The sequence below is a fragment of the Arthrobacter alpinus genome, assembly GCF_900105965.1.
GTDB lineage: Bacteria > Actinomycetota > Actinomycetes > Actinomycetales > Micrococcaceae > Specibacter > Specibacter alpinus.
In genome coordinates this window covers 283,650-341,320 of sequence record NZ_FNTV01000002.1, presented here as the reverse complement: position 1 = coordinate 341,320, position 57,671 = coordinate 283,650, and the positions used below count along the sequence as shown (strand labels likewise).

General features: G+C 58.4%; 42 protein-coding genes and 5 pseudogenes (1 of these 47 only partly in view). 34 read left to right on the top strand and 13 right to left on the bottom strand.

Translation table 11 applies throughout. The annotated features are described in order from the left end of the window. From BLV41_RS21135 to BLV41_RS21100, 6 genes are all read left to right on the top strand, one after another. On the top strand, positions 1 to 1,848 hold the 3' portion of the coding sequence (locus tag BLV41_RS21135; RefSeq protein ID WP_170835555.1) for a DUF7927 domain-containing protein. 822 nt of this gene lie to the left of the window's left edge; only the last 1,848 of its 2,670 coding nucleotides appear in the window; its start codon lies off the left edge, out of view; it ends in the stop codon at positions 1,846 to 1,848. Between the two features lie 111 nt (positions 1,849 to 1,959). Beyond that, positions 1,960 to 3,444, top strand: a complete 1,485-nt coding sequence (locus BLV41_RS21130) for a SpaH/EbpB family LPXTG-anchored major pilin (RefSeq protein WP_074713810.1) — start codon at positions 1,960 to 1,962, stop codon at positions 3,442 to 3,444. 195 nt (positions 3,445 to 3,639) lie between these two features. Continuing rightward, positions 3,640 to 4,497, top strand: a complete 858-nt coding sequence (locus BLV41_RS21125) for a class C sortase (RefSeq protein WP_244517071.1) — start codon at positions 3,640 to 3,642, stop codon at positions 4,495 to 4,497. Then, positions 4,490 to 5,047, top strand: coding sequence for a hypothetical protein (locus BLV41_RS21120; RefSeq protein WP_139244550.1), 558 nt, complete (start codon positions 4,490 to 4,492; stop codon positions 5,045 to 5,047). Before BLV41_RS21125 ends, BLV41_RS21120 begins: the two co-directional genes overlap by 8 nt. Before the next feature lie 1,416 nt (positions 5,048 to 6,463). Further along, positions 6,464 to 8,083 (top strand): Ig-like domain-containing protein, encoded by a 1,620-nt coding sequence (locus tag BLV41_RS21105; RefSeq protein WP_074713805.1) that lies wholly within the window; start codon positions 6,464 to 6,466, stop codon positions 8,081 to 8,083. Positions 8,084 to 8,441: 358 nt separating this feature from the next. Continuing rightward, positions 8,442 to 9,074, top strand: a complete 633-nt coding sequence (locus BLV41_RS21100; protein ID WP_074713804.1) for a hypothetical protein — start codon at positions 8,442 to 8,444, stop codon at positions 9,072 to 9,074. Positions 9,075 to 9,929: 855 nt separating this feature from the next. Here the strand turns inward: BLV41_RS21100 and BLV41_RS21095 are convergent. From BLV41_RS21095 to BLV41_RS22250, 6 genes are all read right to left on the bottom strand, one after another. Then, entirely contained in the window at positions 9,930 to 10,202 is a 273-nt protein-coding gene (locus tag BLV41_RS21095) for a hypothetical protein (RefSeq protein ID WP_074713803.1), read from the bottom strand. 448 nt (positions 10,203 to 10,650) lie between these two features. Beyond that, the gene (locus tag BLV41_RS21090; protein ID WP_074713802.1) at positions 10,651 to 10,980 is read right to left on the bottom strand and encodes a hypothetical protein; all 330 of its coding nucleotides are present in this window, start codon (positions 10,978 to 10,980) and stop codon (positions 10,651 to 10,653) included. A gap of 245 nt (positions 10,981 to 11,225) precedes the next feature. Continuing rightward, positions 11,226 to 11,573, bottom strand: a complete 348-nt coding sequence (locus BLV41_RS21085; RefSeq protein WP_074713801.1) for a hypothetical protein — start codon at positions 11,571 to 11,573, stop codon at positions 11,226 to 11,228. A 369-nt stretch (positions 11,574 to 11,942) separates the two neighbouring features. After that, complete coding sequence (locus BLV41_RS22720) at positions 11,943 to 12,104, bottom strand: ParB family protein (protein WP_280138655.1); 162 nt, start codon at positions 12,102 to 12,104, stop codon at positions 11,943 to 11,945. Between the two features lie 128 nt (positions 12,105 to 12,232). Beyond that, the gene (locus BLV41_RS21075) at positions 12,233 to 12,733 is read right to left on the bottom strand and encodes a hypothetical protein (protein WP_139244548.1); all 501 of its coding nucleotides are present in this window, start codon (positions 12,731 to 12,733) and stop codon (positions 12,233 to 12,235) included. A 66-nt stretch (positions 12,734 to 12,799) separates the two neighbouring features. Next, entirely contained in the window at positions 12,800 to 12,952 is a 153-nt protein-coding gene (locus tag BLV41_RS22250; protein WP_170835554.1) for a hypothetical protein, read from the bottom strand. A gap of 1,156 nt (positions 12,953 to 14,108) precedes the next feature. Here BLV41_RS22250 and BLV41_RS21065 point away from each other — a divergent pair. Both BLV41_RS21065 and BLV41_RS21060 read left to right on the top strand, forming a co-directional pair. After that, a complete protein-coding gene (locus tag BLV41_RS21065; protein WP_139244547.1) occupies positions 14,109 to 14,591 on the top strand; it encodes a hypothetical protein in 483 nt (160 codons plus the stop codon). A gap of 821 nt (positions 14,592 to 15,412) precedes the next feature. Continuing rightward, positions 15,413 to 15,790, top strand: coding sequence for a PLDc N-terminal domain-containing protein (locus BLV41_RS21060; protein WP_074713796.1), 378 nt, complete (start codon positions 15,413 to 15,415; stop codon positions 15,788 to 15,790). Positions 15,791 to 16,020: 230 nt separating this feature from the next. Here the strand turns inward: BLV41_RS21060 and BLV41_RS22715 are convergent. Beyond that, positions 16,021 to 16,241 (bottom strand): annotated as a pseudogene (locus BLV41_RS22715) (IS3 family transposase); the annotation flags it as partial. Between the two features lie 1,132 nt (positions 16,242 to 17,373). Here BLV41_RS22715 and BLV41_RS21055 point away from each other — a divergent pair. From BLV41_RS21055 to BLV41_RS21035, 5 genes are all read left to right on the top strand, one after another. Then, positions 17,374 to 19,068, top strand: a complete 1,695-nt coding sequence (locus BLV41_RS21055) for an AbgT family transporter (RefSeq protein WP_425284300.1) — start codon at positions 17,374 to 17,376, stop codon at positions 19,066 to 19,068. Between the two features lie 37 nt (positions 19,069 to 19,105). Continuing rightward, entirely contained in the window at positions 19,106 to 20,599 is a 1,494-nt protein-coding gene (locus tag BLV41_RS21050) for a leucyl aminopeptidase (RefSeq protein ID WP_074713871.1), read from the top strand. Positions 20,600 to 20,721: 122 nt separating this feature from the next. Next, positions 20,722 to 22,545 (top strand): SLC13 family permease, encoded by a 1,824-nt coding sequence (locus BLV41_RS21045; RefSeq protein WP_074713795.1) that lies wholly within the window; start codon positions 20,722 to 20,724, stop codon positions 22,543 to 22,545. Positions 22,546 to 22,938: 393 nt separating this feature from the next. After that, positions 22,939 to 23,745, top strand: a complete 807-nt coding sequence (locus BLV41_RS21040; protein ID WP_074713794.1) for a LysR family transcriptional regulator — start codon at positions 22,939 to 22,941, stop codon at positions 23,743 to 23,745. Positions 23,746 to 23,831: 86 nt separating this feature from the next. Next, positions 23,832 to 24,368 (top strand): class IV adenylate cyclase, encoded by a 537-nt coding sequence (locus tag BLV41_RS21035; protein WP_074713793.1) that lies wholly within the window; start codon positions 23,832 to 23,834, stop codon positions 24,366 to 24,368. On the opposite strand, the gene BLV41_RS21030 is transcribed toward BLV41_RS21035, so the two are convergent. Further along, complete coding sequence (locus BLV41_RS21030) at positions 24,300 to 25,583, bottom strand: IS110 family RNA-guided transposase (RefSeq protein WP_244517059.1); 1,284 nt, start codon at positions 25,581 to 25,583, stop codon at positions 24,300 to 24,302. The two genes, BLV41_RS21035 and BLV41_RS21030, sit on opposite strands and share 69 nt — an antisense overlap. Before the next feature lie 698 nt (positions 25,584 to 26,281). Here BLV41_RS21030 and BLV41_RS21025 point away from each other — a divergent pair. Next, positions 26,282 to 27,477, top strand: a pseudogene (locus tag BLV41_RS21025) (IS110 family RNA-guided transposase). Here BLV41_RS21025 and BLV41_RS22245 read toward each other — a convergent pair. Beyond that, the gene (locus BLV41_RS22245) at positions 27,413 to 27,823 is read right to left on the bottom strand and encodes a hypothetical protein (protein ID WP_170835534.1); all 411 of its coding nucleotides are present in this window, start codon (positions 27,821 to 27,823) and stop codon (positions 27,413 to 27,415) included. The pseudogene BLV41_RS21025 and the gene BLV41_RS22245 sit on opposite strands and share 65 nt — an antisense overlap. 234 nt (positions 27,824 to 28,057) lie before the next feature. On the opposite strand from BLV41_RS22245, the gene BLV41_RS21905 reads away from it, so the two are divergent. The 5 genes from BLV41_RS21905 to BLV41_RS21000 all read left to right on the top strand — a co-directional run bounded on the left by BLV41_RS21905 (position 28,058) and on the right by BLV41_RS21000 (position 31,221). Beyond that, complete coding sequence (locus tag BLV41_RS21905) at positions 28,058 to 28,315, top strand: P-loop NTPase family protein (RefSeq protein WP_074713792.1); 258 nt, start codon at positions 28,058 to 28,060, stop codon at positions 28,313 to 28,315. Next, positions 28,284 to 28,565, top strand: a complete 282-nt coding sequence (locus tag BLV41_RS21015; RefSeq protein WP_083361040.1) for a response regulator — start codon at positions 28,284 to 28,286, stop codon at positions 28,563 to 28,565. The genes BLV41_RS21905 and BLV41_RS21015 overlap by 32 nt, the downstream gene beginning before the upstream one ends. Positions 28,566 to 29,171: 606 nt before the next feature. Next, positions 29,172 to 29,771 carry a 6-phospho-3-hexuloisomerase gene (gene hxlB / locus BLV41_RS21010; protein ID WP_074713790.1) on the top strand — a complete coding sequence of 200 codons (600 nt, stop codon included), beginning with the start codon at positions 29,172 to 29,174 and terminating at the stop codon, positions 29,769 to 29,771. A 55-nt stretch (positions 29,772 to 29,826) separates the two neighbouring features. Then, the gene (hxlA, locus tag BLV41_RS21005; RefSeq protein WP_074713789.1) at positions 29,827 to 30,450 is read left to right on the top strand and encodes a 3-hexulose-6-phosphate synthase; all 624 of its coding nucleotides are present in this window, start codon (positions 29,827 to 29,829) and stop codon (positions 30,448 to 30,450) included. 123 nt (positions 30,451 to 30,573) lie between these two features. Continuing rightward, on the top strand, positions 30,574 to 31,221 hold the full coding sequence (locus BLV41_RS21000) for a GPR1/FUN34/YaaH family transporter (protein WP_074713788.1): 648 nt from the start codon (positions 30,574 to 30,576) through the stop codon (positions 31,219 to 31,221). Positions 31,222 to 31,760: 539 nt separating this feature from the next. Here BLV41_RS21000 and BLV41_RS20995 read toward each other — a convergent pair. Further along, positions 31,761 to 32,621, bottom strand: coding sequence for an SAVED domain-containing protein (locus tag BLV41_RS20995; protein ID WP_074713787.1), 861 nt, complete (start codon positions 32,619 to 32,621; stop codon positions 31,761 to 31,763). A gap of 35 nt (positions 32,622 to 32,656) precedes the next feature. Between BLV41_RS20995 and BLV41_RS20990 the strand changes: the two genes are divergently transcribed. From BLV41_RS20990 to BLV41_RS20930, 11 genes are all read left to right on the top strand, one after another. Beyond that, positions 32,657 to 33,229 (top strand): SpaH/EbpB family LPXTG-anchored major pilin, encoded by a 573-nt coding sequence (locus BLV41_RS20990; RefSeq protein ID WP_244517058.1) that lies wholly within the window; start codon positions 32,657 to 32,659, stop codon positions 33,227 to 33,229. A gap of 123 nt (positions 33,230 to 33,352) precedes the next feature. After that, entirely contained in the window at positions 33,353 to 34,276 is a 924-nt protein-coding gene (locus tag BLV41_RS20985; RefSeq protein ID WP_074713786.1) for a class C sortase, read from the top strand. A 2,945-nt stretch (positions 34,277 to 37,221) separates the two neighbouring features. Continuing rightward, complete coding sequence (locus BLV41_RS22895; protein ID WP_280138654.1) at positions 37,222 to 37,344, top strand: hypothetical protein; 123 nt, start codon at positions 37,222 to 37,224, stop codon at positions 37,342 to 37,344. A gap of 637 nt (positions 37,345 to 37,981) precedes the next feature. Continuing rightward, on the top strand, positions 37,982 to 41,773 hold the full coding sequence (locus tag BLV41_RS20970) for a hypothetical protein (protein ID WP_139244546.1): 3,792 nt from the start codon (positions 37,982 to 37,984) through the stop codon (positions 41,771 to 41,773). Positions 41,774 to 42,044: 271 nt separating this feature from the next. Beyond that, complete coding sequence (locus tag BLV41_RS20965) at positions 42,045 to 42,341, top strand: hypothetical protein (RefSeq protein ID WP_074713782.1); 297 nt, start codon at positions 42,045 to 42,047, stop codon at positions 42,339 to 42,341. 330 nt (positions 42,342 to 42,671) lie between these two features. Then, complete coding sequence (locus tag BLV41_RS20960; protein WP_074713781.1) at positions 42,672 to 42,905, top strand: hypothetical protein; 234 nt, start codon at positions 42,672 to 42,674, stop codon at positions 42,903 to 42,905. A gap of 743 nt (positions 42,906 to 43,648) precedes the next feature. Then, on the top strand, positions 43,649 to 44,944 hold the full coding sequence (locus tag BLV41_RS20950) for an ABC transporter substrate-binding protein (protein ID WP_074713779.1): 1,296 nt from the start codon (positions 43,649 to 43,651) through the stop codon (positions 44,942 to 44,944). Between the two features lie 111 nt (positions 44,945 to 45,055). After that, positions 45,056 to 45,997 carry a carbohydrate ABC transporter permease gene (locus BLV41_RS20945; protein WP_139244545.1) on the top strand — a complete coding sequence of 314 codons (942 nt, stop codon included), beginning with the start codon at positions 45,056 to 45,058 and terminating at the stop codon, positions 45,995 to 45,997. Then, positions 45,994 to 46,914, top strand: a complete 921-nt coding sequence (locus BLV41_RS20940; protein ID WP_074713778.1) for a carbohydrate ABC transporter permease — start codon at positions 45,994 to 45,996, stop codon at positions 46,912 to 46,914. The genes BLV41_RS20945 and BLV41_RS20940 overlap by 4 nt, the downstream gene beginning before the upstream one ends. Next, the gene (locus tag BLV41_RS20935) at positions 46,915 to 47,919 is read left to right on the top strand and encodes a hydroxyacid dehydrogenase (RefSeq protein WP_244517057.1); all 1,005 of its coding nucleotides are present in this window, start codon (positions 46,915 to 46,917) and stop codon (positions 47,917 to 47,919) included. 42 nt (positions 47,920 to 47,961) lie between these two features. Then, positions 47,962 to 50,406: a polysaccharide lyase 8 family protein gene (locus tag BLV41_RS20930; RefSeq protein WP_074713777.1), complete on the top strand. Its 2,445-nt coding sequence runs from the start codon at positions 47,962 to 47,964 to the stop codon at positions 50,404 to 50,406. 114 nt (positions 50,407 to 50,520) lie between these two features. Here the strand turns inward: BLV41_RS20930 and BLV41_RS20925 are convergent, their stop codons facing one another. After that, positions 50,521 to 50,928 (bottom strand): VOC family protein, encoded by a 408-nt coding sequence (locus BLV41_RS20925; RefSeq protein ID WP_074713776.1) that lies wholly within the window; start codon positions 50,926 to 50,928, stop codon positions 50,521 to 50,523. 90 nt (positions 50,929 to 51,018) lie between these two features. Beyond that, complete coding sequence (locus BLV41_RS20920) at positions 51,019 to 52,176, bottom strand: substrate-binding domain-containing protein (RefSeq protein WP_074713775.1); 1,158 nt, start codon at positions 52,174 to 52,176, stop codon at positions 51,019 to 51,021. 330 nt (positions 52,177 to 52,506) lie between these two features. Between BLV41_RS20920 and BLV41_RS20915 the strand changes: the two genes are divergently transcribed. After that, entirely contained in the window at positions 52,507 to 53,304 is a 798-nt protein-coding gene (locus tag BLV41_RS20915; RefSeq protein ID WP_074713774.1) for a DUF4158 domain-containing protein, read from the top strand. 41 nt (positions 53,305 to 53,345) lie between these two features. On the opposite strand, the pseudogene BLV41_RS20910 reads toward BLV41_RS20915, so the two are convergent. Next, positions 53,346 to 54,573: pseudogene (locus BLV41_RS20910) on the bottom strand (IS110 family RNA-guided transposase). A gap of 372 nt (positions 54,574 to 54,945) precedes the next feature. Here BLV41_RS20910 and BLV41_RS20905 point away from each other — a divergent pair. The 3 genes and pseudogenes from BLV41_RS20905 to BLV41_RS20890 all read left to right on the top strand — a co-directional run bounded on the left by BLV41_RS20905 (position 54,946) and on the right by BLV41_RS20890 (position 57,463). Next, a complete protein-coding gene (locus BLV41_RS20905) occupies positions 54,946 to 55,704 on the top strand; it encodes a hypothetical protein (RefSeq protein WP_139244544.1) in 759 nt (252 codons plus the stop codon). 150 nt (positions 55,705 to 55,854) lie between these two features. Further along, positions 55,855 to 56,405 (top strand): annotated as a pseudogene (locus BLV41_RS20900) (Tn3 family transposase). Positions 56,406 to 56,408: 3 nt separating this feature from the next. Then, a pseudogene (locus BLV41_RS20890) lies at positions 56,409 to 57,463 on the top strand (IS30 family transposase). Positions 57,464 to 57,671: the final 208 nt, after the last annotated feature.

The window sequence follows — 57,671 nt, the reverse complement described above, 5'->3', positions numbered from 1 at the left end:
CCGCAGTTGGACAAGTCCTTCAGCCCCACCACGATGACTCAAGGTGCGAGCACGACTCTGACATACACGGTGACGAACACGAGCGACCTAGCGGCCAAGAATGGGTGGCATTTTGTTGACAACCTGCCCGCCGGGCTCACCGCGAGCGGCACCTTGGGCGGTACGTGTGTCCGGACGGCGTCCAGCGTCGCCGCGGGCACTGTTGATGTCACTGGGAACTTGGCTGCCGGTAGTGCCTCGTGCACCATCACCGTGACGGTCACCAGTAATACTCCGGGCAACTACAACAACTCCGGTTGCGTTGCGAACAACGGCACGACGATTCCGAGCTGTACCAATAATTTCCCGACTATCTCGGGCATCAACCCTCCGGGCACGGCACCTTTGACGGTGCTGCCCGTCGTCGACCTTTCCATCACCAAGAGCGCCAACCTGGCCCAGTACACCCCGGGAGGCACGATCACCTACACGGTGACCGCCCACAACAACGGACCCAGTGACGCCATTAACGCCGTACTGACTGATCCGTTGCCGGCCTCCATCACCGGTGCGACTTGGACGTGCACGGTCACGGCGCTGGGGACGGCGAATCTGCCTCCCATATCGGGACCGACCAAGTGTGGTGCCGCCAGCGGAACGGGGAGCATTACTGACACTGTGCGGATCAACACTGGCGGAACCATCCGATACACCATCACGGGCACGGTTGGAATCGGGACGACGGGAAACGTGGTCAACAAGGCCACGATCATCCCGGCGGCCACGACCCCGATTCCCAATATGCCCGGCGGCGGTACCAACCCGGTGCCCGGGTCAACCACAACGGTGACTACCGTGGATACGAATTGTCCGCCGTCTCCCGGGAGTGGTTGTTCGGCCACGGTGACGACACCGCCGCTGCCGGGTGTGTGGACTGTTGCGAAAACTGCCATGGTCAACGGGACTGCTCCGGCTACCAATGTGGTTCAGGGTGGCGACGTTATCACCTACACAGTCAAGGCCACGGGTGTCAGCGGACTGAGCAGCAACGCCCTGCTGACAGATAACTTGGCCAACGTTCTGGACGACGCCACGTTTGTGGCGGGTTCGGCCACCCTCACGGTCGGTGGTGGGGCGCCCGTTGCGGTGCCCAACCCAGTGGCCCCGGGCTACATACTCACGACCGGAAAATTCAACCTTGCCCCCGGAGTGGTTGCAACATTGCGCTACCAGGTCACGGTCAAGGCCAATGTTTGGAACAAGCAACTCATCAATGTGGTCACCGGATCCGGCGACACCTCACCAACTACCTGTGCGGTGGGGGTCACCCCGGTGGCGCCCGTTTGCACCACCACACATCTGACTCCGGCCAAAGTGTTGATCCAAAAGATCGGCGAATCCGGCAGTGCTACCTGGGTCCCCATGGATGGCTCCTCTTGGGCTGTCTTCAATGACAACGCCGGCCAGCCGGGCACCCCCTACACAGGCACTGCTGTGGGTGCTGTGGTTCCTGCGTCTACGGGTCAGTTCCAGCTGAGCAATATTCCGGTTGGTACCTACTGGCTCACTGAAACCGCTGCCCCGGCAGGGTTTAGCTTGCTTGCGGAGCCGGTGCAGTTCACGATCGCGGCCAATGGTGCTGTGAGCATCGGTCAAGGTGCTGGTGGGGGAGTGGTGACTGCAGCGGATGCTGCGGGTTACGGAATCTTCACTATCACCGTTCGAGATGTACCTGCTCTGCAACTTCCCGAATCCGGCGGTCCCGGCACGGTTGCATTCACAGCTGGCGGATCTGTGCTGATTTTGGCCGCTGCAGGCCTCTTGCTCAGTCAGCGGCGACGACGCACTGACGGATCGGAAGTTAGCTGAGTGAAGCCACGATTCCCATCCCAGCGCCCGCGAGCACCCCAGGTGCTCCACATTCTTCCTCCATTGCACCAAATCTCTCATCACTCAATGAAAAATAGAAAGCAGAACAAGATGTCTCTGAACAACAAGCGCGGCCTCTGGCGGACAACCGCCGTTGCTCTGGCAGGAGCGGTGCTGGCATCGAGCTTCGCCATTACTCCGGCCTCGGCTGCCCCCATCGTTGATGGCAGCCAGACTGGTTCCATCACGGTTCATAAGTTTGAACGCCCCAGCACCCCCACAGGCCTGCCGGCTAATGGCACCCAGGTTGACACCACGGGCCTGACTCCGCTCTCCGGTGTTACGTTCCAGATTCAGCAGGTCAACACCATTGACCTGACTACGAACGCTGGCTGGCAGTCAGCCAACACCCTGAGCAACGCCTTTGATCCGGCCAACCCCTCAGGATCCATCACTGGCGCCGGCTACACCGTGGGTGCAGGCGTATCGCAGGTCACCGATGCTGCTGGTACTGCGGCGTTCCCCGACTTGGGCTTGGGCTTGTACCTAGTCACTGAAACCAACTACCCGGCCGGTGTCACACCGTCAGCGCCGTTCCTGGTGTCGGTTCCATTGACGGATCCGACCAACAAGGACAACTGGCTCTACGACGTTCATGTGTACCCGAAGAACTCCATCACCGGCGCTGAGAAGACCGTCAAGGATGCTTCTGCGATCAAACTCGGTGACGCTGTGAACTGGACCATCACCGCTGACATCCCCACGGATGCCGTCATCGACGGTTACAAGATCACAGACAAGCTCGATACCAAGCTGACCCACGTTGGCACCACCGCAACCTTGCTGGACGGTACCGTCCTCACCGAGGGAACCGACTACAACGTAGTCTTCGACGCGGCGACCAACACTGTCTCCGTAGTGTTCACCCCGGCCGGCCGCGCACTGCTGGCTCAGCACAACACGACCAAGGTAGTCGTTATTGTCAAAACAACGGTTAACACCATCGGTGAGATTGCGAACGTGGCAAACGTTTACCCGAACGCGCACAGCTTTGACGTCGTTCCCGGCCAGCCCGGTGGTCCCATCGTTACTCCTCCGGTTGTTACCAAGTGGGGAAATCTGACGCTTGAAAAGATCAACGAAAACGGTACAGCCCTTGCCGGTGCATCATTCTCTGTCTATGCCAATGAAGCAGACGCCAAGGCCGGCACGAACCCGATCAACCTGGCTGGCGAGACCGTCTTCACCGTCGGTACCGATGGCCAGCTGACCATCACGGGCCTGCGTTACTCTGACTTCGCCGATGGTGTTGCTCTGGTCCCCGGTGACGCGAACTACCGCACGTACTACCTGGTAGAGACTGTCGCACCGAGTGGCTATGAACTGTTGGCTGAGCCGATTTCCTTCTTGGTCAACGCAGCAACAACGGCCGTCGGTGTTGACCTGCAGGTCAAGAACGTCCCCTCCAACAGTGGCTTTGAGCTGCCCTTCACTGGTGGCCCGGGAACGTCGCTGCTCTACGGCGGAGGCATCCTGCTTCTCGCCGGAGCTGCACTGCTGCTGGTTCGCAACCGCCGCGCCAGCAACAACAGCTAGCACCCCCAGCAGCGACAGCTGTAAAGGACTAGGCAACTTAGCGGGGAAGTACGGGATAGCGCCGTTCTTCCCCGCTAGGCCGGGGTCCGTACGTGTGTACCTCTCAACTCAGTCCCAGGAAGAACGATGTCACTTCTCAGCAGCCCTGCTCGACGGCTAAGACGGCCGCGCCCACGCTGGAGTCTGCAACGGATGATGATCGTGATCGTTGCGACAGTCGGGGTGGGTGTTCTGCTCTACCCGACTGCGGCGGGCTGGTTCTCGGACCGGGTTCATGCCACTGAAATTAGCGGCTACGCAGACACAGTAAAGGATTTAGCTCCGACCGCGCAGGAAGAACTACTCGCCCAGGCACGCGCTTACAACGCGAAGCTACCGGCCGGACCTCTTCGGGACCCGTATTCGCTCAATGAAAAGGGCGAAAAGGAAACCGTCGGTTCGGGCTCTGAGGCCTACAAGAACATGCTCTCCGTAAATTCACACGGGATCATGGGCAATATCAGCATTCCCTCCATTAAGACGAACTTGCCGATCTACCACGGCACCGGAGAGGCCAGTCTGACCAAAGGTGTGGGGCATCTCTTTGGCTCATCGCTGCCAGTTGGTGGCACCAGCACGCACAGTGTGCTCACAGCCCATTCCGGGTACGTCAGTTCCACCCTGTTCGACTCCCTGAAAAAGGTCGTCACGGGCGACGTCTTCAGCGTCACAGTCCTCGACGAAACGATCTACTACAAGGTCGATCAAATCAAGACCGTGCTACCGGACGAGACTGACGACCTGCGCCAGATCAAGGGCAAGGACTACATCACCCTGATCACCTGCACCCCCACCGGCGTCAATACCCACCGCCTCCTTGTCCGGGGTGAACGCGTCCCCGCCCCGGATGCCGCCGCGAAGGGCCCGCAAACAATTCCCAGCAATGTCACCGACCCCGGCTTCCCATGGTGGGTGGTCATCCTCGTAGGCACCGCGGTCGGAGTGATCATCCTCAGCAGCCCCCAGAGTCGGCGAGTCCAAAAGACGAGCGAACGAGCAGAAGAGAATGAATAACGTAACGATGAGCGGTGAATCGGTTATCGATACGACCGAAATGCAGAGACGAGCCCCTGCCGTACCCCAGGAAACCAGCGCATATGTCGTCCTTGGCACGAATCGGGCCCCGGCACAGTATCCCCTGGCAGGGTTCTTTCCTGACGACGGCGGCACAGAGGAAGCCGGCATCAGCTTAGTCCACATGGCAGCGCAGGACTCGGCGAAGGTGGGTGATCTCCTTACATTCACTGCATGGATCTTGAACGCCACGAATCTAGTGCTCACGGATGTTTCATTACACCTCTGCTCGTTCACCAACGAGCTTGGAGAGCAGCTAAATTATAGGACTGAACCCCAGACTGTCGAATTCGTCAGGAGAACCCTTGGGCCCAGGCAGGCGCTGAAGTATTGCTTCAGCTACGTGGTGACCGAGCGGGACCTCGAAGAGCCGGGACTACTCATCAGCGCTCTCCGAGCCGATCTCGTGATGCCAGGCAGAGGACGGGTATTCAGTGAATGCGATGCCTTGATTTCCGTCGCTGTTCCCAGCGTCCTGTCGCTGCCATAACTGAACCATCAGTCCGTCCAGACACAACCTGCCCGGCGCAATGAGAGGAAAAGCAATGTCGCTACCTAGTTTCGTAGATGATCCTGTCCTGGAGCAAGTGCTTGTGTCCATGAAATTGCTTCTCCCAGAATGGCTAGTGCATCAACTGCACTCCGCTCTAGCGGTGGCAGGCAAATCAGAAGGCTACCTACGCGCCAATGATCTATTCGTCGAAGCGATTCACCAGGAGGTTCGACGTTTGCAGCACAGCTACAACTCCAATGCCAATTGGCCCGAGCAGGCAGATGTGAATCCAGCATGCACTCAAGAGTGCTCCTCGTAAATGTCCAAAGCTGCCCCAATGTGCCGTCATTGGCGCAGCTTGCTTCTGAAAGGTGATCAATGAAAACGGAAATCAGGCTTCCCTACAGCGAGGATAACTTCACTGTCGAAACCGAAATGATTCCGGCCCTCCGTGACCTACTCATCGTAAGAATCTCTGTTGGAGAAATCCGAATTGCATTGACTCCCAAAGAGGCGAAAGACCTTGGACACGCACTCCTCGACGCGAGTCTTCAACGACCATGAGATTTACGAAGAAGAGTCCTGAGACAACCCTCTCACCCCATGCCACACCGGCTAACCCTGCCCCCGACGAGAGGAGGACAGCTAAAAGCGATACTCAGTCCGACAGAATGCCTTGCCTGGGACTTTGCCCTCAGCATGACGGGCAGCAAATCCCCTGAGCCCCCAGGGACTTCCGAATGGGTTTCCATCCACACCCCAGAAAAACCGAGCTTTGACACGGTCGAACGGGCCAGCTGGTCAACGCTTCGAAATGCGTACGCCAGGCCTTTTCCGGGAGGCCGCTGATTTGATCGCCTATTTACCTCAGATCGAACACCGGCGCGCCCCTGTTAGGGTCACCCAAGCCGCCCTGGCAGAACTTTCCCGGATTGGAGCAATCGGCGAGATTACCTCCGATGAGTTGATTTATCCACTAGGCAACTTCCCTTCTCATCCCCACCATTAACCCTCATTCGGTGACCTGCGCCTTAGCCGTGATGTAGAACTTTTGACCCTGAAGGAATTCGAGCTGATTGTCGCATCAATCCGGCATACTCAACCCGCTCAGGCATAGGCCATTACCGATCAGTGAAGCAAAAGGACCAGTCCAAGATTCTGATTGCCCTTCGCGCGTCATGATTTGTCCATGCAGCACTCTCTATACGTGGGGGATGTTCCCTTTCCTCTCCGGTTGACACATGGACCTGAGGAGAAGGTTGGCATCCCCCACCACAGCTCACGCTACGTAGCGAATGACGAGGCGTGAGCTGGTTCCAACCGCCACCGAACCTTGGAAGTCCATGGGCTCCTAAGCAACTTGCTACCCACCCTGCTCGCCTATATCGAGGAAGAATTATGAAATCTACTAGAATGCTTAAGTCTGCTTGGGGGTATCCGGTGGCCCTGATCTTGGCCATGGTGCTGGCTATGGGGAGCATGCTGGGTCCCACTGAGATGGCTCAGGCGGCCCCCACCGTGACTTACCCGAATGCCATTTCCAACATTCAATTGGAACATGAAGACGGTAGCAGCGGCCCCTTGAATCAGTGGAGTTTTATCAAAATTACCGCAGATTGGTCTGTTCCCAACGGGTCTACGTCTGGAGATACCTTTGGCATGACTCTCCCGAGTGAATTCAGCCGATACGGTACCGGAGACTTCGACATCCTCGACCCGGTAACCAATAAAGTGCTCGCGACGTGCGTAGTGAGCCAGGGATCCGGCCCGGAAGTTGTCTGTACCCTGACCGATGCCATCGACGGGCAAGTCGACATCGGTGGTTCATTCTGGATGACCGCCCAAGCCAGCGAATCCACAACCCAGGAATCTGTTGAGTTCGATGTCAGCGGCGCAATCATTGCCGTTGATCTCCCCGGAACCGGGGGAATTACTCCCGAGGATATGACAGCACCTGAAAATCCCTACAAGTTCAGTGGCGCCACGGGCATCCCGGGAGAGTTCATATGGACCATCGGGATTCCCGATAGCTACATACAGAACCAAGCCTTCACAGTATCTGATCAGCTCGACGCGGCCGCGGAGAATCATCACTACACCCAAGAGATTTCATTGATGGGCCGCCCCGTAGCCGACGGTCAACTCGTGGGCGACTGGGTCACAATTGATCCTTCCGAGTACACGGTTGAGTGGGCCGCAGACATGAAGTCCTTTGAATTCACCGCTCACGACCTGACCAATACGGATTATAGCTACCGCCTGATCTACACCACCGAAGCTGAGGGCGTTGTCCTGGACGGTGACGTATTCGGCAATCGCGCCCAGGTAGGCACTACTGAGACATCCTCCACCTACGTCGTTAAGGCCGAGGGTGGTGGTACAGGTAGTGGGAAAGAATATACCCGTTTTTCCATCACCAAGGCCCTCACCGGTGACGCAACAGAGGCGGCACGCGATGAGACTTTTACTGTCCGATACGCCGCCAAAGGTTCTTTGGAAGAACCAAGGACCATGCTCGTTCACGTCGGCCAGTCCACGAAGAGCGAACGCTTTCCGCTGGGCTCCACCTTTGTCATTGAAGAGATCGATCTGCCGCAGCTTGCCGGCGTCGAATGGGGCGCTTGGGTGCTATCAGGTGAAGGGGTAAGCCCAGGATCGAATGGGACCTATGAGGTGACCCCCGGGACTACTGCCGGAGTCGATCTAGTTTTGACTAACACCGCCACAACGGTCATCACGCCCACTGTGGAGCCGACTGTGACTCCGAGCCCGTCTGTGACTCCGAGTGTGGAGCCGACCGTGAGCCCGAGCCCGTCTGTGACTCCGAGTGTCGAGCCCACCGTGATTCCGAGCGGGGAAACCGGGGTAGTTGCTGCACCGACCAACGCTAGGGAATCGTCCGCTCCTTCGGAAAATGGTCTTGCCATGACTGGGTTGAATCTCGGAGTGCTTGTTTCCGGGGCGGGTGCTCTCTTGATTATGGGTTTGGCATCTGTAATGCTCATCGGTCGCAAATCGAAGCGATCGCACTAACGTACTAAGAAAATGGGAGTGTCCCCACCGGCCAACTTTGGCTGCTGGGGGCACTCTTAGTTAGCCCTGTCGATTAGATGATCGAAAGGTTCAGTTCAAAGACCCCTTATGGTCGGCCCCTTTCGGAATGGCAGGACCCAGCTGATGGTCGATTCTAGCCGGCACTGTCGGAGTTGACGGCCGATCTCGCGGCTTTGAGAATGCCTATCCGATTGGACTTTATCGTCGTGAAATAGCAGTTTTAGTGTGGCCCAGCCTGATGATCTTCTTGGCTTTCGTTCTCGGGCGCGATCAATGTCGGAGGCACGCCCGGTTAGACCCGCCATACGTCCCGTAATTCAACGAAGGAGAAAAGCACATGGAGACCAATCGCGTCCGTGTTACAGCAGCGCTGTCAATTTTCATGGTTGTCGGCATGGGGCTGTCAGCCTGTGCCACAGGCGGAAGCACGGCAGGCCCGGCAACAATTTCCTCCAGCCCGACGGCGTCGACCGCTTCTGCTTCTGCGCGCACGCTCGTGCCCGTGCAGTCCGCTATGCCAGAGGAAACCGCCACGCAATTGAAATCATTGCCTGAGGGTGGCCAATGGTTGTATGCACTTAGCCACGAATCAACACGACCCGTCGACACTACCAGCGTGGTTCTGGCTGGTGATGCGTCGAATACTAACTACGACCATTCGACGTCTCAATACATGGGCTGCGAGGGAACACCGGATCAGAGCAGCTTCAAGCTAGAAGGCAAGTTCAAAGTCTTCAAGTCACAGGTGGGTTTGCGTTTGGGTACGCCTGCTGGGATCAAAGCGATTGTCGATGTCTATCTCGATGATGAACTCATCACCAGGCTGCAGATCGACAGCGACGGAGGGTCCCCTCTTCAAGTTGTTCTAACAGGGGGACAGTCGTTGAAGTTCATTGTCTCGAAGACGGAAGGCGAATGCGAACACTCTGAGCAAGGCTACTTGGCTTTCGGTAACGCGCAAGTATTTTGATCCAATAGATTCGCCCGAGAATTCAGGCACTGTCTCCGATGAACTCCCTGAGCTGGTGACAGTGAAGTCAAAGGACTCGAGTGTTATTGGCCCGGCTACCCAAGGATCTCCCTGATCTAGTTTTTTTGGGAAAGAACGCTTGGGTAGCTGGTGAGGTTCTCTGACGAGCCCGAAGTCCGGTAAACGGGCACTGACGCTCGTCCTCCACTAGATAACATGAAAGGTAAACCGCCTTTTTCAAGCCCTTGTGGATGTAGAAAGCCACTCCGCACCTCCACGTTCTTCCTTGAACTGGCATCACAATCGAATCTCATAAAGTCATTGGTGAAGCCCTTGGTTCATCAGAAGAAGGGAAACTGCCGTGCGCAACGATCGGTCACTGAAAAGTGAACGCTGCTTGGCTGTGGGTGATCTTTAAGACCATCCGGTAGGAGGGTAGTTATTCCTTGTGAGCATTGGTAGGGTTCGTATTCGACTTTCTTCGATGCCGCGAATTGGGTTTCTGTATGGGTCATCAAAGACGGCTAGGGCGGTGGTTTCGTTGTTCGTTGGCGCCTGCGTGCACACCATGCCCTTGTTGGAGAGGCCGGGACGGTAATTGATAGGGAAAACTGGCCGATGCTCACCATCCGACGAGTTTGAGGGCGCCGGTCGTGGCGATCGTTACCGTCCTTGCCCTGAGGACTATGTGGCCTCACTGTGAGTGTTCGCTCAGGCACTGCATCAGTAAAAACCGTGTTCCCCCACCCTGTTGGATCTGACCAAGTTACCAACTACACCTTGGCCCGACACGTTCCAGTGAAGCTTGCGGGTGCGGGGTTGTTGTAGGCACCGGGGTTCAGTGAATGTCGGCGTCTAGCTGTTGGGGTCGGTTTTAAGCGTAGGAATCGTCCATTTTCCATTGATGATGTCCGCAGCCCGGTTGAGGGCAGCGGCGTAGATTAGGGGACCGACAGCAAGTAGAAAAGCTGTTGATTCCGCCGTCATGGCTGTATGGAAGCGAGTGTCGGGGGTCTGTGCGAGCGTGTCACTGAGCTGTAAAGGGGATGGCCATGGTTGATCGTTGGTGAGGCCGGCCAGGAAGCGGGCACCGATCTCTACGATTTCTTCGGTTGGCTCAAATGTCATGGTGGTGGCCTTCAATCGTGGTCAGAGGTCTATCAGTGGTGTTCGGCTTGGACTGCCTCCGTCGTAATACGAGGAAGGTGCCCGCAAGGAGGGTGAAGGCTAGGTCGTTGTTGCATCGGGGGCGGGCATCGACCTAGCCTTCTTTCGATTGGTGTCGGAAACGGTCTCAAGTTTCCTTGTCCAATCTAAATCCAGCCCTACCACGGCGGGGATGCCAGCAGGGCCGGAAGTGTGAGGTGCTGTCGCACCTTGTCAGTGCCGACAGGCCCTTGACGGCAACAACACCCCACACTTCTATAGAGATCTTGGAACACGTTCTATGACGCAAAACTACACACCGGCAAATGAATCAATGAATCATCGCAGGATCAAAGATTCGGGGCAGGACCAGTGCCGGTTTGACCACAGTGGTTTCGGCACCGCTAACTCGCACAGATAGGTATGTGGACTAGTCAGTTGCTGTGAAGCGGTTACGGGCTTCCTCAACGTTCACGCCGAGGGCCTGTGCGATGTCCGTCCAAGCAGTGCCTTGGCTCCGGGCCAGGGCAACTGAGGCATCTAGCTCACGTTGGGCACGGCGCAGTTTTTCTGAGTGGCCTTCGACGAGTGTGAGTGGGTGTTCAATAAGCCATCCGCGTCCCATCATCTCGTAGTAGTTGAGTGTTTCGAAGCACTTTCCTAGTAGCTGGTATTCGTGCAGTTCCTTGAGCATTTCATCTGGGTCTTGATTGTCGAAGTCACTTGTGGTCCGGGGCTCGGCCTCAGGTTCCTCACGCATGGTGGTCCTCCTATTAGCTGATGAACGGTAAATTCGGTCGAATGGTCAGAAACATCCGGCGGCTGGTGCGGATCGGGGCTTCCTAATTTCAGGCGATGACGCGGCAGGAAATGACTCACTGTCGGCAGCAGATGATGATTTCCATGAATGTGAGTGGCATAGTTCGGAGCAAACGGTTTGTTACCCCCTGCTATCCGCAGGGCAGGGACACAAAAGACTTTGAATCTATAGTTCTCAGAAAAGTTTCAGATGTGATGTGAAGGGGGTTCGCAGGGTTCGGTTGCGCGCCAATGTTCGATGGCCGGCAGCCACGGGAGGAAGTCCTCCAGCCGATCGAATGTCATGGAGAGGGGATTCCACTCTGTGGTCCGTGTAGCGGGCTCAACGCCACAAAACCCGAGTTCATCCACGTCATAGATGAACAGGCATGTCGGTGAGACGTCCTGATCGTCCGCGAATTGTTCTGGCAGGCTTGGCTCAAAGTCCCACACTGTGCAGTCAAGGGTGGTGATTTCGGTGTTGCGGTGCCACCCTCGTTTGGATAGAAGTTCGGACAGATTCGAGGTGTTTGCCGGCGGCAGGATGATCGTCATAGGGTGATTCCTGATAAGGGTTGGGTGCTCATGACAGTTTGAGCGGGATGACAGGTGTTCTCGTCGCGGGCTCAACTAGGGGCGTGGATCCGAGCATTCTGCGTGGTTTCGGTGCAACAACGGACCCCTTCCAGGAGAGCTGCGCCAAGTTCTTGTGCGGCTTGTGGTGTCAGTGCGATCCTTTGGTTTCGGAGTGAGATTCTCACGATGGGCAGCTCTAACAACGCGGGGACTCGTTCTGATTCGACGACGAAATGATCGTTGCTGTAGGGAATCCGTATTTCTTTTCTCATGAATGCATCGACCCGTCGATTAGACACAGAGGGCTCGTTCGGGTGCTCAATGTGTGGTGGGAATAGGTGGCTAGTGCTAGAGACCACTCGGGGACGTCTTCCACGGGTGGCCATTGTTGTAACCGCGTTGAAGGCGCCGCATTTCTTGACGGGTTGCTTCAACAAGGAGGTCGTTGATGGAGCCATACCCTTCCATGTTCCCGGCCACCCGAAACGCGGCTTGCAACTCCTCAGCCATGCTGCGGGAGAGTTTTATGGTTAGTAGCACGGAATCTTTCATTGGGGGAGCGTTTCCCAAACAAGACTCTGAGGATGTCCATCCTGCTGTTGTGGCCGCATTCGTATCCCGAGAAGTGTCATCGTGGTTCATCGTGGCGGCATTACTTTCCTGCAACGGGCGTTCACGACCGCGTCACATTCGCTGTACAGCCTTCCTGTGGCAGGAAAATTAAGTTCCGCCTGCAAGGCGCTGATCAGCAGTCCGTCACCTTCAAGGTCCTTAGGGCTCGTTATGTAGCTGAAGGGAAACCGCAACGATTGCCGGGGGCCCAGCGTTCGCCCCTTGAGTTCCTGGGGTTCTGGTTGCGTCAAGTAGGTCAGTTGGTCCAGTGCGTCATTCGTGAACGATCTCAGCTGCAGTTCGACGCCCGTTAAAGTCTCCGGGGTGCCATTGAGTATCCACGCCGTAAACCTCAAATGCTCCCTAGTGCCGGCGGATACTTGATCCACCAAGTACACCAAGCTGATCCCTGGTACTTCGACACCGTCGGCCTGTGTAAAACTCGCCAGCGGACATTGTGCATCCAGCTGGATCGTACGTTGTTCCGGTGCTGTTCGGGCCACGCCTGTGTGAGAATTATTTCCCACGGGCTTTTGTCCTCTTCGGCGCGTGATCATGGGTATTGCTGCAGTTTGGTTCCGAAGCCTGAGCATCTAGTCCCCTTTCAAATCCCGGCGACGCTTTTGGCGCCTGAAACCTACCGCGATGACCACGGCGGCCGTCAACAAAACCGAACCACCCATAAGACGTGCCAATTCACCTGCGTCATGGACGGTAACCGCAAAACGCAGCATTTCCGTATGCATTTTCATCATTCCTCTAGGCACATTGAATCGTGCGTGCAACTGGTCAAATCTCAGCCGGGACAGATTATGTGCAACCTTTTCCGCCCGGTGACGGACGCGGCTAGCCAAACAACCACACACTCATATTGAGCGCCCACACGCCTTTTTATGACGGCAAAGAGTTTAATTTCCTTACACCGGAGGCGGGCAAAACGACACTAGAACTTCGTTGGGGATGCTTTTCTGGACCCGAGGCCCGGGAATCTCACGTCATGAAATGGTTCTCTGTGCACTCTGTAGGTATGTCAGGTGTTTTCTTCTTCCAACCTGTTCGGTCTTCAGAGGGACGGGACAGCACTTTACTCCTGCACAGCTCTGCTTCGCCTTCGAATCGGACGGTGTGGACCCACTACGGAAACTTCTAGATTTGGGCAGATTGATGAAACGAACAGACGTCGGTGCGCTGCACCGACCTATCGCGGTGCAAAGAGTGCTCCTAGCCCTTGTAATGATCGCTTCCCTGATGGCAGGGGCTATTGGGCTTGCACCTACAGCGTCAGCCGCAAGCGTAAATATGATCGCTGGGGGAGAGATTACCCGACAGCCGGACTCAGACGCTGTTGACTTCCCGGTCAGAGTCGACGCAATCAGATGGGTGTCTGAACCGATGCTGATCCTAGTTCCGGTGTCTCCACCTGTTCACGCTAACGAGGTGGCTCACAGTCTCGGTGATAGTGCTGAAGTACCCGCTAAGCGGAAGCAAACGTTGCAGAGAGGGTCTAGTCTCGGGTTTGCCGTTCTAGGCGCCGGGGTATTGGTTCTGTTAGGAGCTGTGTTGAATGTGCTTCGCCGACGCAAGAAGACTCTCGAATAGTTAGGTAGAAGATCTAGGAAGTCGTTGCCATCACGAGTTTTGAGATGGCGATCGGGACTGCCCGGGACTCTTTGCCTCTCTGACCTGACCCAAGGTTCGGTTACCCATTTCGGAGCGAAAGTCAGGCGGATTGTTTTGACTCATGAGCCTTCTCGATGGTCACATCATAATTTCCGTATTTTCCCCTCATAAACATTGTGGAGTGTTTCCTGTGCCGTACATTGCTGGCGCTAGGGGAGGCTTCCCCTCTCACTTTGCTTCGACTCTCTTAGGCGCAGCAGACTTAGAACGAAGGCTAAACCCATGAGCGATCTATCGCCTAACGAACGACCAACAGAACTTGAAGTAGGGAGCGGGCTCTTGCGCGAGCTTTTGTCTGCCCACCTTCTCCAGAGCCTTGACCAGGGTGGGCGCGAGCTGCGGTGCAATTGCGGCGACACACTCATCGCAAACACTGATCACCACAACTCCAGGGATCCGCACACGGCCCACGTGGCTGATGTTTTGGTCAGTGCCGGATATATAGAAGTCCCATCAGTCAATGTCAGTCTTGTGGATGCGGTGGCTGCGAAAATCGACCAACGCCTTCCCCAGCGGCTCACCACAGGGCCCGGGCACGCCCTCAACAACGTTCAAGAACGAGCAGCCCTGGAAACTGACGGTTGGCCAGGTGCGCGCCGAGTGCGCGCCAGAATCATCGCACAAGACGTGATGGCCATGCTTGCTGGTCGCGGAGTCGGCGGTGAAGCCATGAGTGGAGATGATGTGTTCCCCAACGGATGCTAATTGGTGTTGGAGAACGTTGCTGGTCCCAGCTCATGGACCCCGCAAGCCTCCTCCATCCAGTCAAACAATGCCCCGCGCCCGGCCTGAGAATCAGAATCAAAAGTAGGAGATCTGAGCGATCCGGGCCCTCTATATCTGCGAGCTACGGCTCGAGGTGATGCTGCAGAGCCGACTTCGGATGGATGCCCCGAGACGGTATCGATCGGCAATTGGTCGCCTAACTTGCTCGTTGACATGCAAAAACAGATTGGCCCGAACTATATATTTCGGGTTTCGGCGCGGAATACTTCGAAGTTTTCAACGTAATTGACTCGTTCTATAGCAAACAATCACTGTCGGATCTGATGTTCAACATGGCGCGTCCTGTCAACCGCACAATCGGCACGGTCCCGGGTGTCTCCATCATTGAGCACAACAACTACTCAGCCATTGATTCAGCTGGCTAGTAGTCGGGAAAACAAAGGATCAGCGGGGCTGCCCAAAACGGTGCCTCGCTTTACCTGAAGATCAAGCGCGGTTCTGTATTCAAAAGTCTCCTCTATTAGCTGGCGGACGTGGCTTGCACAATTTGTAGACGACACTCCCGCACCGGCAGACCGGCAAAGAGAGCCTGTTTCACATAGCGATCGCACTCTTTGTAAATTATCCATTTCACGTTGTATCCGGCCGGTGACGCAAAAAGAATAGATTAGACCCCACCATGATGTGTTCCGGACTGAGTAGAATTGCGCTCGGGGGCATGACTTGTCACCTGAGAATATTGGCAGCCACTGTGAACATTCTCCCGCCAAAACTACCCATAGAAACTGTGAGGTCTTGAAATGAATTTTTGGGAAACACTGTGGTCAATTGTTGTCTTCTTCCTCTTTCTGTCCTATCTGATCTTGCTCTTCCAGATCGTCGGGGACATCTTCCGGGACCAGACGCAGAAGGGTTGGGTCAAAGCTGCATGGATCTTCTTCCTGCTGGTGTTGCCCCTCCTTACAGCGCTTGTCTACCTCATTGTTCGCGGCGAAGGCATGGCACAACGCCAAGTAAACGCCGTCCAGACGGCTCAGCATGAGGCAGAAACCTACATTCGTGAGGTCGCTCGTCCATTGAGCCCGGCTGAGCAGATTGCGGCAGCCAAAGCCCTGCTCGATGAAGGCACTATTGATGCCAATGAGTTTGTAGCACTGAAGGCAAAAGCATTGGCCTAAAGAAGCTCGCCTCGTCACCTGCTGGGACTGGCCTCTTTAGATTTACGCCACGTTGAGAGCCAGTAAGACCCCACTAAAAGCAACAGCCCACCTTATCCGAAAAGACAAGGTGGGCTGTTGCTTTGAGCATCACCGTTCAGTCGTAGCTGAAACGATCAGCCCCGTCGCCAGCAGGCACAGGCTATAGGCGCCACTCCCGGTTCTGCTCCGGCTGTTATTGACTCGGGGGGTCAGGTTTCTGATGATGCGGTCCGGTTGATTTTTCCATGTTCAATGGATGCGAGTTTTTCCAGCCGTCTTGCCTTCGCCGGCGGTGGTACTCTTTTCGATCCAGATGGTGATAGCCGGCCCGTGGCTCCTGACGGCGTGCCCATGGTGGGCGATTCATGACGTTCTTCTGCCGGAGAGAGAAGAACGATTCCATCGCCGCATTTTCCGCGCATGCTCCTACAACGCATTGAACGCATTGGTGCATCAGGTTGGCCGAGGGTTTGTTTCCCAAAAGCTCTCTCCGATGCTCAAGTGAAGGACATCAGCAGCTGGCGTATCTGCGCGCATGACAATGTCGAAAAGCGCATTACCCGCGCTGTAGCTGTCGACTTAGCAAAAGTCCATCCAGGCGGCCACGTCACTTGAGAAGGAAAGCGAAGCAGAACTGGAAAGCTTGGATGACCGCTTAGGATCAGGCATGCTGTCCCAACTCGGTAAGGGCCAGTCACCGTAGGTATTGTCCCCGAATCACGGACGGGTTTGTGCCGAAGCAGCCTTCGTACCCCTCGCCGGTCAGTCAGCGAGGGGAGCTTCCGCGGGTACTACTAAGCTTCATCGGATGAACCGCGGTGGCGACCGTCAGCAGAACATGGCTTGCGAAACAGTGGCTAGAATTCGGTTGATATTAGAACATGAAACCTAACCGTGCTTTGATCGTCGCACTTCCGAGGGACGCACCTACCGTAAAATCAAACGTTGCCTGAAGCGTGACCTCGCCCGGCCTTTTTCGGCCGCTAAAGCAGATTATTGCTTGGCTCAAACCATACAAGGGCCTTTTGGATAGTCCCTATGAACCTCTTTTTTGGGGACTATCAACAAGATTACGGTCAACAGTGCTCACGGAGCCTGCGGGGACCTGGAAGCCCGAGGCAGTCCCGAGCAGGCGCATCGTCTGAGATACTGCAGAAAATATAGTCGGTCGTGTCGAGGTCGCTTTTGAAGTTGGAAACTTGGTGGTCGCCACTTCAAAGAGACCTTGAAGTACCTCCGTATCTGCCACACCGAGAACTCGGGAATCCCCGACCTCGGCCAGGCCCAAGGACACCTATAAACGATGATCCAGTGCCCCCGGGCGCTGAAATTTCAAGGTGACTGCGGACTGCAGCAGGCAATTTCTGTTGGCCCGTCATTCCACAGGAATAATCAGGGGCCACAGTAGCTGGTGGGGACGTTTTGCGCGGGAATTCTTTTCAGCGTCTGCAAAGGGCTTCTTGTATCTGACTTCATGCGCTCCTATGCTAAGCAGGAAAGGGGCAGAACCGACTAAGTGTCGGCAGTTCCAATGGCGCTTTCAACATTGTCAGGGGTCATCCGTGGAATCTAGTGGAGCAAGCAGCTCGGCAAAACCGAGTAAAAAGACCAAGCTAAAAGATGCTGGCGAAGGCAATGAATCCAGTCGGTTTCTGAATTCAATTGAGCGGTTGGGCAACAAGATCCCGAACCCGACCATCATGTTTGTGTACCTGATTGCGTTCGTCGCGGTCATGTCTGCAATATTGTCGTGGGCGAACGTCAAGGTGACCGACACTGTCATGACCCCGGTCCCTACCGAGCAGCTACAGCAACTCAACGACTCGCTCGGTGGCACCCTCGTCCCATTTGACACCTCAACTGGTCTTGCAGTGACGCTCCCGGACTACACGGTCAGCGAACAGACTTTCGCAGCCCGTAGTCTCCTCTCAGCCGATGGTGTGCAAGTTTTCTTTTCCTCTTTCGTCGACAACTTTGCGGCGTTTAGTGTTGTTGCCGTGGTGCTTATTGCCATGGGTGGTGTCGGCGTCGCCGAGCATGCAGGCCTGATGGCGGCACTGATTCGAAGGATTGTGAATGTGGCCCCGCGTTGGTCGCTGGCTTTCATCTTGATATTTGTTGGTGTGATTTCCTCAGTAGCTTCCGACGCGGGATACCTGATCTTGATTCCACTGTCCGCTGCTGCTTTCTTGTCGGTTGGTCGTCACCCGCTTGCCGGGATGGCCGCGGCATTTGCCGGCGTTGGTGCGATCTTTGGCGTGAATCTGCTCATTACCCCGACCGACTCGATGATGACCGAGATCACCAATGAAGCTTTGGGGAATATTGGGGCGCAGCCACTGGCGGTTACAGCCAATTTTTACTTCGGCATCGTGTGTTCGGTGGTGCTTGCGCTCGTGGCTGTTCTTGTGACCGTAAGGATTGTGGAACCTCGTCTGGGCAAGTACGAGATGTCCGATCCTCTCGCGGCAGGCGCGAAAGGAGATATTGATGCGGCGGCCGAGACTCGCGGCCTCCGGTTCGCTCTCTGGTCTTTTGTCGTCGTCGTTGTCGGTGTGCTGGCAATATCCCTGCCGCCTGGCGCGCCTCTCCGTGACACGGAGACGGGGGAGCTGATCGGGGCGACGCCGTTCATGGCTAGCCTGATCTTCACCATCTCGTTGGCATTCTTGATCTGCGGCATCTTTTATGGAATTGGGGCCAAGACCCTGCGTGGCGGTGACGAGGTGGTCGGGGCGATCTCAAAGACATTCGCCAGCCTTGGCGGACTGCTGGTCATGTTCTTGATGATCGCCCAGTTCATTGCCCTGTTCAACTGGACTAACCTGCCCACGATTGCCGCCGTCGAAGCGGCCCAACTTCTGGAACGTGCCAGCATCCCGGCAGTGTTGTTGCTGATCGCGTTCATCCTGGTGATCTTTTTGCTGGACATCATTCTTCCTGGATTGGTGCCAAAGTGGGCCATCTTCGCCCCGATATTCCTGCCTATTTTCGCCTCGCTGGACGTCGCCCCCCAAACACTGCTCGCCGCCTACCGGGTGGGCGATTCGCCCATGAATGTGCTCACACCCTTGATGGTCTACATGCCTTTCATCGTCACGATTGCTCAACGCTATAAGAAGGACGCTGGTATCGGCACAGTGATCGCCTTGATGATCCCTTACGCGCTCTGGATTTTGGTCGCTTGGATTGGGATCTTCGCTGCCTGGTTCCTGTTGGGCATACCGTGGGGGCCTGGCGCGCCCGTGAACTTGTAAAATGTACCGCTCTAACCCTGAGAAAGGCTTGCAAACCATGAATTCCGCCGCCAGTGTTATCCCCTCCCACGCGACAAAATTTGCCGTGCAAGTGGTCACCAGCGTGGCGCCGGATGTCGATGCCATCTGTGTACCGGTGCTGACCGACGGACTGGTCCATGAGGCGCTGGGCATCGACGCCGCGACGCTCTCCCGTGCAGGATTCGAGGCCAAGATCGGTGCCGTCCTCACGCTTCCCAAGAATCCGGTCACCGTCGTTGCTACCGGGATCGGGGAGGCTAGCTCGTTGACAGTTGCCGGGATCCGCGACGCTGTCGCGGCTTTCTCAGTTGCAACAGGCAAGGCCGGACGCCTGGCGGTTCACCTTGAACATGTTCCGGATCTCAACATCAGTGATGCTGCGGCCGCGATCGTCGAGGGGGTGTTGCTGGCACGTTACCACTTTGACCTTCGGACTACACCGGCGGCCAGCGTTCCAGTCGAGAAACTTGTGCTTATCGTCGAGGAAGCGGAGGTGGCCGCCGCGCAATCGGGCGCCGAGCGTGGCCGGGTCACCGCACGCGCAGCTATGCTTGCACGCGACCTTGCCACGGCCCCGGCGGAGATGCTTACCGCGACGCGGATGGCGGAGGTTGCCGTGTCCCTCGGGGAAGAGTTCGGCTTCGACGTTGAGGTCTTCGACAAGGAGGCGTTGGTGGAGCTCGGCTGCGGTGGGCTGCTGGGTGTGAACAAGGGTTCGGCGGAACCGCCCCGCATGGTCGTGATGCATTACCTGCCAGAGGGGACACCGGCGGGGCACCTCGGACTGGTGGGCAAAGGCATCATGTATGACTCCGGCGGCATCAGCCTCAAGCCGGGGGATTTGTCGCATTCCCAGATGAAAAACGACATGACGGGTGCGGCCGACATCCTCGGGGCGATGACAACCCTTGCCGCTCTCGGCTGCCCCGCCGAGATTACGGCATACCTGATGTGCACGGACAACATGCCGTCGGGTTCGGCCATGCAGCTGGGTGACGTACTGGTGACCCGTGGAGGCAAGACTGTAGAGGTGCTCAATACCGACGCTGAGGGTCGCCTTGTCATGTCCGACGCACTTGTTTTGGCAGTGGAAGCGGGTGCGGACGCCATCGTCGACATTGCCACGCTCACAGGTGCCTGCCTCCGCACCTTCGGCACCGAAATTGCAGGCCTGATGGGCAACAATGAAGACATCCTGGCACAGGTCGAGGCCGCGGCAGCGGCCACAGATGAGCAAGTATGGCGGCTGCCATTGCCGCCGCGCCTGCGCGCCGACCTCGACTCAGACATCGCCGACATCAAGAATATTGGCGGGGTGAACGCTGGTGCGATCACAGCTGGGCTGTTCTTGCAGGAATTTGTGGCGGGGACGCCTTGGGCCCACATTGACATCGCAGGCACGGCGCAGGCTCCCGCGGCCAGCAGGTGGATCCCGCGCGGTCCCACGGCCTTTGGCACCCGATTGTTGATCGAACTGGCTCTGAGATTCCGTTCCCCCGGGCAGAGCTGACCCTCGGACTGGTTCGTCACCGCAACAGCCCCACCGAGTTGGATCTGCCAAGTCGTTCAAGGATGTTCCTATGACAAGCAGCCACAACTGTCGTTCATGAAGCCGAACATTGGAATTTGGATATGACCGAACCTGTGCTTATGCTCCTGATCTTGGCAGCCACCGTGGCCATTTTTGTGTGGAACAAGATTTCGGTGGAAATAGTGGCCATTGGGGTCGCTTTGATGCTCTTTTCTACCGGAATCATAAGTATTGACGAAGCATTCTCAGGTTTTGGCTCCCAAACGGTCGTTCTCATTGCCGCGCTCTTTGTGGTGGCGGAGGCCGTTGATTCCGCCGGAATCACCACCTGGATGGGCGGTTTGCTGGTGCGGTTCGCAGGTGACAGCAGGCCACGACTGATTGCCCTCATCATGGTGTTTACCGCTCTGCTTACGGCCGTGATCAGTGTCAACGGGGCCGTGGCGGCCCTGCTTCCCATGGTGGTGGTGTTGGCGGTGCGCCTGGGCAGGGAACCTGGCCAGCTGCTCATGCCCATGGCCTTTGCCGCGCATGCTGGATCCCTTCTGGTGCTGACCGGTTCACCCGTGAACATCCTCATCCTCGAGGCTGCCATCGACACCACCGGGAAAGGCATCGGATTCTTTGAATTTGCCCTGGTGGGGCTGCCGTTGCTCGTTGGAACCATTGTGATTGCCATCTACATCGGTCCGAAGTTGCTGCCGCAACGGGTTCCCGAGACGGTGCCCAAGGACCTGAGTGATCATCCCCGTGTTCTGTTAGGCCACTACTGGCCAGCCGAGCATGAGCTGGTGCGTCTGCTGGTGCCGGCGGGAAGCGCCCAGGTTGGTGACAAGATTGCCGGGCTGCTGCCCGCCACCCGCGGCGGGGTGCACCTGCTCAGCGTCCAAAATGCGGCCGGTAAGCCGCTACCCTCAGAGGTGCTGGCGGCTGGCAGCTTTCTGGTGGTGCGGGGCACGGCCAGGGACATTGCCGATTTTGCCATCGAACACGAAATGGTTGTGGAAACCACCAAAGGAAGTGAAGTCGCCTGTGGTTTGGTGAGCAAGTCATTCGGGGTTGTTGAGGTTTTGGTGGCCCCGCGCTCAAATTTGATCGACACCAGTGTCTACCCAGGCATGATCACCAAGAGCGGTTCCCTGGTGGTGCTGGCCCACCACCGTGCTGGCCAGGCTGCCATCACCAACCAAGTCACCACACAGATTTCTGAGGTCAAAGCTGGAGACACCCTCCTTCTCCAGGGCAGCTGGAAAGCACTGGATCAGCACACCCGGGACCACAATGTGTTGTTGGTGGATTCCCCCGACGCAATCCGGCGCCAGACTGTGCCCCTGGGCCCGGGAGCCTTTCCCGCCCTCGGCATCCTTGCTGTCATGGTCGTCATGATGACAACCAACATTGTCCCCGCGGCCGTTGCGGCATTGCTGGCGGCCATGGCCATGGTCTTGGCCCGCGTGGTCACCATCGGCCAGGCACACCGATCCATGGCATGGCAGACCCTGATCCTCGTGGGCGGCATGATTCCGCTCTCGGCCGCCATCACCCAGACCGGCACCGCCAAGATGCTGGCCGATGGCATCGTCTACCTCACCGGCGGCAGCAGCCCGTACCTGCTTCTGCTCGGCATTTTTGTGGTGACAGCCGCTCTGGGCCAACTCATCAGCAACACAGCAACGGCCCTGATCATCATCCCTATTTCATTGTCTGTTGCCGCAGAAACTGGCATGTCGCCGATCACAGTTCTGATGTGTGTCAGCGTGGCATCCTCGGCCGCCCTGCTCACACCCATCGCCACCCCGGCCAATATGATGATCATGCGCCCGGCCGGATACAGATTTGGCGACTACTGGAAGTTTGGCATCGTCATCATGGCTCTTTACCTAGCCATTGGAGTGTTCTGGGTGCCGGTGGTTTGGCCTTTCTAGCGAGAATTCACGGGCGCCCGCAGGATATGTCGAAAGAACGCCCCCCAACTCATAACACCCCGGGAACGCGCGCAACATAGTGAACCCCCGGCGGACGTCCCCAGACAGGTTTCTCAAGGACCGAAGGTCTTCTTCTCTACGAGATTGTTATTAGATGTCTAGTGAAATTGCAATGGTACATGCAGATTCTTCGCCTACTCCGACTGTCGGTACCTGAGCTAGATAAGGGAAGCGGCCTAACGTAACCGTCAGCCCACCGCGGGACGATATGTATACTTCAAGCCACTGATGCGGCGACCGCCGCCCGTATTTTGGTCTGACGGGCAGCCCAAAACCGGGATCACGAATTGAAACTTTCACTCGAAATGACGCGAAACACGAGCGGGTCCGAGCATGACTCACATCGTCCAGCTGCCCAGTATCTCTGAGTATGCTGGTGGGGTGCTTGATTACACCCTGAAACAGTTGCAGTATTTCGTTACGGCCGCTAATCATGGGTCAATCGCGGGTGCGGCCAAGGCCTCGCATATCTCTCAGGCCGCGATGTCACAGGCTATTACGGCGTTGGAGCGTATTGTCGGTTCACAGTTGATTGTTCGCCATCGGGCACGCGGAGTCGTCTTGGCCGCGGTCGGTAGCTATTTCCTCCGCGACGCTCAGGCCTTGGTGCTGCACGCCGAAGAAGTGCAAGGACGTGTTATAGAACGGCAGCAGGGGTTGGTGGGGCCATTGACCACTGGCTGTTACACCGGGTTGTCCGCTTTCTGGCTTCCTGAGACTGCGCATGGCTTTGTCAAGCCAAACCCTCGCCTTGACGTGAAGTTGATTGAGGGCGACGGCGCACAGCTGCAGGAGCGAATGCTGAGCGGCTACCTCGATGCAGTTTTGACCCATACACGGCATCTCATCCCTGGAGTTGCGTCCACCACCGTCATGGCAGGTCGGCCCTATGTCCTCGTCGCCGGCACTCACTGGGCAGCTAATCGGGACGGTGTCCGCCTCGAGGAGCTGGCGGACGACGATTTTGTTTGCCTCGACATCCCCTCGGTTCGAGAGCATCAGTTGATTAATTTACGCATGTCGGGTTTGGAGCCGAAGATCGCGTGGAAATCTAGCAGCCTCGAAGCGGTGCGCGGAATGGTGACCAAGGGGCTTGGCTATACCGACGCTCCTATAGATGTCAATTTTGAGCGCGTTTGACGCTGAGTAGGAGTTGAACAGCTATTAGCGCCAAGAATGTCGGCAGCTGCCAGAAACCTATGTTGGCGATGTGATCTAGTAGGAACATGCCTACGAACATCGAAATCAAGGCCCGCGTGAACAGTCTCGAAGAACTGCTACCGGTAATCACGTCCCTGGCCAACGGTGGACCCGAGCATGTTGCGCAAGACGACACCTTTTTCGATTGCCCGAACGGCAGGCTCAAGCTCCGAGTCTTCAATGACGGCCACGGCGTGCTGATCTACTACGCCAGAGCAGACGAACTCGGACCGAAGACCTCCTACTATGTTCATTCTGAAACTTCTGAACCAGACCGCCTCCGTTCCGTCCTGACGGATGCCTACGGCGAGGTTGGGAGAGTCCGGAAGCACCGCTCGGTGTTTCAAATAGGTCAGGCCAGGGTGCACCTCGACCAAGTCGAAGGGCTAGGTGAATTCCTCGAACTGGAAGTCACCGTCGGAGATGCTCTGGGCCATGACGACGCGGTTTCAGAAGCACACCGCCTGATTGCTGAGTTCGGAATTGAAGAAGAATCACTCGTAAAGGGCGCGTATCTTGACCTCCTTGACGCAAGGACCAATCAAGTCCACCCCGAGCTCTAGCTGATTTTTGAGCCATCTCCGGTAGTCAGAAGCAAGGCTGTCGTTTCTGGAGAGCCCACGTTCAAGTCGAGAAATGTTCGACGGCCACTGATTGAGGTGCTCGGAGATGCTTTGCAACGTAAGCCCTAGCTGCTTCCGTAACGGTCGAAGATCCGTGGTTGTTGGAGCTGCTACAGGGTTGAAGATCTGGCGGTAGATCTCGCGCGCAACGTAATGTTTGAGACAGCGCATGATTTCCCATTTACCTTTCCCTTCAATTGTCCGTTTAGCGACATACTCCTTTGTTCGTTGGTCCGAGACCATTCGAACCAACACAATATGATGCAGAGCGCTGTTCGCGTCTCGATCTCCGCCCCGATTGAGCCGATGACGGCTAGTCTTTCCCGACGATGCGGGAATGGGCGCCACACCCGTAAGCGCAGCGAACTGGGCCTCGTTGTTTACGCGTCCAGGGTTATCGCCAACAGTCACCAGCAACTGACTGGCCACTTCTGTCCCCACCCCTACCAGGTCGCATAGAAGTGGTGCGTAGGAATCGAGGATCTCTTTCAACCCCGCATCTACGGTATCGATTTCCGAACTGAGAGTTCGATATCGAACAGCCAACGACTTCAACGTCAAAGATGTAACGTACGCCGTGTCTGCGATATGACCAGTCGGTCTCGATCTGGACAAACTCAGGATCAAGGCGGACGTGTTTAGGCCTCTGTATCTCGATCTGAGTTCGTCAGGGGGTGACACTAGGAGTCCTCGGATTCGATTGATGGTGATGGTCCGAGCCTTCATGGCAGAAGAACGGGACATACGCAGAATCCTTAGACATTCCACCGGTCCGTCCTTTGCCTTAGGGGTGGAAATCCCTCGTTCGGCGAGTACCGATTGCGCGGCCTGATAGGCATCCAGAGGATCAGACTTGCCGTTGAGTCGCCGGTCCTGACGATTCGGGCGGTTGACTTCGAGCACTTGTATTCCGGCCCCGCGGAGGACCCTCGTGAGTTCGGCGCCGTATGACCCGGTCCCCTCCACGCCTGCTGCGATGACGGTGCCGTGGCCGCCGATATACTCTAGAATCTTGCGGTACCCGCTGCCGACCGCCAGGAACTCTCGGTCGGCTATTGGCCTGCTATAGTCGGAAATGATTGCGACATGGTGAGTATCTGAGTGAGTGTCGACGCCAACAATGATTCTTGCTTCTTCTGTTGCCAAGGTAGTCATTTCCCTGCCGTTCCTAGAGCACGAGGATGCACGCTGGCCAGGTAGGCAGACAAAACGGTATTGTGACTGTGGATCAAGCTCCTATGAAGTCATGTCCGCCTGGCTCAACGCGTTTGATACGAATCGTGAACCTGCGGACAACTTCTGGGAAGGACAGTACCGAAGGCACATCAAGTGGACGATGAGTCACACCGGTTCAAGACCAATTCCATCATTACCTTGGACGCCGGGACCCAGCTGGCCGGCTGTACACAGCCACCAGGTCGCCACGTCCTTTCATGTCACTACAGCGACCGGTGGATGTGCACAGTCTTTGATTCTCTGTACGCACCGCGTGCAAGCTCACCCAATCGTCGCCCGCGGCCGACCGGGCACCGGTGGTGGTGTGGATCCGCGAGAATCCGCTCGTTCACCTGAGGCCAGGTACTCGCAAGCTCGCACCAGGCTAATTGGCGTACGCTGCGCTTCCGACTGTTGGGGGTGGTCCCGGCTCCGCAAGCTCCGCCGTGCCCACCCCTGTTTTTACGCTGCGCGTTTTTGTTGGTGTCCTTATGATGTTGGTGGGTGGATCCGTGGCAGTTGTAGTGTCGTTGCTACCCGGGGAGCGGGTATGACTTTGGTTGGTGTGCCAGATAGTTTGTTATGGCTTCGAAGGATTGGCCGGAATTGATGCCGGCAAAGCGCACCACCACTAGGCAGTGATCGACACTGATGGAACCCGTTTGCTTACTCGCAAGGTTCCCAACGAAGAGAGTCAACTTCTTGACCTGATAGCTGACGTTGCGGCGTTGAGTGGCGGGGAATCCGTGACCTGGGCAACAGACCTCAACCATGGAGGGCCCGCACTGCTGATCGCACTCCTGGCAGCTCACGACCAGCTATTGCTCTACATTCATGGCAGGACAATCCGTCATGCTTCACGCCTCTACCGCGGTGATGGGAAAACGGATGCGAAAGACGCTGCGGTTATTGCTGACCAGGCCAGGATGCGGAGGGATCTCCAACCACTACGTGCCGGGGACGTGACCAGCACTGGTCTGTGGATCCTTACAGCCCGGCAGGCGGACCGGCCGCAGACAGGGTCCGGGCGATAAACCGCCTCAGGGCCCAGCTGATGGAGTACTTCCCCGCCTTGGAGCGGGCCATTGACTACAGCCGATCCAAGGCAGCCCTCCTCACTTCTAACGAAGTACCGAACCCCCGAGGGAATCCGTCGGACCGGCCAGAGCCGACTTCAAGCATGGTTGAAAAACCTAGGTACCCGCTCGAGCGCCGCCGTCGCCCTGGCAGCAGTCGAAGCGGCCAAGGCACAACGCACCACAGTGCCAGCCCAAAACATGGGTGAACGAATAGTCCAATCCCTTGCTCAAGAGATCCTGACGTTGGAACTCGAGTTGGGAGAACTGGATGCACTTATTGAAGAACACCTGAAAGAGCATCGGCATGCGCGGACATTGCTGAGCATGCCCGGATTCGGCCCTGTCTTGAGAGCAGAATTTCTGGGAGCCACAGGCGGGGATCTGACAATCTTCGAGAGCGCCGATCGGTTGGCTGGTGTTGCCGGGCTAGCGCCCGCGCCTAGGGATTCTGGCCGGATCGCCAACAATCATCACCGACCACGGCGCTACGACCGGCGCCTGTTGATGGTCTTTTACATGTCTTCTCTGTCTGCATTGAAGAGCTGCCCGGCTTCACGGGCCTTCTACGACCGCAAACGCCTCGAGGAAAAACCCATCTCGAGGCGCAGTTTTCTCTTGCCCGACGCAGGTTGAAAGTACTTTGGACCATGCTCCGCGATGACTGCATCTATAGATCACCGGTGCTTGAAATTATCTCAGATCCTCCGCCTCGGAGGCTTCCACAAACTGGATGTAATCGAGTGCTTGCTCCTTGACGATGACTCTTCCTTGGGAATCAAGTAGGTCCCAAACGAATTGTTGGTCCGCTCCTGTGCCTTCGGGCCGGCGCTTCCAGCGATAGCCGTGCTTCTTCACCCTGTCGTTGTCGGATCGAAACTGGCGGTCACGTTCGATCGCTCGACTTTCTTGGGTATTCAATTTTTGCTTGCCAACACAATTCTTGCAGTCATGTCGGTGCCCATCAGCGCTGGAAGGGTGAAGAGGGAAATTGGAAGCAGGAAAAATTTCCTTGCATCCACGGCATCGCTTCGGATCGTGGATGTGCGGACCCATGCTCAAATCGACCGATGAGTGGCAGTAACCGCATGATTTCATTGTCATGCCTGGATGCTATCAGCGGGTTCGGACAATTCAGTTGCTTGCACAGGTCCCCTAGCACAGAGGCATAAGAATCGTGCGCAGTCGATTTAGGTTCGAGGTCAAAAACCCTATTTCTTTGGGTTCACGACATCATTGAGATTCCATACGACTAACATATTGCTCAGTGCGACACTTCACTTGCCGTTAGAGAGCTGATTAGAAACGAATCCGAAGATCTCCACGAATTTTCGGGAAATGCTGACCGTTACGGGACTCGGAAAGCCTCAGCATCGAATATTTCACTTTCTTGCCAAGCGACTCTTAATTATTGGCGTTGCTCAGGGGCGGGCCGCTCAGCTGGGCCACAAGGCGCTCTTTGCCGCCGCAACCGACCAGGTAACCAGGCTCGGAACCGCTCATCAAAACGGGCAGCTCCCACAAGAACTGGCCAAGTTCAGAAGCTACTGGCTGATCATCGTCGATGAAGTCTCGGCTCCGGGAAGTAGTGGCTGAAGAACGTCTGGATCCTGTCCTGGTGACTCTGGATATAGGGTTACCTGACATGAATGGGCAAGAAGTCGCCCGGCAGATCCGGGAGGTATCCAGAGCCTCGATACTCTTCCTGACTGACCGTGAGGGGCCCGGTGATGAGATGGCTGGCATGGTCCCAAGGGCGGCCGCGTACTTGGTCAAACCCTTTCGACCCCAACAGTTACGGGAAATCACTGACCAGCTATGTCCGGCGAATCGAGTCGTGTCTTGAGTATCAGGTGCCGAGGGCTCTGAGCAGTGCTGATCGGGTGAAATATTGTGGCCATCTGTGGTGACCGAATCCGTCAGAGAATCAATTCGTGGGGCGTCTCCATCGCGACGAGCAGGTGAAGCGAAGAGGACAGCACCAAGGTGTTGAAGGATTCAAAGTGGTTGAATGACCTGAGTTCCGCGCTCTTCACTTCGTTCCAACCTTGACGCATCTCTGATGTCCGGAGCCCACCCCTCACCTTGTCCTACGACGGCAAGGCTCGGCACCTTTGGTTACGGCTGACCTACACGCCGCATTCCTGTGCTGGTCCGGCCTTCACCAGCGATATCCCTGGCGCCTATCGAATCCCGGTGACCACGCCTCCGGATCATTGACAACTGTGGGAAAGAACCATGCCGGGGCCGACAGGCCAACAACCCCATTTCTTACTCATCTGGATGGCCTGCCAAAAGGTAACTGAGGAAACGTTCAACCAATCCTAAAGTGTAGTCAGAACCGTCAGAAAACAGCGTTACCCCCACCCGTTTGCTTCGAGATCATGGATATCAACCACTAAGTATCCGTGCAGCCGCTCTGTGCTGACAATCGAATGGAAGGGGAAGAATCGTGAATCTGAGAACAAATACGGTGCCTACCGTGGAGACTACCGCTGTTGGGGTTGTCCGTAATATGGCGCTCGTCAGGGACGAGATCGCTGACTCAGCGGCCAGAATCGACGAATATGAGATCGCGACTCTGGTAGGCCTCCTGGATCCGACAATCCGGGTGTTCGTGGCCGGAGCGGGTCGCAGCGGGCTGGTTCTGCGCATGGCCGCGATGCGGCTGATGCACTTGGGCATGGTCGTTCATGTCGCCGGTGACACCACCACTCCGGCCATCAGTTCCGGTGACTTGCTCTTGGTGGCTTCCGGATCAGGGACGACCTCGGGAGTGGTTAAGTCCGCGGGAACGGCGGCGAAGGCGGGTGCGCGCATTGCTGTGTTCACCACCAACCCGGATTCGCCTCTGGCTGGACTTGCCGACGCACTCGTGATCATTCCGGCCGCCCAGAAGACTGATCATGGTTCCAGCGTGTCCCGCCAGTATGCGGGGTCTCTGTTCGAGCAGGTACTTTTCCTCGCCACCGAGACCATCTTCCAGTCGTTGTGGGACAACTCGAATGAACCGGCCGAACAGTTATGGCTCAGGCACGCCAATCTCGAATAATCGAGACACTCATTTTCCACACCCATCGCAGTTCCCTACAGAAAGAAGCAACATCATGAAACTCCAAGTAGCTATGGATCTCCTTACGACCGAAGCCGCCCTCGAACTGGCTGGCCAGGTTGCTGAATACGTTGACATCATCGAGCTCGGTACCCCTCTGATCAAGGCCGCTGGGCTCTCAGCGGTCACCGCGGTCAAGAATGCGCACCCGGACAAGATTGTCTTTGCTGACATGAAGACCATGGATGCCGGTGAACTTGAGGCTGACATCGCTTTCAAGGCGGGTGCTGACCTGGTCACCGTGCTCGGCGCCGCCGATGACTCCACTATTTCCGGTGCCGTCAAAGCAGCCAAGGCTCACAACAAGGGCATCGTTGTCGACCTAATTGGTGTGACAGACAAGGTCACTCGCGCCAAGGAAGTCCGTGCGCTGGGTGCGAAGTTCGTAGAGATGCACGCCGGTCTGGACGAGCAGGCCAAGCCCGGTTTCGACCTGACGGGGCTGCTCCGCGCCGGAGTAGAAGCCCGCGTTCCGTTCTCCGTGGCCGGTGGTGTGAGCCTTACCACGATCGAAGCCGTTGAACGTGCTGGCGCCGATGTCGCTGTCGCCGGCGGTGCTATCTACGGAGCGGCCGACCCAGCCCTGGCTGCTAAGCAGCTCCGCGACGCCATCAGCTAGCCTCACCCCGATTGACGGTGGCGTCCCACGTCCATGGTTGGGGTCAGCCTCCGCCCTTCCCCGCAGCGCTTTAAATAACTGTCTTGCCCCTCACCTTCCTATAGCCCTTGGAGTTTCCCTGCCATGTCCAGCATGCCTGTTATTGACAACCCGCCCCTTGCAGTCGTCCCCCAAGCTCCCACAGCCCCATCCGCTCCGCTGGCAGGGGTGCCGGGCATAGTCGGACTCCCCATGGCCATAGCCGGAGCCTTCGGTCTTGGCTTGGTCAACACTGGGTTTGTACCCGCCAGCGCCGCCGCCGCCGCCTTACCCACGGTCATCGCGGCCTCTGCCATTGGTCTGTTGTTGGCCACTGTCTGGGCCTGTGCGCTCGGCCAAAATGCATCAGCGGGCATCTTCGTATTGTTCTTCGGATTCTTTGCCACCTACGCCGCCTTGTCACTTGGACTTCTCAATGATTGGTATCGAATTCCTGCTGATCAGGTTGTAAATGCTCAAGCACTGTGGCTGATTTGTTGGCTTTTTATATTCGTGATGCTCACTCTTGTAACGCTGCGCCAATCCTGGGGTTCAACCCTCATGCTCGTGTTTGTCGATATCGCGCTCATTTTTCTCCTCATCGGCACATTGGAAAGCGACCCGAGGATGACCAGCCTCGGAGGCTGGTTTACCTTTGCTTTCGTTGCCGTGGCAGTCTATTTCTACGTCGACGTTATGTGGAGCCAGACCGGCGGCCGTGGGCTTCCTCTCGGAAGGCCACTCGTTCGCTGAGCAATAGTTCAGACTCGGGTGCCGAGCGGCGGCACACTACAGCAGGCTCCCGGCGTTTCTGCCCCTCATGGAGTGGGGTTCGGGGGGGTCTTTCTGCTTGATACATGAGTCCATCAGCGGCCGACCGGCATTATCAATCTCGCTGAGTGTGTTGGGCATGGCTGAGACCTGTTTTCGCGACCTCCGGGGCTAGGCCAGGTGCTTTGATGCGCATCCGAACCGCTGACCCTTCAGGCCCGGCCTTGATGCCGGGCAGCGACTACATGCCCACGTAGTCCTGTGGAGTCGTAGTGATACTGAGCGGGCTGCGGCACGGCGATCCATGTGTTCCGCTTAATGAAGCAATACCGAGGCTAAAGGTCATGGGGTTCTCTATGTAGGAGCAGGCGATCCTTCTCCGTTGCATAGATTCTCCTAATGGTTCAGGGTGGATTGTGGGTGTCATGGATCATATGGTCGGCGGTTCAGTGAATGGATTCGTTGCTAGCACGGGAACAAGGCCTGTCAGGGCCCCACCGGACCCCTCTGAAGCGTCAATTTCAAGCAGCACTTTTGTGATAGGACCGCTGGCTCGCCCGGGGTCGAGAATGAGGGGCGGAATGTACCGGGGGTTTGCCGTCCTCGTCGTCCCATTCACAGGCTACGGTTCGGAGTGTATTCAGATGGCGGCCGATCAGCACGGCCATAGGATATGGGCCCTGGAATGCCAGATGGACCTCAGCCCGCCCGCTATCGGCTGCAAACTGTTTAATATGCTGTGCGATAGAGGCACTGAGGCGCCCGGCCTCGCGAGCATCAATCTTGGTGGTCGTTGCAGTAACCATTGCCGTTTTGGTGATTTCGTACGGAGACGTGCGGACCAGTTGGTCAAATGCCATGCGATCGGCTCCTGAAGAGAGGCTGATGCAGATTGCGATTCTTTCATGGGCGCTGGCTGCTGGCGCAGCGGGTAGAACGATTTCCTCCACACTGATGACGTTGTTGAGTGGATCAGCTTGGCCCGCTTCAGAACCCCAGGCTTCGTTGCGCGTGTCTATTGCTTCGAAGATTCCGAATTTTGTTCCCGGTAGCGCGGTTCCCAGCGCCAGCGAGATTGAAAGGTGAGCTCCGCCAAAGATCTGTGCACACGGTGCCCGGGCACCATAGAGGGCGTCGCTGATGAGGGGGAGAGTTTTTCGAAGGAGATGAAGTCCTTCGGGTGACGGGAGGCGTCCGTGCTCTGCGGCGTTAACCCGCATGTGCAGGTCTTCATTGTCGGCATCGGTGGCGAATGAAGTCGGCCGGCTCTGTACACGAATGGTGAACGCTCTATTTTCTGTCCGGATCGTGGGCTTGCGTTGCTCGATGCGGTGCATGAGCAGGTCACGTGCTATTTCCAGTTCACTTGTGTTTTCGAGCATGTTGCTCTGCTTCTTGTCTGCCAGCGTGCGCTCAGGTGCGAGTCGCAGGAGCCGCGCACAGCTTTGACGTCGTTCCCGGCGAGCCCGGTGGTCCCATCGTTACTCCTCCGGTTGTCCCCAAGTGGGGAAATCTGACGCTTGAAAAGATCAACGAAAACGGTACAGCCCTTGCTGGTGCATCATTCTCTGTCTATGCCAATGAAGCAGACGCCAGGGCCGGCACGAACCCGATCAACCTGGCTGGCGAGACCGTCTTCACCGTCGGTGCGAATGGCCAGCTGACCATCATGGGCCTGCGTTACTCTGACTTCGCCGATGGTGTTGCTCTGGTTCCCGGTGACGCTAACTACCGCACGTACTACCTGGTAGAGACTGTCGCGCCGAGTGGCTGTGAACTGTTGGCTGAGCCGATTTCCTTCTTGGTCAACTCCGCAACAACAGCCGTTGGTGTAGACCTGCAGGTCAAGAACGTCCCCTCCAACAGTGGCTTTGAGCTGCCCTTCACCGGTGGTCCTGGAACGTCCCTGCTATACGGTGGGGGCATACTGCTTCTCGCCGGAGCTGCACTGCTGCTGGTTCGCAACCGTCGGGCCAGCAACAACAGCTAGCACCTCAACAGTGAAAGCTGTGAAGGACTGAAACAACACAGAGGGGAAGAACGGGTCAACCGTTCTTCCCCGCTGTGCCTGATCAATGCACACAACCACTTCAACTCAGTCCCAGGAAAAACCATGCAACGCACAGGAACCACCCCACGGCGGCGGCAACACCGAGAAGGTCGTTGGGGTTTTCAACGAATCCTCATTATCCTTATCGCTGTCATCGGCGTAGGAATCCTGCTCTACCCCGCAGCCGCCGCGTGGTCCTCAGCCAGAATTCATGACACTGAAATCAGTGGTTATGCCGAGTCAGTGAAATCGTTAGAGCCGACAGCTCAACAAAAATTGCTCGCCCAGACCCGCGACTACAACGCAGAGCTACCGGCCGGACCCCTCCGCGATCCTTACTCACTCAACGAGAAAGGAGAGCAGGAAGCCATCGGCTCCGGCTCTGCTGCCTACAAAGAGATCATCTCGCTAGGCCCCGAGGGAATGATGGGAAACATCAGCATTCCTTCCATCAAAACGAATCTGCCGATCTTTCATGGCACCGGAGAAGACAGCCAAAGCAAAGGTGTGGGGCATCTCTTCGGCTCATCGCTGCCGGCTGGTGGCACCAGCACGCATAGCGTGTTGACAGCTCATTCGGGATACGTCAGTTCCGCCCTGTTCGACTCCCTGAAAAAGGTGGTCACGGGCGACGTCTTCAGCGTCACAGTCCTAGACGAAACGATCTATTACAAGGTTGATCAAATCAAGACGATCCTCCCTGAAGAAACAGATGACCTGCGTCAGGTCAAGGGCAAGGACTACATCACGCTAATCACTTGCACGCCCACGGGCGTCAACACGCACCGGCTCCTGGTCAGAGGTGAAAGAATTCCTGCTCCAGTAGCCAGCGAATCAGCCAACCAGACGATGGCCAACAATAGCACCGGCCCGGGCTTCCCCTGGTGGGCTGTGATATTTATCGGAACCACAGCAGCAGCAATCATTGTTACTCATCCCAAAGGTCGCCGGGTCCGAGGAAGAAAACATCAAGCGAGGAGTTCGTGATGAGCGTCGACTCAAAGTTGCTCACTATGACCTTGTACCCGCCGCTAGCGGGATTCAGGCAGCTGGGCTCGGGCGAGGACATTGATGGCATCAGCTTGGTGTACCTGGTAGATAGAGAAGTCGCGGGCGCAGGGGAACTGCTGACTTTTACCGCCTGGATACTGAATGGCACCTCCGACACCCTCACGGATGTTTGCCTCCGACTTAGATCGTTTCGAAACGGGGGACTGGACTGCCTGAAGTACACCAGCCAGCCAAGCGCCATGGAACTCGCGGGCAGGGTTCTGGGGCCGCCGATCACTGCACTACACGCTCAGCTACCGGGTCACCCAGGAGGACGTTGCCCACGAGGACGTCATCATCAGAGCGCTCCAGGCGGCGCTGACTTCTCCGCGGGCCGGCCGGATCCACAGCGAATGCGACGCCTTGGTCGCTGTCTAGGTACCCGATATGGTTCCGCGCCGATAGTCACACAATCCACAAGCTCACCACCGCAGGGGGCAACGAAAAGAAATGAAGGGCTGATGCCGATTCCCGAAGTAGCTCTCCTTCATGAAGATGCTTTCGTCTCTATCGATTTGATTCTCCCCAAAATCATGGTGCCTCAGCTGCAATCAGTCCTTGTTACTGCTGGCGAAATGGAAGGCTACCGATGCCTCAATGATCTGCTCGTGGAAGCAATCCATCAGGAGATTCGACGGTTGCGCCATAGGTACAACGTTGATAGTCGAGGGCCCGCGGGAACGACCTCGATCTGAGGAACCGTTCACATGCTGAAGTCAGCACAAAAACGACCGAACCAAACCTCGCGGCCATGCACATGGTCGTTTCACGAAAGGCAACCTCATCAAGACTGAAGTCCAGATTCCCTATTGCAGGGACCGATTCACCGTAGAAGGCGAGTCAATTTCGTCCCTCTATGGCTTGCGCATCGTGAGAGTCTCAGTCGGACAACGTCGAGTAGCACTCACTCCCACGGCAGCCAAAGAGCTAGGACAAGCACTTCTTGAAGCTTGCCACGACACGTCTCCGGCTCCTAACTGACAACATCTCGTCACCGCAACGACCGGCTGGAATCCAACTCCAACCCTATGTATTTCAGGTTCGGTCATGTCGACCTCGGCAACTTCATCGCCAGCCTCGCCCTCCAACGGCATGCGGCTTGATAACGGCAAGAGCATCAAGTGTTTGCGCCAGAACCACCATTCATCAGGGACGAACACATGAAGAGGAAAGCGCACTGTGGCAACACCTGTATCAAATGGTCTTGAGACCAATCTTTCTGAGCTGCTGAGCACAAGGGGATGGAAGTGCAATACTGAGCTCGGTTCCTCAGAAAGCCCCGTCTGGGACTTCATCGCAAGTCTACCCGTCAACGAATCGATTCGCTCAGAGGGGTATCCCACAGGGATCTTCCTCCATGCTCCAGAAGAACCAGGCTTCTGCACGGTGGAACCCGCCACCTGGTCAACGCAGCGAAATCCCTACCAAAGAATCTTTCAGCGGGCCAATGATCTCATCGCCTGGTTGCCACAGATAGAAAAGTGGCGCGCCCCAGCAACGGAAACCATGAATCCCCCATGGAACTCGCCCAAATGCGGGCTTCAGTTGGGATCACGACTGGTGAGTTGATCGATTCACTCCGTCACTTCCCCTACCGTACCCGCAGCCAATTTCCCAAGCGTCCGAGCAGCCAAGGACTAGCTTCCTCTATGGTTAGTGGGCAATTCGACGCATTGAATCCCATGCTCGAAGCAGGCCTCCTGAGCACGGCAGAGTTCGAATTCCTCACCTGATCTGGAGCCCGACGGCCAGTGCACTAGTCGGTTGCACGAGAGAGACTTCAGGGGATGAGACAGATGATTTTTTAGGGTTAGCGCCTACGTTCGAGAGCCCCCTGCATACCGTGCGGCCCACACTTCAGGTACTGTGAAAATTCAAAAGATTCGAGTGTTTGTTCGCGTGATGATTTTGCCAATGCCAACGCTATAAGAGTGGGGGATGTTTTCTCTCTCTGCAGTTTGGACCTGAATTCTGAAGGGAAGGACCGCATCCCCCACCACGGCCCTGCTTCCGAATCGAACGGCGGAGGCAGGGCTACACGCTAACTTCTGCGGGAGCCCCCAAAGATACGGGCATACGCTTGGGCAGCCAGCCGGCACACTTTTCGGATGATGAATGAGCCTCGCGCTCACAAAGAGTTCACCGGGTGCTCTCCCTGCCAGCAACGAGGTTCATCAGCTCCTGCAGGCCAAAGCTCCTGTAGTGATTCCAGAGAAGGTTAACGTGGTCTACGCCAAGGGGCTTCATGGGCGCTCCAGTAATGACAGTTGGGTCAGATTTAACTGGCCGTTCGACAACAGGCGCAAGAGCGACTGATTCGATTCAGTAGCTGGTCACGGTGCAGGTGAGCTCATCTTCCAGATGTTCCAAGGGGTTTCTCCTCCGGTAATGGCCCCTCACGAACAATGGAACTGTATCCGGAGCTAAAGGACCGTCGAACGGGAATGGAACTCCACTTTTTCGACGGGACGGAACGAGCGCAAGACAAGTGGACAGGGGGCGCGGCGGACAGTTCAGTAGTCGGGGTCTGTGGTGATCAGTATGAAAATTCATGTGAAGCGGTTGATTCGCGGCTAGGGTGTGACGGCAGAACTGGTTGTGCGACGCCTTGAACTCTCGCCACTGTTTAGACATGTGGGCCAACAGCGACGGGAAACGTACGCACACTAGTTAAGAGCAGAATTTTGACGCTAAAAAATAGTCCTCGCCCGCCATTTGTCTCAGAACAGCGTGACGCTCGATGAGGCCGCCGGTCATTCCGGTGAGAATGGGGAAGCCGACGCGAGACGTAGAGAACGAATCGATGGGCGAAATCAACGGGCGCCAGATCGCGGCATGGAGCGAATAGATCGCGCAAGTGCCGGACGTTGGAGACACGACGGATGGCGCGTGATGTGACTGCGGTGTTGGGACAACTCATCAGCGAAACAGCCACCGGGCTGATCATTTTCTCCATCTCTCTGACTATGGACGCAGTGGCCAGCATTTCCTCAAACACGGTATGAATGTGCGACAGTGACGCCTCGTCGGCCGCCCTAAGGGCCCCCACCGCTAGACCCGCAGACAAGATGAAGGGCTTTCGAACGCTACGAATGAGCGCCGGGGCAGCACGGCATTGAATCCGGCTCGACGCTGTCGCCAGGGACTTCGGACAACTCAAAAGATCATTTCGATCGTTTGGATGAACTCGAATTTAGCGCCTAAATTTAAGCAAAGTTACGGGGGCGGGCGATACCAAGGAGTGATCATATGATCAATATGATTTGATTTTAATCCACCCTCTTCTGTACCGTGATCTGCACCCTGAATGTGATGCAGCCCACCCTGCATGTCGCTGATCTCGTTGTTCGCCGGCCCCACCTCATGGCCAGTTGACAGTGCAGCCCTTCATGGGGGCAATTCTCTTCGGACCTCCGCGCATGCGGACTTATCCTCAGGATCAAAATGACATCCCCAATCAAAACGTTGCGGCGATTGGTAGCCGTTACCGCTTTACTGGCGGTAAGCGCGACTCTGGCAACGGCGCCAGTCTTCGCGGACAACACCAATTTGACCGTGAATGGATCATTTGAAACATTCGGCCCTTCCAGTCCAGTGTCTTGGGGGACCTGGACGCCCGCCGGAACGGCAATTTACACAAAAGTGACTGGACGGGACGGCAGCGGAGCCGTCCAAATCGCAACAAGCACCGCAACCAGCCGCGGCTTCCTTTCCCAGGATGCCAGCATTCCCAGCACCGCAAAGAAGTTGCGTCTGACCTTTTGGCAGAAGAAGGGGACACTGACCGGTACCGGCAAAGCAGGTATCCGGGTTACCTTCCCTGGACTGCCGACCCAGTACTTAGGCCTCGACGCAGCCACTGCTTGGCGGCAGGTCTCGGGCTACCTGGATGTTCCTGCTGGAGCAACGACGGTACGCATTGAGCCGATGGTCGACACCCTTCAAGGGCCAATGCAGATCGATGACATCAACCTCAGTGCCTACGATGCAGCATCGAATCTGAGCACCAATGGGGGGTTTGAATCCTTCTCCGGTACCGTCCCCGACAACTGGAGTTCATGGAACCCCGCAGGCACTGGAACGATCAGCCACACCGCTGGCTATGACGGAACTAACGCGCTGCATCTGACCACTGATACGACCACCAGCCGCCTCGCGGTCACTCAGGACATCACCGTGCCATCCGGTGGCGGAACGTTTGCCATAGATTTCATGAGCCGGATTGACACGATCACCGGCAGTGGGAAGGCAGGCATCAGGATCGATATTTTGGATGGGGGAGGAGGCACAACTTTTATAGGCCGGAACACCCCGACCACTGGTTGGGAGAAGTCTTCCGGGCTGATCTCAGTGCCAACTGCGGCCACCAAAATTCGTATCCTCGCCTTCAGTGACGCCGTCCAGGGGACCATGGACCTGGATGAAATCCACGTCTCTCCCTCGACAAGCTCTGCTGCCCTGACCGCGGCGGCAACCGCTGCCGGTGGCATCGGTCTGAACTGGGTCGTGACGGCACCTACGGGGACTCCGGCCTCGTTTGAAATCCACCGCGGGCCCGATGGCTCAGCGGTAGCGTCCGATGCTTCCACGCTGATCCGCACGGTCCCGGCCAGCCTGACCCGGACAACCGACCAGGAATGGCTCCCGGCCACCAACTACAAATACCTGGTCATCGCCAAAGACAGTGCAGGCAATGAAGTAGCCCGCACCAACGAAAGCAGCTTCCGTTCGGCTGCCACGGACCCCACCGCCACCAGCTACCTCAGCGTCACGAGCCAAACTGCTGGTGCCGACCTGGGCTGGCGGGCAAAGGCGAACGCACCCTTGCCACTGAAAGTGGTGTCCTCTTCGGAGCCGGTCACCGCTGCCAACGTTTCAGCAGCCCTCGATGTCGTCTCGAACCTCGTCCGATTCGGCGGGGCCACCTCACCAGCCCCGGCAGCCTACTTCGCACTTGTTGACGCCAACGGCGGCATCCAGGCGACCGCATCAACGGCTGAGCTGGCACACCCGAGGATCGGGCTGAACGCTGAGTCGCTGGCAAAGATTCATCGCATCATCGAAACCACTGGAACACCGCAGGATGCCTGGAACACCATCAAAGCCCGTGTCGACGCCGGCATGGTCGCTTTCCCCTCCACCCCCGACCGGTACGCCCGCGAAGCGGCCTTCGTGTACGAAATCACCGGCGACACCCACTACGCGGACCTGACCTTCGATGCCTTCACCGCTTCGGCGTCGGCGGCACCCTTTACCGCAGAACAGGAACTGAACACGGCAAACCCCGTGTCCCAGCTCGCTGTTGCCTACGACTGGGCCTACAACGGATGGTCGGACGCTCAGCGCGCTTACGCGCAGGACTTCTTCGAGCGGACCAGCGTGTTCTTCGAGTTCGCCAACCATCCCAACCTCACCATGCCTGACAAGGCCAGCAACTGGATTGCCGTTGTCCGGGGAGCCGAACTTGCCCAGGACCTCGCCGTGCGGGGAGACGGCAGCTACGGAATGCGGGACGCACGCATCGGTACATTGATCGACCAGCTGCGCCAGCACCTGGATACCGCCCACTCCGACGGCGGTTGGTTCCAGGAAGGACCCGACTACCTCGACTACACCGAGATGATGTCCCTTCCGGGCATTCTGGGCAGCTTCGATGCTGGCATTGACGCTTTGCGTTCATCCTGGACGACACCCGACACTACCAATCTCCTCCTTCACACGGTGTCCCTTCGCCAGCCGGCAGATCGGCTCCAGTGGGGGGTCGGCTACGCGACCTCGACGACGGCACTGCCTTTGTACCTGAACCAGGCCAAGTCCGGGGAGCTGGCGCCTTTGGTGAAACTGATGGACCAGACCGAAGGGCATGACGCCACCAAGCCCACGTACTCGCCCGGATTCATTACCCAGGGGCTCATTGATTGGCCCGAATCCTATCTGGCAGGGCAGCAGTATGACCCTGCCAAGCTCTACCCCGCCCTCCTGGACAACGAAGCGGGCTCCTATTCCTTCCGCAATCGGCTCGTGGACGCGAACGATGTGCTGGTCCAACTCAACAACCGCAACCACAGCCATGTGGGATGGACCGGATACGAAACCTTCGGGATCTCCCTCATCGGCCACGATGCCCACTGGGCCATGCAACCAGGCAAGCACCAAGACGTCGCAAGCCAGTACTCACGAGTCATGGTCGACAACAAAACAACCCAGGCCATAGGCAACGGCAAGACCCTGGGGTCCCACGCCTATGACGGACAGGGTGGCGGCTATGTCTCCCTGGACGGCAGCGGCAACTACCAGGTCGCCACAGCAACCCGCGAAGCAGCGGTCGACATGACTGGCCGAGGCGACACGAATACGCTCCTTGCCATCCACGACCGCTTCGCGGACACCGTCAGCCACTCATGGGCCTGGCAGCTCGCCCCCGAGGCCGGCATCACCGTCGACTTCCAGAACGTCGGCGACAATCTGCAGTTCACCTTCCACAAGGGGGACTCATACCTGCGGGGCTGGCTGCTGAATGCCGCCGGCGCGACGGCGGCATTCACCGATGGCTCCTTCCGGATCACGCGCACGGGAACCAGCGCGGACTTCGACATCGTCATGGCACTCGGCAAAGGCACCACCATCCCCACCGCCACAACAACTAGTTCGCAGGTCAGTGTCGCCGGGACAACCATCGACACCGCCAAGCTGAACGACTACACGCCCGCGCCATCGGCCAAAACCGCCCAGACAGTGACCTTCGGTTCATTGCCAGCAAAGACGTACGGCGATCCTGACTTCACCGTCAATGCCGCAGCGTCCTCGAACCTGCCGGTGGCGTTTGCTGGCACTGGTGCCTGCACCGTGGACGGCGCCACCGTCCAGCTGACGGGAGCTGGAGACTGCACGGTCACGGCCTCACAGGCGGGCGATGGCAGCTTCGCGCTGGCTGACCCGGTGGTCCAAACCTTCACCGTGGCCAAGGCCGCTCAGACGGTGAACTTCGCAACTCTGCCGGCGAAAACGTATGGTGATCCTGACTTCACCGTCAGCGCCGCGGCGTCCTCGAACCTGCCGGTGGCGTTTGCTGGCAGCGGGGCTTGCACCGTGGACGGCGCCACCGTCCACCTGACGGGAGCCGGAGACTGCACGGTCACGGCCTCACAGGCAGGAGATGGCAGCTTCGCTCTGGCTGACCCTGTGGTCCAAACGTTCACGGTGTCCAAGGCTGCCCAGACGGTGAGCTTCGCAGCTCTTCCGGCAAAGACCTATGGTGATCCTGACTTCACCGTCAGCGCCGCCGCGTCATCGACCTTGCCAGCGACCGTTGTCGGAAGTGGGGCCTGCACCGTCACCGGCACCACCGTCCACCTGATCTCCGCCGGCTCGTGCACCATCACGGCGTCACAGTTCGGGGAGCGAACTACCTTGCCGCGCCCGGCGTTGCAGTAACCTTCAGTGTTGGGTCGCCTCTGCTGGATAACTTCGATGGGATCAACGGCCACGTTGGGGGAATCTGGACTGGTCAAAGCTCCGCGCTCAGTTACCTCCTGAACAACAAGACGCTGCGCCCTGTACTCGGTGGAGCCCTGATCTGGAATGACACCTTCGGCCCTGACCAGGAAGCCTCGGTCAAGTTCACCACCATTGGCGTGGGTTCTCCATCGCAGGGTGTCCTCCTGAAGTCCCAGTCCACCAAGTCGGTGCTGAGGGGGCGATTTCGGTGGTCTACGATGCCAGCGCCAAAGCGGTTCGCGTCTCAACCCTGGGCACAAACAAAGACCTCTGGCACCCCTACTCCAATGTCGCTGCTCCTTTTACTGCAGGGGACGTGCTCAGGGCGCGCTATGAAAAGGGGGTTGTGACCGTCTACCGCAATGCAGCCCTGGTGGCCACGGTTCCGCTGTCCGCCGTCGACGCACAGTTCTTCGCCGGCAAGACAGGCCAGGTAGGGATTTGGTCTCTCCTTGCCGCACAGACGGCACTGGATGATTTCAGGGGAGCAACTGTCACCCGGTAGGGCATGACTGTCAGAGCGACCCACGAGGGAACGCTGAATTTACCCTCCTAAGCCCAGCGATGCAACGGCTCTACATCGCTGAGACTGCGGGGAGAGTGTTAAGGGTGTCCCCGTTCGCACCATGGCACCCACACGCTCCCCGCAGTTGTGCCTAGCTGTTCTTGGCAGCTGCCCCTCGTCGAGGTGTTCCCTTTCTTCTTCTGTACTCGTTCATCACCACCGACCAGAGCCTCACGTATCTTCTCTAGAATTGCCCGACGCCAATCTGGCGCTGGCTGTTATCCCCGATCGACGACTGCCCCACCGGGAGTCCCCCTTTAGGAGACCACAATGATCAAGCGACATTCCGACCTGACCCTCGAAATCATCGCTAACGACCCGGTCACCATCGAGAACGAACTCAACACCGCCGAAGCCATGGCGCGCACATGGGCCATGCAGGATCGCCAACACGGAATTCTGGTCACTCGGCACAACCTCACCACTTACACCGTCGCGGTCAGCGACGAAGTACCCTACGGCGAAACTCAAGAATGCCAAGCAACACCAGAGCGCTCAGAGTGACTTTGCGCCCTGAAACGCCACCAAACCCCCAGCGCTGGCTCAGTCCTGTGCCGGTGCTATGACCCAAAACAGCGGGCCAGGCAGGCCGGAAAGATGACCTCGAGACCCAAGCGCTTGAGTTTGGTGACCGTGGTCCGTGCTGTGCGGGGACACCTGGCGTCCACGCACAGCACGTGGCAAAGAACGAAATCTTCATCATCCTCACTGAAGGAGAAATCACTTTCACTGTGAACCGACCACGCTTTAAGCCGCTCCACGGGAAACAAGTCGACGGTCACGAATCAAAATTGCTCATATGATCACCTCGAGGAGTCACTAACTCAGCCATGCCCAGACAGCGGTCTGGATCCACGGCCAAAAGCGCTGCCGAGCGACGTGCGGCCGCGTCGTCCGCCGAGCCGGCCACCATGCTGGATTCGATCACGTCCATTCATAGGATGGGCGTCTTTGCGCTGACTTGCCGCCATCCACTCGCTTCGACGCCCACCCTTCACGTCAAGCGTGGGACACCAAGCGATCCCACTGCTCCTGGTGCTCCTGGAACGGATTTCCGACACAGGGACAGCTGTCAAGACGGCTGATCACTAGGCGCTGTAGCCGCCATTGATCCCCTAAAATCGTTGACTAGAGACCCTCAATATTTCGTTTCCTTCATCTCTTATGAAATTCTTTCGTTTAAGTTGACGGCGCTCCAACCCACCTTAGAAGATGTGACTACCCACACAACGACAAGGGAGTCATTCATGCGCACCATCAGTAGGTCCCAATTCTTGAGCGGCGCCGCCGGCATGCTCACCATCGCCGCTCTCACCGGCTGCGGCGGAAGTCCGGTCTCCAGCACCCCGAAGGGCCCGGTGGAAATCACCTTCTCCTCATGGCAGAAGGGCTCCAAGAACGTCGTTGACGCCTACAACGCCGCTCAGAGCGACGTCCACGTCACGTTCAAGGAAGTGGCCTCTTCCACCGACAACTACCCGCAACTGACCAACCAGGTCAAGGCCAAGACCGCACCCGACGTGATCACCGTGGAATACCCCAGGGTTTCCGAGATGGCGACCCAGGGCGTGTTGAAGGACATTTCCAAGGAAGCCGGGGATCTGCTTTCCAAGAGCTTTTCCCCTTCGATCACCTCGCTGGTGAACTTTGGCGGCGCCACCTGGGGTGTCCCTCTGGATGCCGGCGTTCTGCAGATGTACTACCGCTCCGACTTGTTTGAAAAGTACGGCATCGAAGTGCCCACGACCTGGGCCGAGTACGCCGCTGCCGCCAAGAAGGTTGCCGCTGCCGATCCCAAGGTCCGCCTCGGAGCCAGCCCCGTGGGCGATCCCGCCCTGTGCGCGGCCCTGGCCTGGCAGAACGGCGCCAAGTGGGGCGCCCTCAACGGCGATTCCTGGAAGGTCGACATCGATAGCGCCGCCTCCATTGAAGCCTTGAAGGTCCAGCAGGACCTCGTGGATGCCAAGCTGCTGTGGACCGGGGATGCGCCCGTATTGGCGCAGAAGCAGGCCGACGGCCAGCTGCTGTCCGTCATCAGCGGATCCTGGTACGGGGCCAGCCTGACCACCACCTTCGCGGACCAGAGCGGCAAGTGGCGTGTTGCCCCGCTGCCGTCCCCGGCAGCCGCACCGGCGGCTGCCATGTACGGCGGATCGTCTTTTGGCATCTCCAGCACCAGTGACAAGGTCGACGCCGGCCTGAAGTTCATCACGTGGATGACCACCAACCCCGAGGGCATCAAGGCCCGGATTTCCGGCAAGTCGACCACGTTCCCCGTGAACGAGACGGCACGCGCCGCCGCCATTGACGCCTTCGACCCCAGCTACTTTGGCGGTCAGGACATTTACGATGTTGCCGCCAAGGGCCTTGCTGCCATCCCGGAAGGCTGGGTGTGGGGTCCGGCCACCGTCACCACGTTCACGTCGCTGATTGACGACGCCGCCAAGGTCAAGGCGGGCACCTCCACCTTGCAGGACGGTTTGCCGGTCGCCCAGAAGGCCACCGTGGCCGATCTGAAAAATCGCGGCATCTCCGTCAAGTAATCAATCCACCACTGCCGCCGGGCAGGGTCTGCGCTTCGCGCGGCTCCCCGGCGGCAGACCCGGGGCATCTTTCGGCCACCCGCCGTCGTGCCCCTCAACGAAGGGAACCCCATGGTTGTCACCACCGCGACCAGAACACCTGCGAAGACCAGGGCACCCGCCGGGCGGGTCCACAGTCGTCGGCAAAGGCGTATCGCCTGGGCCTTCATTGCACCGTTTTTCGTGCTGTTCCTGGCGTTTACGATCGCCCCCATCGCCTACTCGGCGTATTTGAGTCTCTTCACCGAAAAGTCCAGTGGTTTGGGCTTTGGCGGCATCAAGAAGACCTTCGTCGGCGCGGAGAACTACCTGCGCGCTTTCCGGGACCCGGTATTCTTCACCGGTTTTGGCAACGTCGCCGTCTATTGCCTGATCTATATCCCGGTCATGATTATCCTGGCCCTGGTCATTGCGCTGCTCCTGGATTCGGCCGCCGCACGCGCCAAGTCAGTATTGCGGGTGGTCTACTACATGCCGACCATTGTTCCTGGCTTGATTGCGGCCATCATTTGGACGTACCTGTACACGCCCGGCGTCAGCCCGGTGGTGGATCTCTTTGAAGTGACCGGGTCCACCTGGAACATGGGTGGGCAGCTTGCGGCACTGTTTTCGCTGTCAAACATCACCATCTGGCTGCACACCGGCTACAACGTGATCTTGTTCTATGCAGCGCTCCAGGCGGTCCCCCGGGAAGTGCTGGAAGCGGCCACGGTTGACGGTGCCGGCGCCATCCGCACGGCCTTCGCGATCAAGGCCCGCATGATCTCCGGCGCGGTGGGCCTAGCCGTCCTGTTCACCGTGGTCGGCGCCATGCAGCTGTTCGCCGAACCGCTGCTCCTGCAGGGCAAGGCCACCGCCATCAACAGCACCTGGACACCCAATATGTTCATCTACCAGGCGGCCTTTGAAAAGCATGACTTTGGCTATGCGGCGGCCACGGCCCTCATATTCGCCTCCCTCATCGGCCTGCTCTCCTGGGCCGTGACAAAGATCGGAAACAAGGCACAGACATGAGTTCAACAACCCTCTCCCGCCGCAACCCGGCCCCAGCACCGGGCGCCCCGGCACCGGCAAAGCGCCACATCCGGAAATCAGCGCCGGCGTGGTCCTCCAAGGCCGCCGTCAACATCATGCTTATCCTGTTCTGCCTGTACACCCTGCTGCCGCTGACCTGGCTGATCGTCGCCTCCACGAAGGACACCACCGATCTTTTCGGCACCCCCGGATTCTCGTTCGCGGAGAACAATTTCCTCACGAACCTTACCGAGCTTTTCACCTGGGAAAACGGCACCTACCTGCGCTGGCTGTTGAACACCGTTGGCTACGCCGTCTTCGGTTCGGTCTGCTCGGTGTTCGTCTCCTTCCTGGCCGGCTACGCCTTCGACAAATTTGATTTCCCCGGCAAGGAACGCTGGTTCGGCTTCATCCTGGTGGGTGTCTTGATCCCCGCCGCCGTCACCACCATGCCCTTGTACCTGCTGGCGGCCAACATCGGCCTGGTCAACACCTTCTGGGGTGTCTTCCTGCCCAGCATCGCGAGCCCATTTGGCGTCTACCTGGCCCGCGTCTTTTGCAACGGCTACGTGCCCAAGGAACTCATCGAGGCTGCCCGCCTCGACGGTGCCGGCGAAATGCGGATCTTCATGACCATCGCTGCGCCGCTCATGAAGCCGGGTATCGTGACCTTGCTGCTCATGGCCTTCAGCGCCAGCTGGAACAACATCTTCCTGCCTCTGGTCATGCTGACGGACAACCAGCTCTTCCCGATTTCCTTGGGTCTCTACTCCTGGAACGGACGTTCCGTGACGGACCCCGAATTTGCCCACCTGACCATCATCGGCTCCCTGATTGCCATCATTCCCGTGATCGTGTTGTTCATGTCGCTGCAGCGATTCTGGAAATCCGGCCTCGGTTCGGGAGCGTTAAAGTAAGTGAATACCGTGCCCACCACCCCGCACCGCCCCCAGGCAACCTTGGCCATGGACCCCCACCTCGTAGAAAGCCTTTTCACCCCGGAGGCCCTGGCGCATCTGAAATCGATCGTCCACCTCCAGGACGGGGTCATCAGCGGGCCATCCACAGCGGGCGCAGACCTGGCCGCCACCGAAATCCTCATTGGCGGCTGGGGCTGCCCCGTGCTCGACGCCGACCTCTTGGCTCGCATGCCCATGCTCCACACCGTCGTCTATACCGCGGGCACCGTCAAGGGCTTTGCCACGGATGAACTCTTCGCCCGGGGCGTGAAGGTCAGCTCCGGCGCGGACACCAATGCCCTCCCGGTGGCCGAGTTTACGCTGGCCGCCATCCTGTTGGCCGGAAAACGGGTGTTTGAAATAGACGCCGAATACCGGGCCACCGGCCGCTACCGGCCCTTTGCCGACAGTCCGCGCCAGTGGGGCAACTACGGAATCACCGTCGGAATCATCAGCGCATCCCGGATCGGCCGACGCGTCATCGAGCTGCTGGCACCCTTTGACATCAACGTGCTGCTCTACGACCCCATCCACACGGTCCCCGGCGTCGAGAACGTGGACTTCGACCACCTACTGTCCCATAGCGACGTGGTCAGCCTGCACGCCCCCGAATTGCCCGAAACCCGGCACATGATCGACGCCCGGGCCTTGTCACTGATGCCCGACGGCGCCACGCTGATCAACACGGCACGCGGCAGTCTGGTGGATGACCGAGCCTTGTTGGCGGAACTGCACTCCCGCCGCCTGCACGCCGTCGTCGATGTCACCGAACCCGACGTGCTGCCGGCGGGTTCGCCGTGGTTCGACGCACCCAACCTGACCCTGACCCCACACATTGCCGGCTCCCAGGGCAACGAGATGTTCCGCCTGGGCGACTCGGCGGTCCATGAAATAGAGCGCGCGCTGGCCGGCCGCCCCCTGCGGCACCTGGTCCAACAAGGGACGCTGCACATCACGGCCTAGAAGTTTCCGATGCACCATCCTCGAAGTGAAAGGCACAAAGTAATGGCTATTTCAGATATTTCCAGGCGCACCCTCTTCCGCGCGGCCGGTTCGGCGGCAGTGGCCGGCGCCCTCCTCAGCTCGGCCGCGGGCACCGGTTTCGCGGCCACCCCGGCCTCAATGACGGAGCTGATTGTGCGCCGCCGGGCCATATTGACCGGAGGCATCGACGCCTCAGCCGTCCCCGAGCTCAGCGCACAACTGGCACAGATTGTGGCCAAAACCTCCGCCACGTGGGAGTCCATGGACACCTCCGCGGGCCGCACCAGCCTCTGGGCCGACATCCCGCTCACCGGCATCGGCCAAAGCGCGAACGCTACCAGCAACATGGCCCTTCACTTCAACCGCCTCTTCGACCTGGCCATGGGGTACGCCGTCCCCGGTACAGCCCAGGCCGGGGACCCGCAGCTGGCCGCAGACATCATCTCCGGTCTGCAGCTGCTCTCGGACACCGCGTACAAGCCCGGCATGAAGGCAGCCGGAAACTGGTGGTTCTGGGAAATCGGCAACCCCCGCAAGGTGGTCGACATCCTGACGCTGATGTACGACGTCGTGCCGGCCCCCTTGCGCACCTCGCTGCTCGCCGCGGCCCGCTGGTTTGCCCCCAACCCCGGCTGGCGCGGTCGGGCCACCAGCCTGGCCGAGACCGGTGCCAACCGGGTGGACAAGTCCCTGGCCTGCGCCATGCGCGGCATCCTCGACGCCAACGCCGGAGACGTTGCGATGGGTCGGGATGCGTTGAGCGACGTTGCCGGCGGGGGCAAGAACAGCCTGTTCAAGCTGGTGACTTCCGGCGACGGCTTCTATGCCGACGGCTCGTTCATCCAGCACGGGCAGCTGCCCTATGCGGGAACGTACGGTGTGGTGGCGATGGCCGGTGTCGCCGAAATCATCAACATGGTGGGCGGCAGCAGCTGGGAGGTCACAGACCCGGCGCGCGAAACGCTCCTGGATGCCGTGGAGAACACCTTTGCCCCGTTCGTGTGGGATGGCCGGATCATGGACACCATTCGCGGCCGCGCCGTCTCCCGCCAGGCCGAGCCGGACTACGTGGACGGCTTCGCGTTGATTGGGGCCGTCCTGCTGATGGCTCCCGGTGCCGGGGAACCGTACACCTCGCGCTTCCTGGCATTGGCCAAGGGCTGGCTGCAACGCTGCACCGACCAGGCCATGGTGGGGCATCCCACCCAGCGCTTGGCCCGCTCGCTGCTGGCCCTGGACGTCTTGAACAATGCCGCCGTCGTTGCAGCTCCCGCGCCCGTGTACACGCGGATGTTTGCCGATCAGGACCGCCTGGTCCACCACCGCCCGGCGTGGGGTTCAACCGTCAGCACGTCCTCTAACAGGGTGGGCCGCTACGAATGGGGCAACGACGAGAACAACTTCGGCTGGTACCAGGGCGACGGCATGACATATATCTACAACCGCACGGACAGATCCCAGTTCAGCAGCGACTTCTGGCCCACGGTGGACCCGTACCGCCTGCCCGGAACCACCGTGAACCTCACGCCGCGGCCCACCGGTTCCTCCGGGGCCGGTACCGGCATCCCGGGCGCCTTCCAACCGTTCGCCGGCGGGTTGAGCGTGGATGCCCGCTGGGGTGTGGTGGGCATGGACCACCTGAACTACAACAAGTCGCTGGCCGCGAAGAAGTCCTGGTTCTTCCTTGACGACACCCTCGTGTGCCTCGGAGCGGGCATTACCGGCACGGGAGGAGCGGAGGTCCTGACCACCCTGGAAAACCGCTCTTACGCCACGGGGCAGACGCCGGATGTGCGCATTGACCATACCAACGTCCGGCTGGCCGTCGGGGCAAGCCGCACGGCGTCCGGGTCGGTCCATGTGGAGGGCTATGCGGGATTTGTCCTCCTGCCCTCGGAAAACGGCACGGGAGAGGCCACCGTGTCCGTCGTCCGCCGCACCGGAAACTGGCGTGCCATCAACTCCGGTGCCGACACCGGCGGAAAGGACGCGCCCGTGACCCAGGACTATGTCACCATCACCGCCTCGCACGGCACCGATCCCGTCAACCAGGGGTACGCCTACATGGTCCTGCCGGCGGCCGACCACTCGGACACCTTCAAGAACCAGGCCAAGCCGAGGGTCACAGTGCTGGTCAACACCAAGGATTCCCAGCTGCTCAGCGTGCCCGGCGATTCCCTGACCCTGGGTAATTTCTACGCCGCATCCTCGGCCAAGGGTTTTACCGCATCCGGCCCCTGCTCCGTTGCCGTGCACGAGGACGGGCGGAAACTTTCCATCACCGTGGCCGACCCTTCGCGCACGCAGGCGTCCATACGCCTGACGGTGCCCGTGACGGGGAAGGAGTGGTCCGGAATCGCCGCCGCCGATCCGGGCGTCACCGTGGTCTCCACGAAGCCGTTGACGCTCGAGTTCAGTCTGGCAGGCAACCACGGCCACCAGAAAACCATTACACTGAAGCGCTAGCGCGCGGTGGTCGGGTTTGTCGAGACCCCGAGACTTGAGTCCTGGGGTCTCGACAAGGGGCTCTTCGTACTGGGGCATGGTTGGAGGGCTTGTTTCGATTCAGTCAACGACCATCTAGGGTAGCCAGTCTGCTGTTACCTGCCAGACATGGCCATCTAGATCAGCAAAGGCTCCCACGTAACCCCACGGCTTTTGCCCAGGCTCGGAAACAATTTCACCGCCAGCTTGCAGGGCCTTCTTCACAAGCTCGTCGACACCGGATTCACTGCCGACAGTGATGCTGATGACGCATTCGCTGTGGCCGCCTTGCGCAACGTCTCGGTTCCCCACAACCCACCCAAAACCTTCCGTGGGGATGAGCATAAGACGGAGCCCGTCATTGAGCTGGAACTGCAAAGGTTCTGGCAAGCCGTCCTCCGCAATTTCACCAATGGGAAGCAGACCAAGTCCGACGCCGTAGAAGTCGAACGATTTGCGGCGATCAGAGATGGGCAAGCCGACGATGACTGGCGAGTTTTTCATGCTTCCATTATGCGCCTGGAGGCCGCCCCTGGCCGTCGTTGTCTTTTCGCTCCGCGCCTGCAGTACGGGCCCCACAAAAGAGACGGACGCCTAGATTGAAAAGGTTCCTGCGGGCTCCGCCGTCGCGGCGGGGGACAGCGATCTAGGGACGAGGGGCCCTGCCTTGCGGGGTGTGGCCGTGGATTGACGAACGCGCAGCCGTGGGATGAGATCGATGTGCTCGGTCGCCATGGTGTCGGTGGCCAGCCTTGCGAAACTTCCCCCCAGGGAGCCCCATCGGAGACGGCTCAACAATCTTTGAACCGCGCGATGGCCCACCTCCCTCTTCCATGGGGCGACGGCAGTGATCTGCACGGGGGCCAGGGCGGCAATTACATCGTCGTAGCCGGCCAAGGAGACATCGCCGGGGATGCTGATGCCAGCGTCTTCGAGCCACATCATGCATTTCACGGCCAGTTGGTCATTGTGAACGAACACCGCCGTGACGCCCTCCTTCACAACCCTGATGAGCTCTGCCGCCGCATCATCAGAACCAGGGGTTCCTTCACCAATGATGCCCATTGAGGTCAGGCCAGTCGATTCAACAGCTCCCAGGTACCCTTCCAAGATGCGAGGCGTGTTCGGCCCGGCAATGGCCACACAGGCAATCTTCTCGTGCCCGAGTTCCGCCAAGTGACGAACGGCCAGTGCCGCGCCTGCTGCATGCGAGGAACTGACGGAATCGAGGACCGTGGCAACCCCAGATGAAGCCACCGGCCGCTCGACCAAAACCATGGGGACAGGCAGCGACACAAGCCACTTCTGTTGGTCGATGCTCAGTTCCCCCGTATGGAAGTCGGGCGTAGGGGCGATGATGAGTCCATCGACTCCTCTGGCCGTCAGGCGGGCTACCTGCTGAATCTCGGTCGAGTTGTCGTAGTCCGAAACCCCGAGAACGAGCTGGGCGCCGGCAGCACCAGCTGCCGTGGTGGCACCGTGGATGACCCCGTCGAAGTAGTAGTTGCTGTGGGGAACAACCATGCCGATAGTGAACGGCCCATCATGGGCGGCAGACCCGGGAACCTTGGGTAAGGACACGGAACCGTGGGTGCGGTGCACCATGCCCTGGGCCGATAGCTCCTCCACATCACGTCGTAGTGTCACAGCGGAGACGTTGAACCTTTCCGCCAGGTCGACTACCAGCTGAGTGCCATCACGTTCGATGATCGCAAGTATTGCCGCGCGTCGTTTTTCAACACTGCCAGCCATGAGCACTTCCTATTCCGAACGATTGAATGATCGTTACGATCATACGTCCTATCTCTGGGGTCGAAAGGAAATGAACTCAACCGTGTCATCGCCATCGCGAGGAAATTAAATCTCGGCTTCGTATGGCTGGTCGTGGGCACTCTACAAGTTGATTCCCGCATGGGGCTGGACAGTCCATGTCCGCTTCGGCCCTTGACGAACAATGGAACAGTATCCGGCGCTAACGGTCCTGGGTTGTTGACATGAGTGTGAATTCAGCGGCGCCGGGAAAGCCTGTAACAGTTCTTCCGTTCTGTGATGTTGGTCCGGTCTTGGGTCTATGTTGGGGTTATGCCGGTTGAGTTTCTCACTGATGTCCAGGCTGCGGCCTACAGTCGCTTCATAGTGCCGCCGTCTCTGGCGGAGTTGGAGCGGTTCTTCTTCCTCGATGACAGCGATAAAGCGCTGGTCAACAAGCGGCGTGGTGACCATAACCGGCTGGGGTTCAGCTTGCAATTGGGCACGGTTCGGCTGAAGGGGTCGTTCCTGGCAGATCCGCTAGACGTTTCGACTGAGATGATTGATTTCGTCGCCGGGCAGTTGGGAGTGGCTTACCCGTCATGCCTGAAGGCCTACGGGGAGCGGGAGAAGACCCGGCTGGAGCACCAGTGGGAGATCGCTGGCGAGTACGGGTACCGCGACTTTCCGGCTGTCGAGGCTCAAATGGTGAAGTGGGTGGATGATCGGGCGGGGAACACCGGGGATGGCCCAAAGGCTCTGTTCGACGGAGCGGTGGTGTGGCTTCGAGAACGGCGAGTCCTGCTGCCCGGGGTCACAATTCTTGCGCGGTTGATCGCACAGGTCCGGGACGCGGCCATGCAGCGGTTGTGGGACGTGATGGCTTCGATGCTGACGGCAGAGCAAGCCCGGCTGGTAGAGCGCCTACTTGAGGTTCCCGAGGGTGGTCGGGTTTCGGATCTGGAACGGTTGCGGAAAGCACCTCGGCCGCCGTCCGGGCGGAACATGGTCAAGCCCTTGGATCGGGTGGCTGAGTTGGCCGGGTTGGGGGGGTGTCCCTATGTTTTTCGTCAAGGGTTTGGAAGGATTTTCTTCAAGTTTTTCGAGCCACTGATTGTGGGCAGGAGTTGATGGCTGGCGGTGTGCGTCCGCCAGCGGCTGATTGGTGGTGATCAGATGGTTTTCGGGGTTGGTGTTTCGTAGAAGGTGCCGTCGCGGAGCATAGCGAAGAGGACGTCGCAGCGCCTGCGTGCGAGGGCGATGAGGGCTTGGTTGTGTCGTTTTCCCTCGGCGCGTTTTCTGTCGTAGTAGGCCCGTGAGAGCGGGTCCTTCAACGCTGCGAAGGCGGAGAGGAAGAAGGCCCGTTTGAGGGACTTGTTGCCCTTCTTGGAGGGGTGATCGCCGCGGATCGAGGTCCCGGAGCGCCAGGTCACCGGGGCGAGGCCAGCATAGGACGCGAGGTGGCCGGCACTTTGGAATTCTTTGCGGGCGACTTCGGTGATGATGCGGGCTTCGGTCCTGACCCCGACCGCCGGCATGGAGGTCAGGACCTGGTGAAGAGGGTGGGCCTCCACGAGGGATTCGACTTTGGTGAGGATCTCTTGGCGGGAGGTGCGTAGCTGTTTGAGCATGGTGGCGAGTTGAGGCAAGACGATGCCTGCGGCGTGGGTGCCGGCAACGACCACGGTCTGCTCATCGAGGGCGGTGAAGATCTCGGTAGCCCAACCTTTCCCGGCCCGCGGTGCGTGGCGGGACATCAGCGTTGTGACTCGGTTTAGGCCTGCCCTGCGGAGCTTGTCCGGCGACGGGTACTTGATCAGTAATTCGGCCATGGCCGGGTGATCCAAGTGCTTGCCGATGACCCGTTCTTGGGCTGGGTGGATCTGGGTCAGCAGCCCCCCGGATCCGGTTCGAGGTGGCGGTGGCCTGCTTTGCTAGGTCGTCATCAAAACCGCACAACATCGACAGCTCTGCGGCCTGCTCATCGGCGACCACGATCGAACGAAGGGTGTGCGGCAGGGATCTTGCTGCTTCAGCAATAATCGCCGCATCCCTAGCGTCGGTCTTGGCTTCGCCCGGGTGCAGATCCGTCTTGGCTTCGCCCGGGTGCAGATCCGCTATACGGCGCATCGCTAGCCCCGGAATGTAACCGACCATGATGCCCTCTGCTTGGGCCACAGCGACCGGCAGGGCACCAATGGTCGAGGGCTGATCAACAACCAACAACATCGTGCCCTTACCAGCGACGGCCTTGATGATGGCGCGAAGTTTCGCCTCGTCCTGGGGCAGTGCCCGGTCGAGAAGTTTCTTACCTGTACGGTCGATAGCGACCGCGTGGTGATTGCTTTTGCCGACGTCAACCCCAATGAAGATATCGACGTCCTCGTGGTTCTTGATCAACGCAAACCTCCCAGAAATAGTCCTGTGAAAATCTCGTTGGCATGTCCTACGGCGGCAAGGCTCGGCATCCACGTTACGGCTGACCTACACGGTGTTTCGTTGTGCTGGTCCGGTCCCCATTAGCGATCCCCTGGCGCCTATCGGATCTCGGTGACAGCACCCCCGGATCATTGATGACTGGGGGTAATAATCATGCCGAGACCGACAGGCCAACAACCCCAATTCTTACTCTTTAAGGGGCTACTAAAAAGGTAACGGGTGTTGGGTCTGGAGGCGGTGCAAAATCGGCGGGTGGTGGAACTGGCCAGATGGGGCATGTCGGGTACTGCTACGGCGTTGCGTCGTCATCGACGTTCTCGAAAACTCGCCACCATGCTTGCCACTGTGGTGTATTTGGAGGCCAAAGCCACCGATGACACTCTGGAGATGTTTGATGTTTTGATGACCACCGAGCTGCTCGCCCGGGCAGAGCGGGAGTCCAAGGCAGAGAAGTTGCGACGCTCCCCGCGACTGTCCAAGGACGCTGCAAAGTGCGCTGCCGCGGTGGAGGTGATGCTGGCTGCCACTGAGTGGGGTGAGGAAATCACTGTCGAGTTGCTGTGGGACGCGATCGAAAGCGTGGTCTCGCGTGCCGAACTCCGTACAGCGGTGACCAATTTAGCTGACGTCATCCCCCCGCCAGACGCCGACCCAAACGGGGACTGGCGGGCGACACTGGTGACTCGATTCGCTGCGGTGCGGGGATTCCTTCCTCTGCTCACTGAGGTAGTCTCGTTCGGGGCTATGTCCGAGTCCGCGCCGGTGTTGGAGGCAATGCAGGCATTGCCTGAGCTACTCGCGACCAAGGCGACCAAGCGTGTACCAGCCGGATTCCTTGACGCACGGCAGGTAGCTGTGGACCTGGTACCGGCAGGGTGGTGGCGGCCGCTGGTGTTCCGGCCCGACCGGCCCGACCGGCCCGAAGGAACCCGTCGACCGGGCAGGATACGTGTTCTGTGTGCTGGAGCAGTTCCACCGGCATCTCAAACGCCGCGACATTTACGCCGCGGCCTCGACCCGATGGGCCGATCCCCGGGCCCAACTATTGACCGTCCCGGCCTGGGACGCCGCCCGCGGTCCTGTCCTCAATGACCTCCAGCTTCCGGTGGACCCTTCCGAGCTATTGGCCGGGCGGGCGACCTCGACGCGGCTTGGCGCCACGTGGGCGAAGGGTTGGACAGCAAAGGCGGTGTCCGCATCGATGATGAGGGGCGTCTGCACACGGAAAAGGACCCGGCGATCATGGATCCTGCGAGTTTGACCGATCTCCGTAATCGCTGCGAGGCGATGATTCCGCAGGTCGATGTCGGTGAGCAAATCCTGGAGGTAATGGCCTGGGAACCCGGTTTCCTCAAGGCATTCACCGCCGCATCCGGCGGTGAGACAAGGCTGGATGACCTACACGTCACGATCGCTGCAGCGTTGACAGCGCACGCGCTCAATGTCGGGTTCACTCCGGTCATCTCCGGGGCTCAGGCACTGACCCGCAGCAGGATTAGCCATGTGAACCAGAACTACCTGCGGGCGGAGAACTACGCCGCCGCCAACGCACCGTTGATCACCGGCCAGGCTGATGTGGCGCTGGCTCAGGCATGGGGTGGCGGGCTTGTCGCCGCGGTCGACGGGATCCGTTCGTCGTCCCGGTACGCAGCGCCGATGCCCGCCCGAACCCGAAATACTTCGGTCGGCGCCGCGGCGTGACGTGGCTGAACATGGTCAATGACCAGTCGGTGGGCCTGGCCGGGCGGGTCGTATCAGGTTCCTTGGGTTCTTGCGGTGATTGCAACACTTAGTGAATGAGTGTTGTTATGGCGGAGTATTTGATCCTTTTCCGGCCGGATTTATTGCAGGTGTTTTGGGTAGGGATGCGGGCTGGTGATTTCATCACTGATGCTGTGATTCAGATCAGTACCAGTAGGCGTACGGGGCGCACTGTCTTGGCCGCTGCCGGTGGCGTCCCACCTCGCCGTGGCAGGAATTTGAAGGGCCGGTGCCTGACGTTCATCCAGCGTGAAGAGACAGCGATTCTCCGCGCCCAAGGTCAGTCCTTGAGAGTGATCGGGGAGGTTATTGGCCGTTCGGCGTCGACGGTATCCCGCGAGTTGAACCGCAACACGAAACCCGGCACCGCCTATCGGGCAACGTCCGCCCATATGCTCGCCTACGAGCGTGCCAGCCGGCCGAAACCTGCCAAACTCCACACGAACATGGCCCTGCGTACAGTAGTGGAAGGTGATCTTGCCAAGAAGTATTCACCGGAACAAATCGCAGGACGATTCGGGTCCAGTTCCCCGACCATTCCGTCTCGTAAGGCCGGGCAGCGTAAGAACCGGATCCCGGGAATGATCAACATTTCCCAGCGTCCGCCTGCAGTAGAGGACCGTGCCGTGCCAGGGCACTGGGAAGGGGACCTCGTTATTGGCAAAGGTAACCAGAGCGCTATTGGGACACTCGTGCAGCGGACTACCAACTACACGATGCTCGTTGACCTACCCGATGGCTACAAAGCCGCGCAGATGCGTGAAGCGTTGACCGCGAAGACCAACACACTCCCCCAAGCGCTGCGGCATTCGCTGATGTGGGACCAGGGCATCGAAATGCAGGACTGGAAAACGGTGAAGATGGATATCGGGATCGAGATCTACTTTTGCGACCCGCATTCGCCCTGGCAGCGTGGCATCAACGAGAACTCAATGGACCCTTACGTCAGTATTTCCCCAAAGGCACTGATTTGAGCATCCACAGTGCCCAGGATCTTGACTGGGTCGCCGCCGAACTCAACGACAGACCACGCAAACGACTAGAGTTCAAGAAACCGATCGAACTGATCGAACCCCTCCTGTTGCAATGACCGCCAGAATCCGCCACCCATGGCTTACAAGACAAAACAGGCGGCGGCGTAGTCCATATTCTCAGGCCTCGGCACATCGGCGAGCCCTTAGCGCCGGATACTGTTCCAATTTTCGTCAAGGACCGCTTCGTGGCCGCGGCAGGCTTGTTCGTGCGGATGGCGATCCGTGGTCGGTTTCGACCTGGCGTAACCTCAGGAGAATCTGATC

Coding starts and splice junctions, on each gene's coding strand:
- BLV41_RS20945 (WP_139244545.1), top strand. CDS start 45,056: ATGGTTGTCACCACCGCGACCAGAACACCTGCGAAGACCAGGGCACCC.
- BLV41_RS20995 (WP_074713787.1), bottom strand. CDS start 32,621: ATGCTCGAAAACACAAGTGAACTGGAAATAGCACGTGACCTGCTCATG.
- BLV41_RS21000 (WP_074713788.1), top strand. CDS start 30,574: ATGTCCAGCATGCCTGTTATTGACAACCCGCCCCTTGCAGTCGTCCCC.
- BLV41_RS20940 (WP_074713778.1), top strand. CDS start 45,994: ATGAGTTCAACAACCCTCTCCCGCCGCAACCCGGCCCCAGCACCGGGC.
- BLV41_RS21120 (WP_139244550.1), top strand. CDS start 4,490: ATGAATAACGTAACGATGAGCGGTGAATCGGTTATCGATACGACCGAA.
- BLV41_RS22250 (WP_170835554.1), bottom strand. CDS start 12,952: ATGCATACGGAAATGCTGCGTTTTGCGGTTACCGTCCATGACGCAGGT.
- BLV41_RS21065 (WP_139244547.1), top strand. CDS start 14,109: ATGAGCGATCTATCGCCTAACGAACGACCAACAGAACTTGAAGTAGGG.
- BLV41_RS20915 (WP_074713774.1), top strand. CDS start 52,507: ATGCCGGTTGAGTTTCTCACTGATGTCCAGGCTGCGGCCTACAGTCGC.
- BLV41_RS21035 (WP_074713793.1), top strand. CDS start 23,832: ATGCCTACGAACATCGAAATCAAGGCCCGCGTGAACAGTCTCGAAGAA.
- BLV41_RS22720 (WP_280138655.1), bottom strand. CDS start 12,104: ATGGCTGAGGAGTTGCAAGCCGCGTTTCGGGTGGCCGGGAACATGGAA.
- BLV41_RS20960 (WP_074713781.1), top strand. CDS start 42,672: ATGATCAAGCGACATTCCGACCTGACCCTCGAAATCATCGCTAACGAC.
- BLV41_RS20930 (WP_074713777.1), top strand. CDS start 47,962: ATGGCTATTTCAGATATTTCCAGGCGCACCCTCTTCCGCGCGGCCGGT.
- BLV41_RS21090 (WP_074713802.1), bottom strand. CDS start 10,980: ATGCGTGAGGAACCTGAGGCCGAGCCCCGGACCACAAGTGACTTCGAC.
- BLV41_RS21095 (WP_074713803.1), bottom strand. CDS start 10,202: ATGACATTTGAGCCAACCGAAGAAATCGTAGAGATCGGTGCCCGCTTC.
- BLV41_RS22895 (WP_280138654.1), top strand. CDS start 37,222: ATGGCGCGTGATGTGACTGCGGTGTTGGGACAACTCATCAGCGAAACA.
- BLV41_RS20950 (WP_074713779.1), top strand. CDS start 43,649: ATGCGCACCATCAGTAGGTCCCAATTCTTGAGCGGCGCCGCCGGCATG.
- BLV41_RS21060 (WP_074713796.1), top strand. CDS start 15,413: ATGAATTTTTGGGAAACACTGTGGTCAATTGTTGTCTTCTTCCTCTTT.
- BLV41_RS21125 (WP_244517071.1), top strand. CDS start 3,640: ATGATCGTGATCGTTGCGACAGTCGGGGTGGGTGTTCTGCTCTACCCG.
- BLV41_RS20905 (WP_139244544.1), top strand. CDS start 54,946: ATGCTTGCCACTGTGGTGTATTTGGAGGCCAAAGCCACCGATGACACT.
- BLV41_RS21130 (WP_074713810.1), top strand. CDS start 1,960: ATGTCTCTGAACAACAAGCGCGGCCTCTGGCGGACAACCGCCGTTGCT.
- hxlA (WP_074713789.1), top strand. CDS start 29,827: ATGAAACTCCAAGTAGCTATGGATCTCCTTACGACCGAAGCCGCCCTC.
- BLV41_RS20920 (WP_074713775.1), bottom strand. CDS start 52,176: ATGGCTGGCAGTGTTGAAAAACGACGCGCGGCAATACTTGCGATCATC.
- BLV41_RS20925 (WP_074713776.1), bottom strand. CDS start 50,928: ATGAAAAACTCGCCAGTCATCGTCGGCTTGCCCATCTCTGATCGCCGC.
- BLV41_RS21100 (WP_074713804.1), top strand. CDS start 8,442: ATGGAGACCAATCGCGTCCGTGTTACAGCAGCGCTGTCAATTTTCATG.
- BLV41_RS21040 (WP_074713794.1), top strand. CDS start 22,939: ATGACTCACATCGTCCAGCTGCCCAGTATCTCTGAGTATGCTGGTGGG.
- BLV41_RS22245 (WP_170835534.1), bottom strand. CDS start 27,823: ATGACAATGAAATCATGCGGTTACTGCCACTCATCGGTCGATTTGAGC.
- BLV41_RS21105 (WP_074713805.1), top strand. CDS start 6,464: ATGCTTAAGTCTGCTTGGGGGTATCCGGTGGCCCTGATCTTGGCCATG.
- BLV41_RS21015 (WP_083361040.1), top strand. CDS start 28,284: ATGAAGTCTCGGCTCCGGGAAGTAGTGGCTGAAGAACGTCTGGATCCT.
- BLV41_RS21085 (WP_074713801.1), bottom strand. CDS start 11,573: ATGACGATCATCCTGCCGCCGGCAAACACCTCGAATCTGTCCGAACTT.
- BLV41_RS21030 (WP_244517059.1), bottom strand. CDS start 25,583: ATGACTACCTTGGCAACAGAAGAAGCAAGAATCATTGTTGGCGTCGAC.
- BLV41_RS21905 (WP_074713792.1), top strand. CDS start 28,058: ATGCTGACCGTTACGGGACTCGGAAAGCCTCAGCATCGAATATTTCAC.
- BLV41_RS20985 (WP_074713786.1), top strand. CDS start 33,353: ATGCAACGCACAGGAACCACCCCACGGCGGCGGCAACACCGAGAAGGT.
- BLV41_RS21045 (WP_074713795.1), top strand. CDS start 20,722: ATGACCGAACCTGTGCTTATGCTCCTGATCTTGGCAGCCACCGTGGCC.
- BLV41_RS21050 (WP_074713871.1), top strand. CDS start 19,106: ATGAATTCCGCCGCCAGTGTTATCCCCTCCCACGCGACAAAATTTGCC.